Source organism: Nocardia carnea (assembly GCF_029868855.1).
GTDB lineage: Bacteria > Actinomycetota > Actinomycetes > Mycobacteriales > Mycobacteriaceae > Nocardia > Nocardia carnea_A.
On the sequence record NZ_JARWOV010000271.1, the window covers coordinates 1 to 57,671 of the forward strand.

Consider the following 57,671-nt stretch of genomic DNA (forward strand, 5'->3'; position numbering starts at 1 on the left):
CGCCGCGCGCGGGCGCGCCCCCCCCCCCCCCCGCCCCCCCCCCCCCGCCCCCCCCCCCCGGGGGGGGGGCGCGCCCCCCCCCCCCCCCCCCGCCGCGGCCCCCCCCCCCCCCCCCCCCCCCCCACCAGGTGACCGCATTCGTGTTGGAATGGGTCAAGTCCGCGGTGTCGTTCGGGCGGTGGCTACTGCAGCGAAAAGAGCCGAGGTCAGAGCCACAGCCATCACCGCTGCCACAGGCGCCGGGCCGGCGGCACCGAACAGGCCGACAACCGGCGAGGCGACGGCACCGAACAGGAATTGCCCGCCACCGAGTAGGGCGGAGGTCGCGCCCGGGGCGCTGCGTCCACGCTGCTGAGCGATGGTGACCACCGCGGGGAAGAACACACCGAACGCGGCGAGCGATACGAGCAGGCACCCCCATGTCAGCATCATCGGACTCCCGACGGTGACCGATACCGACACCAGCAGCACCGTTCCCGCCAGAGCCGTGCCGGCGCTCGTGCACAGCAGTATCTCCGGTGGCCGGTTCCGGACGAGCCGACCGTAGGCGAGACTGCCGAGCATGTTTCCGACGGCGTTGACCCCGTAGACCAGACTCGCCGCCGCCGGGGTGAGGTGGTAGACCTCCTGGAACACAAAGGTCGTGCCTGCGATATAGGCGAAAACCGCTGCGCCCCCGAATGACAACGCCGACACCGGAGCCAGCACCGCGCGGCGGGTGAGCAGCGCACCGATCGAACGCAGCCCGGCCACAATGCCACCCGGGCGCCGGGCGTGCGATGGGAGCGATTCCGGAATCCAGCGCCACACACCCGCCGCCAGCAGCAGCCCGACAACGGCAAGAACGAGAAACACTCCCCGCCACGGCAGAACCAGCAGCAACGCCCCACCTGCCATCGGCGCCAGTACCGGGGCAGCGGCGGTGATCGCCCCCAGCCGCGAGTACACGCCCGCGATATCGTGATCGTCGAAGATATCGGTGACCACCGCACGGGCGACCACGATCCCGGCCCCGCCGGCCACGCCTTGACCGAACCGCGCCGCATCCAGAACCACCACCGTCGGCGCGAACGCACACATCACCGACAGCGCAGCGAATCCGACCGCCCCCGACAACAGCACCGGACGGCGGCCCCGCACGTCGCTGAGGGGGCCCAGCACCAACTGGCCGACGATCATCCCGGCCAGGAAACCGGTGAGCGATACCTGAGCGCCGGAGGTGTCGGTGCCCAGCGACCGAGCCAACTCCGGTAGTGCAGGCACATACATATCGGTGGCCAACGGCGCGGCACCGCTGAGTCCGGCCAGCACAAGTAGCAACAGGCCCCGGCGCGCCACCCGGCTGCTGTCGGCGGCTCCGGTGATCACAGCGCCGGTGCCGCCCCATCGTCACGCGACCACACCGGTACCTCGCCATCGGTGGCGACCGGCGACTCGGCGACCTTGCGCAGCAGCCCGGCCGCGATCTCGACAACCCCGCGTTCGGCATCGGTGAGCGAGTGCCGCAGCGCGGCCGCCAGCCACACATTGCCGTCACGCACGTGCTCGGTCAGCGCGTCGCGACCGGCTTCGGTGATGACGATGTCCTGCTGTCGGGCATCGGTTTCGCTGCGGGAACGGCTGATTCGCCCGAGTTCGTCCAGCTCGTTCAGTACCCGGGTCAACGACTGAACCTGCAGCCCTTCGATCCCCGCGAGCTTCGACGCCGTGAGCGGACCACTGTGAGCAAGATTCGCCAGTACCGACGCCGCCAACCGAGTCAACGGCCTGCCGGACCCGGGTTGCTCGGCCCGGAGCCGGGAGGACAGACGCGATACCGCCCACCGCACCGATTCCGCCACCAGCAGATCATCCGCGCTGCGTTCGCTCTCATCCGCCATAGTTACCAAGCTATCGCTTAATAAATTAAGCCGTCAACCGTAAATACTCTCCAACTTGATACGCTACAGCTTGAGTTGTTCGAAATTCCGAAGCTTCCCGAATCAAGGCAAACCCTCGCGGGGAGCACCTACCAGATCCGCACCGAAGCCCGGAATCGGCAGGAGCCGTACAGCCACGATGAAGTGCGGTTCGCCCGACAGCGGTGATCGCACCGCCGCGAGCAGTTCTGTCCAGCCTTGCCAGAATTCGAAGAGCCCTCGGCACTAATCCGACGAGTTGGTCACGCTTCCGGTGAGGGGGTCGTCACCCAGGCCCTCAGCGCGGCACCCCGCGAAGAGCCGGCCGCCGAACACGTCCAGTACCTGGGCGGCGATCTCGACGAGCGGTTCGATACCCCCGCATGAGACCGACCGCACCTGGTGCGGGAAAGCGTTCTCGCGTACTGGGTGTCGACGTGTCGGTGGAAGAAGACCAGTGGCCGGTGGAACCGTTTACCGCTTCCTGCGCGACCCGTCGCGCGACCGACGGGCGGCCGATAACGGTTTGGATGGCCGAGGACGGCTGTACGGGCGCAGGTGGGCGGGCCGGCGGGCGTGGAGATCGCTGCGTGCCCCGGGATCAGTCGAGTCGGTCGGCTTTCTTGTGCAGGTAGCGCTGTTCGACTTGGTTGCCGCTCAGTTCGGCAGCTCGGCGGAAGAGTTCGGCGGCTGTGGTGCGGTCGCCGACCTGCTGTAGGAGGTGGGCGCGGACGGCGTGTTCGCGTTGCCGGGTGAGAGGGTTGCGGTCGAGGTGGTGGTGTCGGTTGAGGTCGTCGAGCAGGGCCAGGCCCCGGGCGGGGCCGTGGGCGTGGGCGACGGCCACCACCCGGGCGAGTTGGACGGGCGGTGTGGGAGTGAGGCGTTCGAGCCACAGGTAGAGCACCGCGATCTGGGGCCAATCGGTCCGGCCCGGCTCAGCGGCGGCGTGCACCGCGGCGATCGCGGCTTGAATCTGGTAGGGGCCGGCCGGGCCACGGTTCCAGACAGCATCGATGAGTGCGGTTCCCTCCTCTATCATTTCGCGATTCCACCGTGCGGTGTCCTGCTGGGCGAGTGGGATCAGTTCGCCTGCGTCGGTGCGTGCCGCGCGGCGGGATTCGGTGAGCAGCATCAGTGCGAGCAGGCCGGTGACCTCCGCCTCGCCGGGGACGGTGGCGTGCAGCATTCTGGTCAGCCGGATGGCCTCGCCGGTGAGATCGACGCGGGTGAGGTCGGCTCCGGCGGTGGCCGTGTAGCCCTCGTTGAAGACGAGGTACAGCACCTGCAGGACCGCGGCGATCCGGCTGTCGCGGTCGGTGCCGGTGGGGAGGGTGAAGCGGGCGCCGGCCTTGGCGAGTTGTTGTTTGGCGCGGCTGATCCGGGTACCCATGGTGGCCTCGGTCGTACCGTAGGCGTGGGCGATCTCGGCAGTGGTCAGGCCACCGACCGCGCGCAGCGTCAGCGCTACCTGGGAGGTATGCCCGAGCGCGGGATGGCAGCACAGCAACAGCAGGGTGAGACTGTCGTCGGTTCCATAGGTCTGCGCCGCCCGTGCCGGTTCGGCCATGGCCAGTTCGGCGGTACCGGCGTCCAGCTCCCGGCGCCGGCGGGCCTGATCGGAGCGCAGCAGGTCGACCATTCGCCGGTAGGCGACGCGGATGAGCCAGCTGCGCGGGTTGTCCGGCACGCCTTCGGCCGGCCACATCCGGGCCGCGGCCAGCAGTGCTTCCTGCACGGCATCCTCGGCGATGTCGAAGCGCCCGAAACGACGGACCAGCGCACCGAGGACCTGCGGCGTTTCAGCGCGCAGCAGGTCCTCGATCTCAGGGGTCACGCGGTGAAGTCCGCGCCAATGATCGGGCGGATCTCGATCGGTTCACCGAGCGCTTCGACGATACGTGCGGTGATCTCCACGGCCCGCTCGTGCCCGGCGACGTCGATCACGGCGAAACTGGCCAGGACTTCCTTGAGCTCCGCAAACGGCCCGTCGGTGGCGACCACGCCGTCCGTGGACTTGCGGACGGTGGTACTGACGGCCGGGTGGCCGAGCCCCTCGGTGCTGACCAGCTCGCCGGAAGCGAACAGTTCCTTTTCCAGCTGCTGATAGGTGGCGAACGCTGCCAGGGCCTCCTCCGAAGGGGTGTCGGCGGTCGCGGCATCCCACGCGGCGGCCGGGGTGTAGCCGAGCAGCAGATATTTCACGGTGTCCTCCGATGTGATGGGGTCTTCGTCACGGTAACCGGTGTGCGGGCATATCCCGCTCCAGGCGACGGGGCGCGGGCGGGACAGCGCGGTGAAGGCCACTGCGGCGGCCGATTCCGGCGGCCGGCGGCCGGGGTAGTGGCTGCGAAGGTCATCGGGTTCTCCTTCCTCGGTGACGGGTTGTCGCTGCTACCTCGGAGTCAGTGCACAGATCTCGACAGCCCCTGGAAGTGATTCAGATCACACCCAACTGCTGTCGAAGACCGTGCGGCGGCACCGAGGTAGCAGCAAACAACCCCACACACAGAGGAGTACGACAATGATCGAGACCCAGCAGCAGCCCACCCCCGAACTGAAGGCACTGGACCGCCTGGTCGGCACCTGGAAGGTCAGCGGCGGCGCGGAAGGAACCGTGCGCTACGAATGGATGCCGGGCCGGTTCTTCCTGCTCCAGCACATCGACCTCACCCAGTACGGCGAACCCGTGACCGGTATGGAGGTGATCGGCAATCTGCGCCCGTACGGCGAGCCGACCGGGCCCGATGTGGCCTCGCGGTACTACGACTCGGTCGGCAACACCTTCGACTATGTCTACGAACTGGTCGGTGACACACTCACCATCTGGGCCGGCGCCAAGGACAGCCCCGCCTACTACCGGGGCACCTTCGACGCCGCCGGGACCACCGTCACCGGCGAATGGGTCTACCCCGGCGGGGGCGGGTACGCCTCCACCATGACCCGGATCTGAACCGGCGGCCCGAGTCGATCATCACCCGCCACGGCGCCCGGGCCGTGGCGGGTGGCCGACAGACAGCCACGATTCGGCGTCGGCGAAACCGATTCCGCTCAGGGGCCGGCTCCGGTCGCACCGCGGAAAGCCCGGCGGCTCAACAGTCGGACGATTCGGCGTCACTGCCGCGGCAGCGGGCATCGCCGGCGAGACCGACGGTGGTGAACCGCAGGAACAGTTGCACGAGTGGCCCCATCACCACCGCGATCAGCAGAGTGCCGAATCCGACGGTGCCGCCCAGCAGCCAGCCGGCCGTGAGGACAACCAGTTCGATTCCGGTGCGGACGATCCAGACCGGCCTGGCGAACAGCCGTACCGCACCGGTCATGAGCCCATCGCGCGGCCCGGCACCGAACCTGGCCCCCAGATAGACCGCGTCGAAGCAGGTCAGCATCAGAAGACCGGCCAGGAAGTAGAGCAGCTGCCGCGCCGGCGAATCCGCCTCCGGGAGCGCCAGGGCGCTCAGGTCCGCGCACGTCCCGACGAGCAGTACGTTGAGCACCGTGCCGAGCCCCGGTAGCTCCCGCAGCGGAATCCAGAACAGCAGGACGACCACCGCGATGACATTGGTCGCCCAGCCGAAGGTCAGACCGGACTGCTGAGCCACCCCCTCGGCCAGCACGTTCCAGCTCGACGCGCCCAACGACGATTCGACCAGCAGGGTCAGCGACGTGCCGTAACCGGCCAACCCGAGCAATAGTTGGGCCAGTCTCCGGGGTTTCTTCTCGGCACGCCACTGTTCGACAGCGGTCATCCGCCGCGCCACAGGTCCGGGACCGCGCACTGTACGGCCGGTCGAGATCATCACCCTCCTCGGAATGCTCCGGCGCGACCACGAGGCCGGCAAGCTGTCGATCTGTCCGCGGAGACGATCTTTCGCTCGATCGGGAGAGGGAGTAAGAGCCAGTCACGAGATACCGGCCTGCCCGGCGACGTCCGGCGGTGGCGGCGACCATTCGAACCGATCGACCGGCCGCTACACCTACTTCCGCCCGAGCCCGAGACCATTTAGCGAACGGACCAGGATTGGGCCGCCTCGAGGGTGCATCCCGTACCGGAGTACCGGCTTATCCTGGCGTTATGACGATTTCCGCCGGCGGCGAGGACTGGGTACCGGATTCGTGCACGCTGCCCACGGTGGAGCGGCCGATCCGGATCGCGGAGTTCGACCGGCTCTTCGCCGACTCCGCGTACAGCGCGCGACGACCGGACGCGGCGCGGCTCGAACTCGTGCTCGATCCCGGGGCCGAGCCGGCCGCGCGGGAACTGGCGGCGCGCGAGTCGAGCTGTTGTTCGTTCTTCACTTTCGATTTCGCCACCACCACCGAGGGTTTCGTTATGGGGGTCGAGGTTCCCGGCACGTACGTCGAGGTACTCGACGCGTTCGCCGCGCAGGCAGACACCGCGACAGGCAGCGCCCGGTAACCACGCTGCGTACCGGTGAGCTCGCGGCTGGCTACGGCGAAGCTGCGTACGTGTTGCCGGTGTCGGCGATCGCCGTTTTGAACTGGGGACATTCGACCAAGGGTTCATGGGTGCAGGTCGCCGCGTGGTGCAGACTGTCGCGCATGCGGGTCAGCCGGGAGATGTCGTGGTCGAGTTGGCTCGCACGTCGCGCGAGGTGCGCACGTAATTCGGTGTCGTCCGGCGTCGCGGTCAGGAACCGCTGGATCTGGGCCAGGGTGAAACCTGCTCCACGTGCGCAATCTATGAGCGTCAGCCGATCGAGCACGTCCGGCTCGAACGTGCGGCGCAGCCCGTTGCGACCGGCCGACCGGATGAGGCCACGCCGTTCGTAGAACCGCAGGGCCGACGGTGCCAACCCGGACCGGACGGCCACCTCGGCGATATCGAGTAGTGCCACGCCGGTACTCCTTGACTTGAACCATGCTTCAAGTCGCAGGATAGCGGCATGAGCACAGCGAATACACCCACATCGGGCTTGCATCCTCAGGTGCAGGTATATCTGGAACGGATCTCGCGCGCAGGGTTCGCGGAACTGCACACCTTCACACCCGAGCAGGCGCGCGAGGGTCTGCGCCGCCAGATCCCGTTACTCGGTGAACCGGAACCGGTCGCCGCGATCGAGAATCGGGCGATCTCACTGGCGGGTCACGAGGTTCCGATCCGGATCTATACCCCGGCCGGTGAGGGGCCATTTCCGGTGATGGCGTTCTTCCACGGCGGCGGTTTCGTCGTCGGTGATCTCGACACCCATGACGGCCTGTGCCGCAGCCTCGCCAACGGTGCAGCCGCCGCGGTCGTCTCGGTCGGCTATCCCTTGGCGCCGGAACACAAATTCCCCGCCGCAGTGGACGTGTGCTTCGCGGCTACGCAGTGGGCCGCGGCACACGCCGACAGTTTCGGCGCCGACGGAAACAGGATCGCGGTCGCCGGTGACAGCGCCGGCGGCAATCTCGCCGCGGTCGTTACGCATATGGCCCGCGACCTGGGAGGACCGCCGCTGGCCTTCCAGTTGCTCATCTATCCCGACACGGATTTCCGGCGCAGCAATATCAGCATCCGGGAGTTCGCCGGGAAATACGGGAACATCACGCGTGCGGGCCAGCATTGGTTCATGGACAACTATCTGCGCGGCGAAGCGGAAAAGTTCGATCCACGTGTCTCCCCGCTGCTGGCGACCGACCATTCCGGCTTGCCGCCGGCGCTGATCATCACCGCCGAATACGATGCGCTACGGGACGAGGGCGAAGAGTACGCCGCCGCACTGTCCCGCGCCGGGGTGCCGGCCGAGGTCAGCCGCTACCCGGGAATGATCCACGAGTTCGCGCGCCATCCGTTCGGTGCCACAGCGCGATCCGAAGCCGCCGCCGCATTACGCCGGGCATTCGCCGTGGTTTCCGAAGTTTAGGGATGGGTTGCCGACTCGGGATAACCCGAACCTCTGGCTACCGTTCGAGTGACCGGAGTATCTCCGCTGTGCCACTTGCGGATGTCCGACGGGGTGTCCGCGCGCGGGAGTGATCCTGCCCGGCGTTACCGGCAGCAGTTGGGGTCCAGGACCACGCAGAGCGCGGCCAGTGCGTCGCGGTGGACACGGTGGACGACGTTCATGCCCTGACGTTCGGAGTTCAGGAGTCCCGCTTTGCGCAGCTGGGAAAGGTGGTGGCTGACCGTGGATTCGGACAGGCCGACCGCGTCGGCGAGGTCGCCGCCGTTGCGCCCGTCCTCGGGGCTCGCCAGCAGCAGTGACATCAGCTTCACCCGGACCGGGTCGGCGAGGGCTTTGAGCCGGAGTGCGACGTGCAGGGCGGCTTCGTCGTCGACCGGGCCGGCGGCCACGGGTGGGCAGCACAGGGGTGTGCTCATGTCGATGACGGGCAGCGCTTTGGGCATGAAAACCATCCTACCGATGATGTTGACTTATGTCGAAAAGGTGGCAGACTGGCCGCTGTCAGCAATTCGATATATGTCACACAGGTGGTGGTCATCATGTCACGTGTTCAGCTCGCACTCAACGTCGACAATGTGGAGCAGGCCGTCGAGTTCTACTCGACCCTGTTCGGAGTCCAGCCGGCCAAACGCAAGCCCGGCTATGCGAACTTCGCGGTCGCCGAGCCGCCGCTGAAGCTGGTGCTCATCGAGAACCCGGGCCAGGGCGGCAGTGTGAACCATCTCGGCGTCGAGGTGGAGTCCGCGGAGAAGGTGCACGCCGAGATCGCACGCCTCTCGGAAGCCGGTCTGTTCACCGAGGAGCAGATCGCGACCACGTGTTGCTTCGCCACCCAGGACAAGGTGTGGGTGACCGGCCCGAATCAGGAACGGTGGGAGGTCTACACCGTGCTGGCCGATACCGAGCATTTCGGCACCGAACCCCGGTTCGCCGGGAAAGACGACGGCGAGGCGGTGCAGGCCTGCTGTGGCACCGACGGCCGCGGCGATTCCGCACCCGGGACGGAGGCCGAGTCGACGGTGGCGTGCTGCGCACCGGCCACTGCCCGCTGAGACGCCCGGGCCTCGGCGTGACCGATGTGGAGAACGCGGTAGCGGCAGGCGGGTCGGCCGCGAGCAGGCCCGAGCCCGGCACGCCGGCGGTTACCGCAAACCGGAAGAGTTCGCCGGTCAGCGGGTATTCATGGTGGGGCGGGGAGCTCCGCGCGGCCGCCCCACCACCGTGGCTGGGCACGAACGTGCAGGTCATGGCCCCTACCTCGGCCTGGCCCGGCGGGCGGGTCAGGCATGTGCGGGCAATAGCTCGGCGATGAGCGCTTCGACCCGGGCCCGGATCTCGTCACGGATCGGGCGCACCGCCTCCACACCTTTACCGGCCGGATCCTCCAGGTCCCAGTCGCGGTAACTGACACCGGGGAACACCGGGCAGGTATCACCACAGCCCATGGTGATCACCACATCAGAGGACTGCACCGCATCCGGGGTCAGGATCTTCGGAGCCCGGCCGGTGAGATCGATTCCGACCTCGGCCATCGCCACTACTGCGGCGGGATTCAGGGTGTCGGCGGGAGCGCTGCCGGCGGAGCGAACCTCGATCGCGTCGCCGGCGAGGTGGGCGAGGAATCCGGCGGCCATCTGGGAACGCCCGGCATTGTGGACGCAGACGAACAACACACTCGGCTTATCGGTCACGGCAGGGCCTTTCAGTCGGTGGGGATGTCGAGTTCGGCGAGGTGGTGAACAGGCCGGGCACCACCCGGCGAACTGTTCGGGCACGGATGAGCAGCACCGCCGGGGCCCTGGTCATCGCGATCCCACTTCGGTTACACCCGCCGAGGCGCGGAATCGGTTGCGCAGGGCCAGCGATACATACACCAGGGCGACCAGGACGGGGACCTCGATCAGCGGGCCCACGACCCCGGCGAGGGCTTGCCCGGAGGTGGCGCCGTAGGTGGCGATCGCGACCGCGATGGCGAGTTCGAAGTTGTTGCCCGCCGCGGTGAACGCCAGCGTGGTCGTCCGCTCGTAGCCGAGCCCCATCATCGCGCCGAGCAGGTAGCCCCCACCCCACATGATCGCGAAATACGCCAGCAGCGGGATCGCGATGCGGACCACGTCGAGGGGCTGGGAGGTGATGCGGTCGCCCTGCAGCGCGAACAGCAGCACGATGGTGAACAGCAGACCGTAGAGCGCCCACGGCCCGATTCGCGGAATCAGCGTGGATTCGTACCAGTCGCAGCCCTTCGCACGCTCGCCTGAGCGGCGGGTGAGGTATCCGGCCAGCAGCGGGATGCCGAGGAAGATCAGTACCGATTTCGCGATCTGCCAGGGCGAGGCCTCGATCGTGGTCTGTTCCAGGCCCAGCCATCCGGGCAGTACCGAGAGGTAGAACCAGCCCAGCACGGCGAACATGACGACCTGGAAGATCGAGTTCAACGCCACCAGCACGGCGGCGGCTTCGCGGTCTCCGCAGGCCAGATCGTTCCAGATGATCACCATGGCGATGCAGCGCGCGAGCCCGACGATGATCAGTCCGGTCCGGTACTCCGGAAGATCGGGCAGCAGCAGCCAGGCCAGAGCGAACATCAACGCGGGACCGAGTACCCAGTTCAGCACCAGCGACCCGATCAGGAGGCGGCGGTCGCCGGTGACCGTGTCGAGGCGGTCGTAGCGGACCTTGGCCAGTACCGGGTACATCATGATCAGCAGCCCGATCGCGATCGGCAGCGAGATCCCGTCGATTTCCACCGCCGCCAGCGCATCCCCGAGGCCCGGGATGAGCCGGCCCAGCAGCAGACCGGCGGCCATGGCCACGCCGATCCACACCGGCAGGAACCGGTCCAGCGTCGAGAGCTTGCCCACCACTCCGTGCTCGCCGGCGGTGGTGGTAGCGGTGGCGCTCATGCGGTGACCCCGGCGGCCTCGCCGCTCTCCAGCAGCAACGCGTCCGACACTCGCTGCAACGCCTGCGGGACAACCCGGTAGTACACCCAGGACGCGCGGCGTTCACTGGTCAGCAGCCCTGCTTCGCGCAGCACTTTCAGATGGTGGGAGATGGTCGGCTGGGTGAGATCGATGCCCTCGGACAGATCACACACGCAGGCCTCCATCCCGGACCTGGACGCGATCGAACTCAACAGACGCAGCCGCACCGGATCCGACAGCGCCTTGAACACCGCCGCCAACTCCACCGCGGTCTCCGCCGACAGGGGCTCCCGCACACAGGGGGCAGGGTTGCAGGCCTCGACCGGTATCACCGGCAACTGCGACTTCGACATGAATCGATATTGACAAATATCGATACCGAGGCGCAAACAAACACCCGGTGAACAGCCACCCGCACATCGGCACCGCCGAAGATGCGCCGAAGCCGCGGTCACAGCACCCGTCCGCCCCAGACCGACCCGGCATACTCGGGGTGTGAACAACGAGGGGTACAGCACGGCCGTGGACTGCGCCGTCGAACTGGATGATCCGGTGGGTGAATCGCTGCGGGGACGGCATGCGCATTTGGGCCGGTGGATCGGGCGGGCGGGTGCGTACCTGCCGGAGGTGGCGTCGTTCACCGCAGTGGGCAACGATCCGGATGAGCAGGTATGGGCCGAGGTGGCCCGGCTGGTCGGGCGGGGGGAGGTCGCGGATATTTTCAGTAGCGGGGCGCGGCCGCCTGCCGACTGGGAACCCGTTTTCGCCCTGGACGGCCGGCAGATGATCGGGCCGGCGAGCGCGCCGGAACAACTGCCGAGCCCCGGTACCGATGTAGTGGAGCTGGGCGCGGAGAGTGTGCCCGAGATGCTCGACCTGATCGCGCGGACGCAGCCGGGGCCGTTCCGGCCCCGCACCCACGAACTCGGCACCTATCTGGGTATCCGCGAGCACGGCAGGCTGGTGGCGATGGCGGGCGAACGGCTCCGGCCGCCGGGATGGACCGAGGTCAGCGCTGTCTGCACAGCACCGGAGGCGCGGGGCAGAGGGTATGCGGCCCGTTTGATCGGCGAGCTCGTCGCGCGGATCGTGACGCGGGGGGAACGGCCGTTTCTGCATGTGGTCGAAACCAATGCCGGTGCGATCGCCCTGTACGAGCGGCTCGGTTTCCGCACCCGCACGCAAGTGACCTTCCGGGGGTTCCGCGTACCTTGATGTCGATGACCGACCGGGATGCCTCCTGAACCCGTTATCCTGCTCTCCGGCGTTCCGGCCCCGCCGCACCATGCGGCGCCCTGATCCGAAGGGAGTGGTGGCATGACCGACGAGGCAGCGGCGGCCATTTCGGTGATGGTGGTCGACGATCACCCGATCTGGCGCGAAGGCGTGGCCCGGGACCTCGAGGCGGCCGGGTTCCGGGTGATCGCCACCGCCGAGGACACCGCGACCGCAGTCCGGCGGGCCGCCGCGGCACGACCGCGCGTGGTGCTGATGGATATGCAGCTCCCCGACGGCAACGGCGCCCAGGCGACAGCCGATGTGCTGCGAGTTTCCCCGGACAGCCGGGTGCTGGTGCTCTCGGCGTCCGACGAACGCGACGACGTACTGGACGCGGTGAAAGCGGGGGCCTGCGGGTACCTCGTCAAAAGTGCTTCCGCGGCCGAACTTTTCGCCGCGGTCCACGATACGGCTGCCGGGCAGGCGGTGTTCACCCCCGGGCTGGCCGGTCTGGTGCTGGGCGAATACCGGCGGATGGCCACCGCTCCCAGCGATCCCGGCACCCCCGAGCGGCCCGCGCTGACCGAACGCGAAACCGAGGTGCTGCGCCTGGTCGCCAAAGGGCTGTCGGCCAAGCAGATCGCCAACCGTCTGCACCTGAGCCATCGCACGATCGAGAACCATGTACAGGCGACCCTGCGCAAACTTCAGCTGGCGAACCGGGTGGAGCTCACGCGCTATGTGATCGAACAGGGCCTGGACGATTGATGACCGCCGCTATCCGAAGGCCGGGGACTCACCGACCTGTGCGGGCGGGCGGGCGGCAGTAACGCGACGGTCCGGGTGGCCATCGGCCCAGGCCGCCACGGCGCGATCGGCCGCGCCGTCATGCAGTTCTCCAGTGGTGTTCCCGACAAGGCGGACAGCGGGATCGGGTAGATCCCGAGGCGGTGGCGAGTAGTTCTACTCATCCGCTGGGAACCCGCTCCGCCGACCATCGGAATATGACGATTTCGATCGACCCGGCGCTGGTCGCCCGCCTGTCCGGCGAGTTCGACTCGCTGGCCGGTGAATTCACCGCTCTGGGCGGACAGCTGAACACGCTGGGCCGTGACCTGGCTTCCCTGCATCGGCAGGTGCTGTCGGCGGCGCCGGACCGCGCCGGATCGCCGGGTACCGCGGTTTCCGCGGCGCCACCCGAGCCGGCCGCGAACCCGGGCGGGGGGTCCGGCCCCGAGGCAGCAGTCTCGGGGCCCGCGACGGAGAAGATCACGGCACCACCGGGCGCTGCGCCGGGTGTGGCGCCGGTATCCGGTGTGCGCGTCGGCGGGGTGCACACACCGGAACAGCCGGGCCCGGCCTCTCCCCCGGTGGAGGCCGGGTCCGGCACCCGACCCGGAACGCCGCCGCCCGCGCCCGGAACCACCGCCTCTCCGGGCGGCTGGACGGGCGGAACTTATGCCGCCCCACCCGGTGCCGCGCCGTGGCCCGGCCGCCCCGCCACGACCGCGCGGACGTATCGGGCAGCGATGGCTCAGGTGCCGTCCACGGCGTTCCCGCCGGGCGGTCCCTTCCCACCACGCAACCGTGCTCAAGGCTCCCGTACCCCGGTACCACCGTGGTGGCAGCGGGAGGGCGTCATCAGCCGGCTGCTCGCGGTCGCGGGGGTGGCGGTCACGCTCATCGGCGTCGTCATGCTGCTGGTACTCGCCGCGCAGGCCGGGATCTTCGGGCCGGTTCCGCGGGTGGTCGCCGGCGCGGTCTTCTCCGCCGCGCTGGTGGGCGCCGGAATGCGGGTGTTCCGGCGGCCCGGCGGGCGCGTGGGCGGGATCGCGCTCGCCGCCACGGGTTTCGCGGGGGCCTATCTCGATGTCGTGGCGATGACCACGATCTACGACTGGCTGCATCCGGTACCCGGCTTCGCTGCCGCCCTCGGTATCGCGGCGGCCGGGGTGGGGTTGGCGGTGCAGTGGCGATCGCAACCGCTGGCCGTGCTGGTCGTGACGGGGGCGGCCGGGCTCGCGCCGTTCGTCACGATCGAACTCGCCCTGCTCGCCTTCTTGATCGTGCTGCAAGTGGCCTGTGTCCCGGTGCAGATGCGGTACGACTGGCCGTTCCTCCATCTGGTGCGCACGGTTCCCGCGGTGCTGGCCACCCATCTGACGATCCTCGCGTTCGTGATCGGACAGCCGGACGACCGCCGGGCGCTGGTACTCGTGGCGGCGACGGCGGTAGCCGCGGTCGGTCTGGGCGGCGCGCTCGTCGTGACGCGGCAGCGGCCGGGCGATCTCGTCGCGAGCCTGAGCTGCGCGCTGGCCCTCACCCCGCTGCTTGCCGCGCCCGCCCTGATCGACCGGCCGGCCGCCACCGTCCTGTCCGCGGGTTACGCGGCGGTGCTGCTGGCGGTCGCCGCGACAACGCTGGTCCCGAAACTGCGTGACGCAGCCCGCATCCCGGGCCATACCGCGATCGTGGCGGGCACCGGCGGTTCCTTCGCTCTGCTGGAAGCCGTCTGGGATGTCACCACCGGGTCCACCCTGCCGTTGGGGCTCCTGCTCGTCGCCGCCTGCTATCTGGGCGTCGCGGGCCAGGCCCGGAACCGGGTCACGGCTCTGCTCGGCACCTGCTACGCCGTACTCGGCGGTATCGGCCTGTTCGCCGTCGCCGATCCGGAAACCCTGGCCGCATCTCGCCTGGCAATCGAGGGCCTGAGCACCGCGACCGCGGCGGCCGCGGTCGCGGGGCTGGGCGTCCTCGCGGTGGCATTGTGGACGCTGCGCCGGCTCTTCGGCACGACGACCGACGAAGCGGTGACCACACTGCTGTGGATCGGCGCCAGTGCGGCGGCGCTGTACCTGGTGACCACCGCGACGGTGTCGCTGGGTGCCGCCGCCGGCGCCGCGGACGGATTCGTCGTCGGCCACAGCGTATCCACCATCATCTGGATGACCGGGGCGCTGGCCGCCCTCCTGTACGGCCTGCGCCGGCTGGGCGCCGAGGCGTCGGCCACGGTGAAGGTCGCGCTGGGGTCCGGGCTGCTGGTCACCGCCGCCGCCCTGGCGAAACTGTTCCTGTTCGACCTGGCGACGCTGGACGGACTGATCCGGGTCGCGGCCTTCCTGATGGTCGGAATCCTCTTGCTGGTCGCCGGAACCCGCTATGCCCGGGCGTTCGCCGAAACCGGGTCACGCGAGTCCCGCACCGGGTAGCGAACTCTCGGCCGTCGCCGGCCGGCAACCAGCTGCCGCTGCGCATCTCCCCTCCGGGTGCGCAGCGGCGGCCGTCCGGCGGGCGGGTGACCGCGATCCCGGCCGATCCACCGCATCACGTCGACGGTCGTCGAACAGAGGTCTCGAACCGGCGCCGGGGTCGTCATCCGGCACGATCCCCGGCCCGCGCCGCCGCGACCATCGCGCGGGTCACTGTCTCGAGGTCCACGGTATCGCTGATGAACGGCGGCATGGCGTAGACGAGATCGCGGAACGGCCGGATCCAGGCGCCCGCGCCGACGGCCGCGTCGGTGGCCGCGCGCATATCCACGGGGCGGTCGAGCTGGATCACCCCTATACCGCCCAGCACCCGGACATCGGTCACGCCCGGCAGTTCCCGGGCCGGCGCCAGCCCCGCGCGCAGCCCGTTCTCCAGCCGCGCGACCTCGCCGCGCCAATCACGGGTCAGCAGCAGTTCGATGGAGGCGACCGCGACCGCGCAGGCCAGCGGGTTGCCCATGAACGTCGGCCCGTGCATGAGGCCGCCGTGGGCCGCGCTCACGGTTTCGGCGAGTTCGGTGGTGCACAGTGTCGCGGCGAGCGTCAGGTAGCCACCGGTGAGCGCCTTGCCCACACACATGACATCGGGGGCGACCCCGCCGTGCTCGGCCGCGAACAATGTGCCGGTGCGACCGAATCCGGTGGCGATCTCGTCGAACACCAGCAGCACCCCGTGCTCGTCGCAGAGCCGGCGCAGATCGGCCAGATAGCGCGGGTCGTGCCAGCGCATCCCACCGGCTCCCTGCACTACGGGTTCCACCACGACGGCGGCGAGTTCGGCGGCATTTCCGGCAATGGCCGCTTCGAGTTCGCGCACGTAATCCGGCAGGTATTCCCGCGGCGGCGCGGAGACGAAGATCTGGTCGGCCAGCACATCGGTCCACAGGGCGTGCATGCCGCCGTCGGGGTCGCAGACGCTCATCGGGGTGAAGGTGTCGCCGTGGTAGCCGCCGCGCCAGGTGAGCAGGCGGCGTTTGCCCGGTTTGCCCACCGACCGCCAAAACTGTAGGCACATCTTCACCGCCACCTCGATCGATACCGAGCCGGAGTCGCAGAGGAACACCTTGTCCAGACCGCCCGGAGTGTGCCGCACCAGGAGTTCGCAGAGACGCACCGCGGGTTCGTGGGTGAGCCCGCCGAACATGACATGACTCATCCGCCCCGCCTGCTCCGCCAGTGCCGCGTCGAGGACGGGATGCCGGTAGCCGTGCACCGCCGCCCACCAGGAGCTCATCCCGTCGACGAGTTCCCGGCCATCGGCCAGGGTGAGCCTGGTACCCGAGGCAGCGGCGACGACCAGGGGTTCGGTGGTGGCCGGGAATCCACCGTACGGGTGCCATACGTGGCGGGCGTCCAGCGCCGAGATCCGCGCCGCGGTGAGCGGCGCCGCAGCAACGGTCAACGGTGATCCTCACCTTGAAGGATGCGGCCGCCCCCTGGGCGACCTGAACACCGTTCAAGTTACCAAAGACACTCGGCGGTTCCAGCGGTCCCCCAACGCGACGCGGGCGCATCCGCCGTCCCTACGGCCGCAGCACCGGCGACGCGGTCCGCGGCCACCCTGGTGGCCAACAGCACTTCCCGCCCCGCTCACAGTCCTCATACCGACCGCCCCGACTCGCCGACGCCCTCGCCCGCGCCCTGCGACACGCCGAGAACTTCCACAACTCGGGCGAGCAGGCTCCGCAATTCATCCATACCCGCCTCCCCGACCTCATGTGCGACCCGCTGCTCGATACCGGCGATCCGCTTCCCGGCCAGCACCAGCGCGTCCTGCCCCGCCGGGGTGCACACCACCTGCCGGGCGCGCCGGTCGGCCGGATCCACCTCCCGGCGCACCAGCCCCGTCTGTTCCAGCTGACCGATCAGTTCGCCCATCGACTGCTGCGTCATCCCCGCCGCCTGTGCCAGTTCACCCACCCGCGAACCGGCCGGGTCGAGGTAGCGGAATACCGCGTAGTGCGCCGGGCGCAGTTCGGCGGCCAGCTCGGCACGCAAGCCGGCGTTCAGTTCGTCTTCGACGGCCCTGGCGGCAAGGGTGAGCAGTTTCAACAGAGAAGGACGTCCCGGTGTTGACATATTATGAAGGTTACCTTTCTAATTGGGGTATGACATCCCGGGCCCTCTCCTTCCGCAACGGCCATCGCGTCACACTGGTCGACCAGGGCGCCGACGACCGCGGCCCGTATCTGCGCCTGCGGCACGACCTTCCCGAACCCGGCCGCCAGGCCGGACCCCACTGGCATCCGGTACTCACCGAGGAGTGGACGGTGCGCCGGGGCACCGTGCGATTCCGGATCGACGGCCACGAAATCCTCGCGCAACCCGGCGATACCGTCGTCGCACCGGCACGCGCGGTGCACGAATTCCACAACGAGGCCCGCGATACCGTGCTCGATCACGAGATCCGGCCACCACTGCGGCATTGGCAGATGTTCACCCTGTGGAGCGCTCTGGACGAGGCCGGTGCCACCACCGGTTCCGGCGTCCCTCGCAATCCCTTGGCGCTCGCCCTGCTCTGGGAACTACAGGACGGCTACCTGGCCGGTATACCCTCCTGGCTGCAACGGGCCACCTTCGGAAGCCTCGCCGCAATCGCCCGGCGAACCGGTTACGCGCGGCGCCTCGGGATATCACCCGAACCGAACTGATCGTTTGACCAACGACCCCTGGCGGGACTTCGCCGCAATCGCGCTAGGGTCTTGACCATGCACGCGTCCGACCCGCTGCCCGAGGGTGCGGCACCACCACCGAGAGCGCCGGATATCTCCCGGCCACGGGGCCACGTCTACCATCCGCGGTGACCCACTCCCCCGCCGATGACCGCGCAGCCACATCTGTCCGCCGTGCCACCCCAGGACCCGACCGAGAACCGTATGCCCGCAGACCCGCCGCGTTTTCGCCCCGATCCGCGACTGACTCCGGTCCGCAGCACCTACCGGCTACAGCTGCGACCGGACGGCCTCACCTTCGCACAGGCCGTGGCGATCGCAGAGTATCTCCAGCAGCTCGGGGTTTCCCATATCTACCTGTCCCCGGTGATGACCGCCGCGCGCGGTTCCACGCACGGCTACGACGTCACCGACCCCACTGCCGTCTCCCCCGCGCTCGGCGGCCCGGTGGGCCTGAAGGCGCTGGCCGACGAGGCCCGTAACCGCGGTATGGGATTGATCATGGACCTGGTCCCCAACCATGTGGGAGTCGCGGATCCGCAGCAGAACCCGTGGTGGTGGCATGTGCTGCAGTACGGCCGCAAATCGCAGTTCGCCCCCTTCTTCGATATCGACTGGAGTCCGGGCAACGGTGTCGGCGGGCGGCTGGCGCTACCGGTGCTGCGCAGCGAGAACGATCCGGCCGCGCTGACCGTCGACCGGTCCGGGCCCGAACCGCTGCTGGCGCTCTACGATCTGCGTTTCCCGATCGCCCCCGGCACCGACGGCGACAATGCGCTGCGGATCCACGACAAACAGCACTATCGGCTGGTGAGCCGGAAATCCGGTATCTGCGGCTACCGCCGTTACCTGTCGATCGACGGGCTGGCGGCGCTGCGCCAGGAGGATCCGCACGTTTTCGAGGCCACCCACCGCGAACTGGCGGCCTGGTGTGAACACGACCTCATCGACGGTGTGCGGGTGGACCACCCCGACGGGCTGGCCGACCCGACGGAATACCTGCAGCGCCTGCGCCGGCTGATCGGCCCGAACCGGTTGCTGCTGGTGGAGAAGACCCTCGCCAACCGCGAACCCCTCGACGCCACCCTCCCGATCGACGGCACCACCGGTTACGACACCCTCGCCGATTTCGGCGGTGTCCTGCTCGAACCCGCCGGCGAACCGATCCTCACCGAACTGTCCCGGCACATCACCGGGCACGGCAGCGACCGCGTGTGGGTGGGCGAGAAAGAACACCGAATCAAACGCGCGGTGGCGGAGAGTATTCTGCTGCCGGAGATCCGCCGGCTGGTCGCCGCGATCAAACAGGACGCGGGCGCCGAGGATTTCGACACCATGGCGCTCACCAACGCCACCATCGAAGTGCTGTCGTTCCTGCCGGTGGCCCGGGCCGACTACACACCGCTCGCGGGCATGATCAGCGCGGTGCTGGCCGAGGTGGAGAAACGCAATGCCGAACTGCGGGTGCCGCTGTCGGTGCTGGTGACGGCATTGACCCGGGGTGGGGCAGCGTGGAGCCGGTTCCATCAGGTGAGTACGGCGATCGGCGCGAAGGCCGTGGAGGACATTCTGTTCTACCGCGCGGTGCGACTGGTCTCGTTACAGGAACTCGGTGGTAATCCGGCGCGTTTCGGTCGCACCGTCAACGAATTCCATCTCGCCAACGCGTCGCGGGCGCTGCGCTGGCCCGCCTCGATGACCACCCTGTCCACCCACGACACCAAACGCGGCGAGGATGTGCGGGCGCGGATCGGCATCCTGTCCCAGGTCCCGCGGATGTGGGCGCGGGCGGTGACGCTGTGGTTGGAGAAACTGCCGCCCCCCGACGGCGCGACCGCACTGTTCCTGCTGCAGAACATGTTCGGGATGTGGCCCGCCGACGGCCGGCCGGCGTCCTCGGTCCCCGGGCTGCGCGAGCGCGTGCACCGCTTCGCCGAGAAGGCGATGCGCGAATCCGGGCTGCACACCGCCTGGGAGGAACCCGACCTGGAGTTCGAGAACTCGGTGCACGCCTGGCTGGACCAGGTGATCGACGGGCCGGTGGGGCGTCAGCTCACCGATCTCGCACACGACCTCGCACCGCACGCCTGGTCGGATTCGCTGGCCCAGAAACTGCTGCAGCTGTGTGCCCCGGGAATCCCGGATATCTACCAGGGCTGCGAGATCTGGGAGGACTCCCTGGTAGATCCGGACAACCGCCGCCCGGTGGACTTCGGAGCCCGGATCGCGATGCTGCACACCCTCACCACCACCCCCGCCCTGGATATCACGGGTGCCGCGAAGATGTGGGTGGTGGCGTACGCGCTGTGGCTGCGCCGGGAGCGGCCCGAATGTTTCGTCGGCGGCAGCTATACACCCGTGTTCGGGCACGGCGAGCACGCCGACAAACTGGTCGCCTATGCCCGCGGTCGGGTCGGTGCCGATCCGGAAATCCTCGTGGCGGTGACCCGGCACAGTGTCGCGATCGGCGAGACCGGCTGGGGCGATACCTATATCGAGCTGCCGTCCGGTTCCTGGACCGACCGGCTCACCGGGCACACCTTCCAGAACCGCGCCCGGACCGAGAAGTTGTTCGCCCGGCTACCGGTCGCGCTCCTGGTCCGCTGAACGCTCGGCGGCCTGTCAGGATTCGGTGATCCGCGGGAACGGCCGTTGCGCCTCCAGCAGGAAAGCCAGTTCGAGCAGGGTCCGTTCGTCGCCGTAGGCACCGCTGAGCATCACCCCGATCGGCAACCCCGCGTCGGTGAGCCCGGCCGGGACCGCGATCGACGGCGACCCGGTGACATTGCTGATCGGCGTATAGCCCACGAAATTCGTTACCCGGTCGAGCAATTCGTCGAACGGCACGCCCGGGCGGAGGTATCCGAGTTCGGGTGTGGTGTGGGTGAGCACCGGCGACAGGATCACGTCGTAGCGGGTGAGGACTTCGTCGTAGTCGGCGCGGGCCTTGTTCAGCCGGTACAGCGAGCCCGGGGCGGCCAGGAGTTGCCGGCGGAAGGAGGCGGCGAGCCCCTTCGTGAAGGCGTCCAGTCGGGCGGCGTCGAAGCTGCGGCCGTGGCTGAATTTGCCGGTCACTCCCGACATCTGCGCCAGGAAACCCCAGTAGCGCAGGAAATCGTCCACCAGGCTCGGCGCGACCGGAGAGGCCATCGGCTCGATGGAATGCCCCGCCGCTTCGAGGATCTCCGCGGTACTGCGGACGGCCGCCGCGGTCGCGGCATCGGGTTCGCGGCCGTTGCAGGCGGTGGTGAGCAACCCGATCCGCAACCCGCGCGCCGACGGACCCTCCACGGTCCCGATGGGCGGGAGTTTCGGATTGCGCCAGTATTTTTCGGCAGCGGCATGATAGGCGGCCTGATCGCGCACCGACCGCGTGAGAACACCTTCGGAGACCAATTTGATCGGCAACTGCCGGGCCTGCGCATTGTCCAGATGCCGGAACCGGCTGGGCTTCAGCGACACCAGACCGGCGCAGGCCGCCGGGATCCGCAGTGACCCGCCACCGTCGTTACCGTGCGCGACCGGCACCACACCCGCCGCGACCATCGCCGCCGAACCACCCGACGACCCGCCGACCGTGTAGCCGGTATCCCACGGGTTGCGGGTCGGGTCACTGCTCTCGAACTCGGTGGTGGAGGTGAAACCGAACTCCGGCATGGTTGTTTTGCCGAGAACCGTGATGCCGGTACTGAGCAACTGGGCGGTGAAACGGTCGTCCTTACCCGCCGGATGCGGGGTGATGGCGGCACTACCGTGGCAGCTGGGCAGCCCCGCCACATCGGCGTTGTCCTTCACGAACGCCGGGACGCCGTACCAGATACCGGTATCGTCCGCCGCGTGCCGCGGGCTCGAGCAGCGATGCGCGATGGCGTTCAGCCGTGGATTCACCGCTTCCGCGCGCGTCAGCGCCGCCGCCGCGAGTTCGTCGGGACGCACTGCTCCGGAGCCGGCCAGCTCCGCCAGCGCCACCGCATCGTGGTCGGCCAGCACGTCGTCGGTGAAGGCATGTACTCGATCGCTCATATCTCGGCTCGCGTGTACCTCGTGGCCGGTGGCGGACCGACCGGACCAAGTTGGACATGGGTTCAGTTCGGCTCAGCGTAGTACTTGGAAGACCATCGCGGAGCCGGAGCGACACACAGAACCCGCCAGGAGGCGAACGCACGGGAGTTACCGCGCCGTACGCCACCACCCCAGCACCCACAGCACCGCACCGACGGCGGCACCGAGCAGCACACCCGCCTGTAGCGAACCGAGGACGAGCGCCGCAACCAGGAGAGACAGCAGACCGGCCCCCAGCGCCTCCAGCTTGTACACCGGCCAGCGCGTCCCCGCGATATCGACCTCCGCCCCGGCGCGAACCGGAGCGCGGGTACCCAGAGTCTGCGATGCGGTCATGCAATAAGGCTACCCGTGCGGCCCATGTTCGGTCCATCGAACTTTTGTTTTTCCGCACACATATCCCACGGCGCGACCGCCGCCACCCGGCCGGGAACAATCGCCGGAACCCGCGACGTTTCCCGTGGTATGCCATTGACCGGAGAGTACGCACCGTCCACGTCCGATTGGGCCCGTGAGCAGGCCGAGAAGATCGAGAACTCGGGGGGCACCGAGGGCACCACGATGAACGGTATGCCCGTCGTGGTGCTGACCACCGTCGGCAACAAGACCGGCAAGCTTCGTAAGACCGCCCTCATGCGGGTCGAGCACGAGGGTGAATACGCCGTCGTCGCCTCGCTGGGGGGCGCGCCGAAGCATCCCGTCTGGTACCACAACATCGTCGCCGAACCGCATGTGGAACTGCAGGACGGAACGGTGACCAAGGACTACACCGCTCGCGAGGTGTTCGGCGAGGAGAAGGCGGTCTGGTGGGAGCGTGCCGTCGCCGCGTATCCGCCCTATGCCGATTACCAGACCAAAACCGAACGGCAGATCCCGGTCTTCGTGCTGACACCACGCTGAACCCGCGGCTCCGGCCGCCCCCGAGAATGAACGAAACCCCAGTACAGGCCACCCGCCGCGGTTCCCGGCAGCGGCGGGTGGCACCATGGGGCGGGTGTCCGATGTGCTGACCCATCTGCCCGAAGCCCGTCCCGCGCTCACCGCGGACGAGATCGATGCTGCGGCCAAGCGTATCGCCGACATTATCGAGCCGACTCCGCTGCAGCTCTGCCCACGGTTGTCCCAGCTCACGGGCGCGCAGGTGTATCTGAAGCGCGAGGATCTGACCGTCGTGCGGTCCTACAAGCTCCGCGGCGCCTACAACCTGGTCGTGCAGCTCAGCGAACCCGAACGGGCGGCCGGTGTGGTCACCGCCAGTGCCGGCAATCATGCCCAGGGTGTGGCCTTCGCCTGCCAGGCCATGGGAATCAAAGGGCGGATCTACGTGCCCACCACCACTCCCAAGCAGAAGCGCGACCGGATCCGGGTACACGGCGGCGAGTTCGTAGAACTCATCGCGGTCGGGGAAACCTTCGACGCCGCCGCCGCGGCCGCCGCCGCCGATGTCCGGCGCAGTGGCGCCACCATGGTGCCCCCGTTCGACGACACGCGCACCGCGGCGGGTCAGGGCACCATCGCCGCGGAGATCCTGAACCAGCTCGAAACGCCCCCCGATCTGGTGATCGTCCCCGTGGGCGGCGGTGGCTGCCTCGCCGGAGTCGGCACCTACCTGCGGGAACGTTCGCCGCAGACCGGCATCCTCGGGGTCGAACCGGCCGGGGCCGCGTCCATGACCGCGGCCTTGATCGCGGGAACGCCGGTCACCCTGCCCGAGGTCGACCCGTTCGTCGACGGTGCCGCGGTACGCCGGATCGGCAAGGTGCCCTTCGATGCGGTGTCGGAGTTCGGCGGCCGGGTGGTCTCACACGCGTCGCTGCCCTTGCTCACCGGCACCGAATATCCGCCCGGCGCGGGGTCGTTCGGCCTGCTGCGGGTCGACGAGGGCGCCATCTGCACGGCCATGCTGGACCTCTACCAGAACGAGGGGATCATCGCCGAACCGGCAGGTGCCCTCGCGGTGGCCGCACTGCTCGAGGCCGCCCCGGAACCCGGCTCGACGGTGGTCTGCCTGGTCTCCGGCGGCAACAACGATGTCTCCCGCTACGGCGAGGTGATCGAGCGGTCGCTGGTGCACCAGGGCCTCAAGCACTACTTCCTGGTGGATTTCCCGCAGGAACCCGGTGCGCTGCGCCGCTTCCTCGACGAGGTACTCGGTCCCGACGACGACATCACGCTGTTCGAGTACGTCAAGCGCAACAACCGCGAGACCGGTGCGGCGCTGGTCGGCGTGGAACTCGGCGAACGCGGCGGCCTGCAACCGCTGATGGACCGGATCGCCCGCTCACCGATCCAGTGCGAACGGCTGGAACCGGGCTCACCGGCCTACCGCTACCTGACCTGACGGGATCCGCGGCCGCTGCCCCCGCCCACGGGTCAGGCGGCAGCTTCTCGGGGTGCGCGGCGCGCGATCCGGCGGGCCGACCGGGCACCGCCGACCACCAGCGGCAGCAGCCAGGCGAAGGCCGGCTGATCCACGGCCAGCATGTCCAGCGACAGCCGGTTGTGCGTGAAGCCTACCGAGAGCCCGCTGTCCGGATCGGCCCAGCCGAACGAGCCGCCGAGTCCGATATGACCGAAGCCGCGCGGCGCGCCGAGGGTCGGCATCGCGTGGTAGCCCAGATGCCACAGCGGCCCCATGTAGAGGAACAATCCCGTGTCCGGGCGGTATCGTTCGATCCGGCGAATCGCCTGCATGGTGGCGCCGGACAGGTACCGCTGCCCGCCTGCCATACCGTCACAGGCCAGCGGCTCGTACATGGCGGCCAGCCCGTTGGCGGTGCACACCCCGTTGGCGGCGGGCATCTCGCTGTCCAGCACCGGCGGGTTCGGACCGGCGAGAATGGCTTCCGCACCCGGGATGAACAGCGACCGGCTGCTCACGCCGAGCACACCGGGAATGCTCTGCAGCAGGCCGACCAGGCGCGAGCCGTGCGGAGTACCGGCGAAGGCGAAGCCGGTACCGAAACTTTCCGCGGCCATGGTCACCGATCCCGCGGGCGGGCGGCCCAGATGGATACCTTCGATTCCCAGCGGCTGCGCGACCTCCTGCTGGAACAGCTGTTTCATGCTCGACCCGGTCACCGCCCGCGCCAGGCCCGCAAGCAGCCAGCCGTAGGTCATCGCGTGGTAGGCGGGCACACCGAGCAGCCGGTCGGGAGTGGCGGCGGCCAGCCGTTGCGCCATGAGCTCGTGATCGAGCAGTTCGGAACCGTGCGCCGCCAGCGTGCCCACCCCGGACAGCCCCGCCGAATGGGTGAGTACCTGCCGGACGGTGATGCAATCCTTCTTGTTGCAGCCGAACTCCGGCCAGTACTCGGCGACAGGGGCGTCGTAGTCGATCAGCCCGCGGTCGGCGAGCCGGTGTACGACGGTCGAGGCGATCGCCTTGGTGGCCGAGAAGACCATGGCGCCCGTATCGCGGGTCCACGGCCGCCCCGGCGCGGACTCCCCCGTCCAGATATCCAGAATCGGCTCTCCGTGCCGATAGACCGCCAGCGCCGCACCGACACCCTTCCGGCCACCGTAGACCCGGGTGAAGGCGGACGTCAGCCGCCGAAATCCTGCTCCGGCGGTGCCGGAATAAGCGACGCTGCTCATCCTTACACAGTAAGGTCATTCGGCACGTTTCGGCAACGCCGTCCGGGACGGTATACGCCGCAGCGACCCAACGCACCGATCCGCGCCGGATCCGGTGAGCTCACACGCCGAGGGCTCGGCCCGATGCTCGAACGCGATTGTCCGGGACAGTCAGGACCGGAGAGTGGGCAATCGGCCGAGATAATTCCCGGGCGAGGATACGAAATCGTCACCGCCGGGACGCGAAACGATTCCGGAAAATTGCCTCTGCGAAATATCGAAGACACTCGATAAACATTCGACACGGCAAAATTCTCGAAACGAATATTTGCGTGGATATAGTGGGCCGCATGACCTCCTTGGAACCGCCGATCGTGCGGGACCAGGTGCGCGACGATGCGCTCCCGGTCGCCGACGCGACCCTCTACGCCGGCTGGTTTTCCTGCCTGGCCGACCCCACCCGGGTCCGGTTGTTGCACCAGGTCGCCACAAGCCCCGCCGGAATCCATATCGGCGAAATCGCCGAGGCACTCGGAATCGGTCAGCCGACGGTCTCCCACCATGTCCGCAAACTCACCGACGCCGGATTCGTCACGGTACACAAAGAAGGCACCGCCACACTCGTCACAGTCAACCCGGACCGCTGCACGGAACTCCCCCATACCGCGGACGCGGTGATGGGCATTCTGACCCCGCAGCCGCTGTGTCCCGAGGATCCGCCCCCGGATGTGGCCGTGCGCGCGATGAGCGACGACGACTGGCCCGCGGTCCGGGCCATCTACGCCCGCCGCGGCGCCACCTATCCCGCGGTCTTCGCCGCCGAAGCACCCGAGCGGGAGGACTTGGACCGGCAGTGGCTGCCCGGCCATCGCTGGATCGCCGAAACCGGCGGCCGGATCGCCGGCTGGGCCGCACTCACCCCGGTCTCCGGGCACGATTTCTACCGCGATATCGCCGATAGTTGTGTCATGGTCGCCGATGATCTGGAGGGCCGGGGTATCGGTACCGCGCTGCTGCGCCGGCAGGTGATGGCCGCCGAGGAGGCCGGGCTGCGCACTCTGCAGACCACCCTGTACCCCGAAGACCGGACCGGTATCTCGGTGCACCACGCGGCCGGATTCCGCACGGTCGGTATCCGGGAGCGGATCGGCCGGTTCGAAGGGCGCTGGCGCGATGCGGTGCTGCTCGAACGCCGCAGCCCGCTCAACTGAGCCCGGCCCGGCGCTGATCAAGGTCCGGTGCGGACCGGCCGCAGGATCACTTTCAACCACATGGTCGACAGACCACACAGCACGCACAGCACCGCCACCGCCGCGGTGAGCCAGTCGAGGAACCACAACCCGCCGAGACCGTGTTCACCCAGGACGGCGAGTGGATGGACACCGGCCGTGAGCATGGCGAGGGTGCCGAGCAACGAAACCAGGGAGGTCGGCACCCAACGCAGCCGGCGGAACGGCCGCACCACCTCGTCCGGCGCCCGGCCGGAGAAGACCTGTTCCACCCGCGACCAGGCCACACAGTTCGGTATCAGCACGGCCAGATCGATCAGCAGGGCCGCCAGCGCGATCCCGAGCGATGCGCGCGGAACAGCAGTCACCGGCCACGGCACGGGCAGCACGCCACTCACCAGCCCACAGACGGCGAGCACCGCCCCCAGGGCCGCGATACCCGACCACACCACCGACCATTTCCACCGCGACGCTGCCAGAGCGGCGGTATCGGCGCGCTCGTCCGGCGTGCACGCCTCATACCACCCCGGCGCACCGGCCGAAATCCTCATACAACTGCCCCGTACCGAATCGATCCTGGAACAACGGTGCCGCTTACGGCTCGGTACCCGGCCTCCGCCTGCCCGCCAACCCTAACGGCCGGATCGACCTCCCGGCACCTCCGCGCACCCGAAGCGGCGGCGCGGGCGAGTTCCCGGCACGATGCCGCGCGCGGGTCGAAGTACAGTCTCATGCTGTACTGGGCCCAGTGCGGACGCCCGGAGTCCGCGGCGATTCCCGTTGTACGGCGAAACCGAGGTGCGCGGCCGTACCGAAGTCTGCGCGTCGGCGGATGCCTCGACCCGGGCTACCACCGTGGCAGTTCACGGTATCGGCTCGACGGGCCCCCGGCGGGACCGTGGGCAGTTCCGCCGGCCGGCCGCTATTCGACTCGTATCGAGCCGAATTCGCCGCCCGCGACCGGAAACGCCTAATCATCCCGGCCATGGACAGGGAGACTCAGCCGCGGGTACACGACCAGGGGTGTCCGCTCCCGGATGGACCGGGGTTTAGGGTTGTCGATCATGGCCAGACTGTCCCGTGCGCTGCTCGCGGCGCTGTTGCTCGCCGTCGCGCTGCTCGCGACGGCATGCGATAGCGGCGACGGTGGGCAAACCGCCGCCCGTGATCTCTGCGCTCCGCCCGGCCCCGAGGCGGCGTCGGCGGCCCCGGAGAAACTGAGCGCGCCCGGGGGCGGATCGGAGGATCGGTTCACCACACCGTCCACCGTCCCTGTCGAATCGGTGGATATCGCCCGGCTGGGGTTGATCGAGCCCGGCGTGCTGAGCGTGGGCACGCTGTCGGACGCGCCGCCGAGTATCTGCGTGAACTCGGCCGGTTCGTTCACCGGTTTCGACAACGAACTGCTGCGGGCGGTGGCGGCGGAACTCGGGCTGCAGGTGAAATTCTCCGGGACCGAGTTCGCCGGTCTGCTGGCCCAGGTCGCCGGGAAACGTTTCGATGTCGGCTCGTCCAACATCACCACCACCGACGCCCGGCGTCAGCAGGTCGGTTTCACCAACGGCTACGATTTCGGCTACTTCTCTCTGGTGGTGAAGGACGGGAGCCCGGTCCGCGGGTTCGACGACCTGGGTCCGGGATCGCGGGTCGCGGTCGTGCAGGGCACCGTTCAGGATGAATACGTCGTCAACGAACTGGGCTTGGACCCGGTCAAGTTCCCCGACTACAACACTGCCTACGCGAATGTGAAAACCGGCCAGGTGGACGCCTGGGTCGCACCGTCCGCGCAGGCCGACGGCGCGATCGCACCGGGCGATGCCACTTCGGTGGTGGAGAACTCGTTCAGCCTGGACAATTTCGCGGCCTGGGCGGTCGCGAAGAACAACCAGCCGCTGATCGACGCGCTCAACGCGGGCCTGGACGCGGTGATCGCCGACGGTACCTACGCCCGCCTCTACAGCGACTGGGTACCCCGGGAACTACCGCCCGGCTGGAAACCCGGGTCCAAAGCCGCGCCCGCTCCGGAACTCCCGGATTTCGCTGCGCTGGCCGCCGAACGCGGACCACAGGAGCACACCGAACAGGCGCCGAAATCGGCGCTGGAACAGTTGCGCGATACCTTCTTCGACTGGTCGCTGTACAAGCAGGCGTTCCCGGAGCTGTTCAAGACCGGGCTGCCCAACACCCTGATCCTCGCCGTGGTCTCGGGGATACTGGGCACCGTTGTCGGCATGCTGCTGGCCGTCGCGGGAATTTCGCGCACCCGCTGGCTGCGCTGGCCGGCCCGGGTGTACACCGATATCTTCCGCGGGCTGCCCGCGGTGGTGATCATCTTGATCATCGGCCTCGGCATCGGACCGGTGGCCAGTGGACTCACCGGCAACAACCCCTACTGGCTGGGTGCGGTGGCGCTGGCGCTGCTCGCCTCCGCCTATATCGGTGAGATCTTCCGATCCGGTATCCAATCGGTGGAACCCGGCCAGTTGGAGGCCGCGCGCGCGATCGGCTTCGGTTACCGGCAGGCGATGACGCTGGTGGTGATCCCCCAGGGGGTCCGCCGGGTGCTACCCGCCCTGATGAACCAGTTCATCGCCCTGATCAAGGATTCGTCGCTGATCTACTTCCTGGGCCTGCTGGCGACCCAGCGCGAACTCTTCGCGGTGGGCCGCGATCTGAACGCACAGACCGGGAACCTGTCCCCGCTGGTCGCGGCCGGGCTCGTCTACCTGCTGCTGACCATCCCGCTGACACATCTGGTGAACTACATCGACCACCGGATGCGCACCGGGCGCCCCGACCAGCCGATCGACCCTGTCGAACAGCAGACCATCACGGAAGGGCGGGGATAACCGATGAGTTCCTCACTGACCGGTACCGGACTGCATCTGCGGCTGGGTAACAATCAGATCCTGCGCGGCGTGGACATCCAGGTGGAGGCGGGCCGGACGACCACCGTGATCGGGCCGTCCGGGTCGGGTAAATCCACGCTGCTGCGGGTCCTCAACCGGCTCTACGAACCGGATTCCGGCGATATCCTGCTCGACGGCGAATCGGTTCTCGCCGAACATCCCGACCGGCTGCGCCAGCGCATCGGGATGGTGTTCCAGCAGTTCAACCTGTTCCCGCATCGGACCGTCGCCGACAATATCGCGCTGGGGCCGCGCAAACTGCGTGGGCTGAGCAAAGAAGAGTCGCGCGCACTGGCCCTGGAACAGCTCGAGGTGGTGGGTTTGGCCGGCAAGGCCGATTCCCGGCCCGGCAACCTCTCCGGCGGCCAGCAGCAGCGCGTGGCGATCGCGCGGGCGCTGGCCATGAAACCCGACATCATGTTCTTCGACGAGGCCACCTCGGCACTGGACCCGGAACTGGTCAAAGGCATCCTGGCGGTGATGTCGGATCTGGCCGCGGGCGGTATGTCGATGATCGTGGTGACCCACGAAATGGGTTTCGCCCGCAGCGTTTCCGACCATGTCGTGTTCATGGACGCCGGCCAGGTCGTGGAGTCCGGACGGCCCGAAGCCCTGTTCGACAACGCCCGAACACCCCGGCTGCGCCGCTTCCTCGATCAGGTGCTCTGAGGCACGTCAGCGTTGCCGCCAGCTCAGCGGACCCGGTAGGTCGACACTGTTCTTCTTCGTCCGGGAGTTCCACGACCACGGGCCGATCTTTATCCCCCACGAGGACATACCCGACTGGGTGAAATTGAACTTCAGCGGTCCGAAGGATGTGCGTTTGCGGAACCTGATGGGCATGACCGACCTCCCTGACTCGGCCCCAGGATAGCGGTTCCGGGTATTCCCCCATGGCTTTCGATCACCCCGGGTGCCAGAGTGGAGGACGTGGGAATCTACCGCGATCGTTTCGTACCCCGCCTGGTGAACGTGGCCTGCGGGATGAAGGCGAACGAGCCGTTGCGCGAGCGGGTGTGCTCGGGGTTGTCGGGCCGGGTGATCGAGCTGGGCTTCGGCTCCGGCCTGAACGTGCCGTTCTATCCGGCGACCATCACCTCGGTGAGCGCCGTGGAACCGGCCGACCTGGGGTGGAAACTCGCGGCGGGGCGACTGGCCGCGGCCCGGGTACCGGTCGAGCGGGCCGGTCTGGACGGTCAGCGGCTGCCCTTCCCGGAGAACAGCTTCGATACCGCTTTGTCGACGTGGACCATGTGCACCATTCCCGATATCGATGCCGCGCTGGCCGAATTGCGCCGCGTCCTGGTACCCGGCGGCACGCTGCATTTCGTCGAACACGGCCTGGCCCCGGACCCGAAGGTCCAACGCTGGCAGCATCGGCTCGACCCACTCCAGCAGCGGATCGCCGGCGGCTGCCATCTGAACCGCGATATCGCCGCCATCATCGGGTCCGCTGGGTTCCGGATCCGCGATCTGGAGGTCTTCAAGGGGCAGGGGCCCGCGTTCATCGACTCCCAATCGCTCGGAGTCGCCGCGGCTCCGTGAACCCGGCGGGAACCATTGGGTGGCCTGGCGCGTCGAAGGTAGAAAGAACCCGACGCGGACAACGAGGAAAGGCGACCCGATGGGTAACGAGGATCGCGCGGCCACCCAGGCAGCCAGCGAGATCCTGCGGGAGAGCGTGGACGAGCTCATGGCCACGTTCGAACGGCAGCGCGCGGAAATGGCGGAGGTCCAGCAGCGGCTGGCGGCGACCACGGTGACGGCCTGGTCGGCGGACAATCTGGTCCGTGTCGACGCCAATACCGCCGGTGTCCCCGTGGATGTGCAGTTGACTCCCGAGGCATTCAAACGGTCCACCCCCGACAAACTCGGACGTTCGATCCTGGAGGCCGTGCAGAGCGCGGCGCGGCAGGCCACCGAGGTCTCCCAGCAGGCGTGGGCGCCGCTCACGGCGCTGGCCGACGACGTCCCGGACCTGCCCGATATCGCGCCGGGGATGCCCAGTATCAAATCCGTGGTCGACACGCTCTTCCCCGACCCCGTCACCGATCCGGTCCCGGCCGAGCCGACGAACGACGAGGACGAGGACTTCCGTAACCGCGGCTACCTGGACGGCGGGAAATGAGCGAGATAAAGGTCGATGAAGAAGCCCTGCAGGCGGCCCGGCCCGCCATCGCCCGGGTAGCCGATCAGGTGGCCGACGCGGTGAACGCGGCACTCGACGTGATCAACGGCGAGGACGAATGCTGGGGCGGCGACGAAATCGGCCAGAAGTTCGCGGAGACGTACACACCCGGAGCCGAGGAAGGCCTCACCGGACTGAACCTGCTGAATCAGGCGGTGAACGGTGTCGGCGACGGTGTCGGGGCCGTGGCGACGAATTTCGGCAACCAGGACGAAACCAACGCCGGCGCGCTCGACGCGGTCGCGCCGCAGTAACCACACTCGCGGAATCGCGTCCGCGCCACCGGTCGGCGGCGGCGCCCGCACCGGACGACCTTACATGCGCAAGCGTGTTGCCCCGGGGAAACCTCGAGACATGCGCACCGGCTCGAGTGCTCGGTCGCATACCGCTGGACCCGTGGCGGTGCGCCCTGCTACACGAGCACGTCACGACCCAGCGGACCGGCCGGCACCACGACTCCCGGTGCGGATCGCGGGCGATCAGGTCAGGCAGCCGGGGCCCAGCAGAGCTTTCAGATCACCCATGAGGGCCGACGACGGTTCCACCCGGAAACTGTCGTCGAGTTTGAGCAACGTGGTCTTTTCCCGGGCACCGACATGTCGCAGGTGCACATCCGAGGTGCCCGGGTGCCGGGAGAGCACCCGCTTCAACTCACTGATCTTGTCGCGGGTGCACATCCGGGTGGAGATCGTCACCGACAGCGGTTTCGCCACCCCGATCGCGGACAGGTCCGGGACAGCGAGATCGTTGGCGATGAGCGAGATCCGGTCGTCGCGCATGGAGACCCGGGCCTTCACCAGCACCACCGCGTCCTCCACCACGTCCATTCCGTAGACGGAGTAGGCCTGCGGGAAGAACAGCACCTCGATACCACCGGTGAGATCCTCGAGCTGTGCCGAGGCCCAGGCCAGGCCGTTCTTGTTGATCCGGCGGTTCACCGAGGCCAGGATGCCACCGACGGTCACCTGGGTACCGTCCTTGATATCGCCCTGGAGAATCGCCGGGATCTGGGTATCGGCCGCGGCGGCGAGCACATGGTCGATTCCGTTGAGTGGATGACCGGAAACGTAGAGACCGAGCATCTCCCGTTCCAGCGCGAGGCGATGTTTGGAATCCCATTCCTCGTCGGGCACCTTCACATCGAAAACCGAGGACATGGATTCCTCGCCCTCTTCACCCATACCACCGAAAAGGTCGAACTGGCCGATGGCCTCGGCCTTCTTGGTGGACATCACCGCGTCGATGGCATCGGAATGCACGAGCATGAGCCCCTTGCGGGGGTGGCCGAGTGAATCGAAGGCGCCGGCCTTGATCAGCGATTCGGTGACCTTCTTGGTGCAGGCCACGGCGTCGATCTTGTTCAGGTAGTCGGAGAAATCGGTGAATTTCGATTTCTCCTTCCGGGCATTGATGATCGAGGTGACGACATTCGTGCCGACATTGCGGACGGCGCCCAGCCCGAACCGGATATCGGCGCCGACGGAGGCGAAGTTGGTCTCCGATTCGTTCACATCCGGCGGCAACACGGTGATACCGAGTTTGCGGCAATCGGAGAGGTAGACGGCAGCCTTGTCCTTGTCGTCGCCGACACTGGTGAGCAGCCCGGCCATGTATTCGGCCGGATAGTTCGCCTTCAGGTAGGCGGTCCAGAAGGAGACCAGGCCGTAGCCGGCGGCATGCGATTTGTTGAACGCGTAACCGGCGAACGGGAGAATGGTGTCCCACAGTGCCTTGATCGCGGGTTTGGAGAAACCGTTGGCCTGCATACCGGCCTCGAAACCCTCGAATTCGGCCTCGAGGACCTCCGCCTTCTTCTTACCCATGGCGCGGCGCAGAATATCGGCTCGGCCGAGCGAATAGCCGGCCACCTTCTGCGCGATCTGCATGATCTGTTCCTGATAGACGATCAGGCCGAACGTATCGGCCAGAATCTCCTTCAGGGGTTCCTCGAGTTCGGGATGGATCGGTTTGACCTCTTGCCGGCCGTTCTTACGGTCGGCGTAGTCGTTGTGCGCGTTCATCCCCATCGGGCCGGGCCGGTACAGGGCCAGCACCGCGACGATATCCTCGAAACCGGTGGGCTGCATCCGGCGCAGCAGATCCCGCATGGCTCCACCGTCGAGCTGGAAAACGCCGAGAGTATCCCCGCGCGACAGCAATTCGTAGGTCGGCGGATCGTCCAGCGGCAGGTTGTCCATATCGAGGTCGATACCGCGATTGGATTTGATGTTGTCCAGCGCGTCACCGATGACAGTGAGGTTGCGCAGGCCCAGGAAGTCCATTTTCAGCAGGCCGATGGCCTCACACGACGGGTAATCCCAGCCGGTGATGATGGCGCCGTCCTGGGCCCGCTTCCACAGCGGGATCGCCTCCATCAGCGGTTCCGAGGACATGATCACCGCGCAGGCGTGCACGCCCGCATTGCGGATCAGGCCCTCGAGACCGCGGGCGGTTTCGTAGATCTTGGCGACATCGGGGTTGCTGCCGATGAGTTCGCGGACCTCCGCGGCCTCCTTGTACCGCTCGTGCTCGGGGTCCATGATCCCGGACAGCGGAATATCCTTCGCCATGATCGGCGGCGGCAGCGCCTTGGAGATCTGGTCGGCGATGGCGAAACCGGGCTGCCCGAACTGGACTCGCGCCGAATCCTTGATGGCCGCCTTGGTTTTAATGGTGCCGAAGGTGATCACCTGGGCTACGCGGTCGCTACCCCAGCGCTCGGTCGCGTAGCGGACCATCTCGCCGCGGCGGCGATCGTCGAAGTCGATATCGATATCGGGCATCGATACGCGTTCGGGGTTGAGGAACCGCTCGAACAGCAGACCGTGCGGAATCGGGTCGATATTGGTGATTCCCATGGCGTAGGCGACCAGCGATCCGGCCGCCGAACCACGGCCCGGACCGACCCGGATCCCGACCTCACGAGCATGATTGATCAGGTCACCGACCACCAGGAAGTAGGCCGGGAAGCCCATTTCGATGATGACGTTCAACTCGAACTCGGCGCGTTCGACGTACTCGCGCGGCACCCCGTCCGGGAAACGCCGTTCCAGCCCGCGGTGCACTTCCTTGCGCAACCAGCCCGCCTGGTCCTCGCCCTCGGGAACCGGGAAGACGGGCATCCGGTCGCGGTGTTGCCACACCTCGTCATAGGACTGCACCCGCTCGCCGATCCACAGCGTGTTGTCGCAGGCGCCCGGGACCTGACTGTCCCACAGTGCCCGCATCTCCTCGGCGGATTTCAGGTAGTAGCCGTCGCCGCCGAATTTGAACCGGGTGGGATCGGACAGGGTTTTACCGGTCTGCACACACAGCAGCGCCTCGTGGCTGGTCGACTGGTCCTTGGTGACGTAATGGCAATCGTTGGTGGCCAGCGGCGGGATATCGAGGGTTCGGCTGATCTCGAGCAGGCCCTCCCGGACGCGCGTCTCGATGGACAGGCCGTGGTCCATCACCTCGAGGAAGAAATTGTCCCGGCCGAAGATCTCCTGCCATTTGGCGGCCGCCTCGAGCGCTTCGCGTTCGTGCCCGAGCCGCAGCCGGGTCTGCACCTCGCCGGACGGGCAGCCGGTGGTGGCGATGATGCCCTCGGCGTGCGCGGCGATGAGCTCCTCGTCCATCCGCGCCCATTTACCGAGCTGGCCCTCGATACTGGCCAGCGACGACAGCTTGAACAGATTGCGCAGGCCGGTCGCGTTCTCGGCGACCATGGTCATATGGGTGTAGGCACCCGAACCCGAGACGTCGTCGCTCTTCTGGCTGGGATCGCCCCACTGGATACGTTTGGTGTCGAACCGGGAGCCGGGCGCGATATAGGCCTCGATCCCGATGATCGGTTTGATCCCGGCCTTCTTCGCCGAGTTGTAGAACTCCGCGGCGCCGTACATGTTGCCGTGGTCGGTCATCCCGACCGCGGACATCCCGAGACGTTCGGCCTCGGCGAACAGCGGTGAGATCTTGGCGGCACCGTCGAGCATCGAGTACTCGGTGTGGTTGTGCAGATGAACGAATCCGGACGAGGCCAAGATCTGTCCTTCCTCCCAGTGGCTCGGCGGGGGTTGGTGTAGCGAGTTTATGCGTACGCACCGACAGCTTCGCCGCCGGATCGGCGTGCCCGGCCGGGCCGGGCGTGTCGGGCTTCGGTGACCTTGCGGCACCGCCGAATCGGCCACCGGCCGGGCCGCACGCTGGTAGGGTCGGGCCGCGTCACGATCGGATCGACCGGAGGTTCGGAGGTTCGCCTGCACCACAACAGCCCGGACCACCGAGGATCGACCCCGCACAGCCCACGAACGACCCAGCGAGGTGAACGATGACAGCACGTACTACGGCGTTCGCCCTCCCGGCGGCTGCGACGGCGCTGACGGTGGGGGCGCTCACGGCCACCGCCGCACCCGCGGCAGCGGACGGGGGCTCGTTCCAACCCGTCTATTCACTCGCCCAGGGCGCCTGCGTCGCGCAGCTCGACGCATCCGTCACCGGCGACGCCTATCCCGAGCACGCGGCTTTCACCGTCTCGACCATCATGTTCGGCGTCGGCCCCTGCACCCTGCCGGTCACCCTGAACTGGCGCAATCTCGATACGGGTGCCACCGGATCGGTCACCCGCACGGCGAACGGGCCCGGGCACTGGATGAACGACGGGCGCTCCGCGCTGTTCCACCCCGGCGTGGGCCGGTTCACCGCGACCATCACGGTCGGCGCCGCGCATGTACCCGAACCCGGTTCGGTGGACTTCACCGTCACCGAGTACCGGGGGTGAGCGGCGACACCCGATAGTGCGGCGGACCGCGCTGGTCGCAACCGGCCGGTACATCCGGCGGCGTCTCCCGGCCGACCCGCCCCGCTGCCCGCCGATCCCTCGTAAGCCGACTCGCCGGCCCGGGCCGGTTATCGCCTCCGGAGAAGGTTTCCCGCAGCAATGGCGGTTGCTGCGGGAAGCGTGAGACGATGACCGGCCCCGGCCGGCGAGCCGGCGGGCGGTCTACGAGAGAAGGGTGGCCGAATGGCCGCGACCGTCGTGGCGATCTGCACTTCCGCGGCACTGCTGGCGGCGGCGCTGCTGATCTGGGCCCGGCCGCGACGGATGGTCACCACACCGGCCGAACGCGCAGTGCACGCGGCACTGCATACCGCTTCGCTCGCGGCCCGGTCCCTGCGCCGCGGCCTCACTGCCACCTCGGCGCTCGACGCGGCGCCGCATCTGCGGGCGCTGGTGGGAGCCGAGGGTCTGGGCGTGGCCGATCCCGACGGTGAACTCCTGGCGTGGGACGGCGCGCATCGTGTATCGGCCGGTGAATTCACCGCTGCCGTCCGGGAAGCCATAGCGGGGCGGCGACCCGTACTCGTGCATCTCCCCGATACCGAGCATCCGGGCCGCACCCTGGTGGCCCAGCCGCTGCTCACCGATAGCGACGCGGTGGCGGGGGCACTGGGTATGGTGACCTCGGCCCGGCCGGGTCCCGGTACGCTCGGCGCGCTGGCCGAGGTGGCCCGATACGCGTGCGGTCAGCTGGAATTGGCCGAACTCGATGCCTCCCGTGCCCGGCTGGATCGGGCCGAGGTGCGGGCGCTGCGGGCGCAGATCAGCCCGCATTTCATCTACAACGCCCTCAACACCATCGCCTCGTTCGTCCGCACCGATCCCGGGCGGGCCCGCGAGCTCATTCTGGATTTCGCCGATTTCACCCGCTATTCGTTCCGGGTGGCCGGGGAATACACCGTGCTGGCCGATGAACTCAGCAATATCGAGCGATATCTGGAGCTGGAACGCGCCCGGTTCGGGCCGGCGCTGCAGGTCCGGTTGCGGATAGCACCGGAGGTGCTCGGGGTGACGCTGCCGTTCCTCGCGTTGCAGCCGCTGGTGGAGAACGCGGTGCGGCACGGGCTGGCCGGCCGGCCCGGGGGCGGCACAGTCACCATCGAAGCGCTCGACGCCGGTACCGACTGCCTGATCAGCGTGGAGGACGACGGCGCCGGGATGGACCCGGAAGTGTTGCGCTCGGGCACGCTGGACGCCGCCGCGGACGTGGGCGAGGCACCGCATATCGGGCTGGCCAACGTGGACGACCGGTTACGCGCCGCCTTCGGCAACGATTACGGGCTCGTGGTGGATACGGCGCCGGGCGCGGGCACGAAGGTGAGTATGCGGGTGCCGAAATTCCGCGCCGGGATCCGACCCTGAGTCACCGGAAAAGGCCGGGCCCCGTTCACCCTCACAGAACGGGGACCGGCCTCCTGCACCGGGATCAACCGCCCGGATGCCGCCGGCACGGCATCCGGGCCCCGGTTTCAGTGCGCGACGGCCTTCTCCGCGCCGACGCCGGTAAGTGCCCTGACCTCCATTTCCGCCGCCTTGGCCGGATCCTCGCCGTTACCGCCCAGATAGGTGCCGACCACGCCGAGCAGGAAGGCCAGCGGGATGGAGACGATGCCCGGATTCGACAGCGGGAACCAGTCGAAATCCATACTCGGCAGCATGGCGCTCGCCGATCCGGAAACTGCCGGGGAGAACACGATGAGCACAATCGTGGAGATCAACCCGCCGTACATGCTGAACAGGGCGCCCCGGGTATTGAAGCGCCGCCAGAACAGCGAGTACAGGATGGTCGGCAGATTGGCCGAGGCGGCAACCGCGAAGGCCAGCGCCACCAGGAACGCGATGTTCTGCCCGTTGGCCAGGATGCCCAGCCCGATGGCCAGCACACCGATCACCACGGCGGTGATCCGGGAGACCCGCACCTGCGCATTGTCGTCCACCTTTCCGCGGCGGATCACATTGGCGTAGATATCGTGCGCGAACGACGCCGAGGCGGTGATGGTGAGCCCGGCGACCACCGCGAGGATGGTCGCGAAGGCCACCGCGGAGATGACCCCGAGCAGAATCACCCCGCCCAGTTCGAAGGCCAGCAGTGGGGCCGCCGCGTTCTGTCCACCGGCCGCGGACAGGATACGGTCGGGTCCGACGAGGGCGGCCGCGCCGTAACCGAGGACGAGGGTGAACAGGTAGAAGGCACCGATCAGGCCGATCGCCCAGACCACCGAGCGGCGTGCCTCTTTGGCGGTCGGCACCGTGTAGAAGCGCATCAGCACATGCGGCAGGCCCGCGGTACCGAGCACCAGGGCGAGACCCAGCGACAGGAAGTTCAGCTTCGACATCTCGCTGCCGCCGTATTGGGCGCCGGGCGCCAGTACGTCGCGTGCGGCGACCTTGGAGTCGGTGGATCCGGCGATGGCGCTCTGGGCGCCGCCCAGGATGTCGGACGGGTTGAAACCGAATTTCGCCAATACCATCACGGTCATCACGGCCGCGCCGGCGATCAGCAGGACTGCCTTGATGATCTGCACCCAGGTGGTGCCCTTCATCCCGCCGACCAGCACGTAGACGATCATCAGCACGCCGACCACGGCGATCACCACGGCCTGCCCGGCCTCACTCGATACGTCCAGCAGCAGCGCCACCAGACCGCCCGCGCCGGCCATCTGGGCGAGCAGATAGAACAGCGATACCGCCAGCGTCGTGATCGCGGCCGCGGTACGTACCGGGCGTTGCTGCAACCGGAAGCTCAGCACATCGGCCATCGTGAATTTGCCGGTGTTGCGCAGCATTTCGGCTACCAGCAGCAGGGCCACCAGCCAGGCCACCAGGAAGCCGATCGAGTACAGGAAGCCGTCGTAGCCGTAGACCGCGATGGCGCCGGCGATACCCAGGAAGCTCGCGGCGGACAGATAATCGCCGGCGATGGCGATCCCGTTCTGCGGGCCGGTGAATCCACGACCACCGGTGAAATAGTCGGTGGCGCCGGAGGTGTTGCGACCGGCCCAGAACACCACGATCATCGTGACAACGACGAACAGGGCGAAGATCCCGATATTGGCCGCGGGATTGCCGACCGTGCCTTCGGCGGCATACAGCGTGGTCACGACCCGCTTCCTTCCAGTTCGGCGCGCAGCGCGGCGGCGCGCGGATCCAGTTCCCGATTGGCGAACCGGACGTAGAGACCGGTGATGAGGAAGGTCGAGACGAACTGTCCCAGGCCGAGCAGCAGCCCGATATTGACCTCACCGAATACCTTGGTGCCCATGAAATCGTGTGCGTAGGCCCCGAGCAGCACATAGCCGAGGTACCACAGCAGGAACAGAGCTGTCATGGGGAAAATGAAGCGGCGCAGCCGATTACGGAGTTCGGCAAACTCCGGGCTGGCTTGTACTGCGACGAAATCGGGGGGCGCCGTGGGCTGCCCGCCGCTCTCGTCGAGATCCGTATCGGTCATGCTGCAACTCTCTCTGCCTGCCCGAGGGGCCCTACGTGGTTACGCAGGCTGCCGCCTCCGGGCCCTGACTCGGTCATGCCGTGTCCTCGCAATGTGATGTGTGTTACCCGAACTGAAGCTAGCGAGCCCGGCACCGCAGCAACAGATGTGATGGCGGTCACTCGGTGAAGGTATGCGACTGTGCGGTGAATGGTCACTGCGACGCGATGAGCGGTCGGGCCCCGAACCGGAAAAGGCGCGGGGCGGGCGAGGTCAGCGATCCACGCGCGTTCCCGGCTCTCGGTCGGCGCCCATCCCGAGACGTTCCGGCGCGTGCATCCGGACGAAAACCCGGCCCAGCTCCGGTGGTTTCGCGGTGAACCGGCTGACCAGCACCATCGTCCCGAACGACAGCGGTACCGCGACCGCCGCGGGATACCCTAGTATTGCCGACGGCCATCCGCCGGCCAGTTCCGCGGAGACACCGCCGAATACCGAGACCACGGTCGCGCCGCCCGCCACGACCCCGCCGGTCACCAATCCCGCCACCGCGCCCGTCGCGGTGAGCCCGCGCCACCAGATCCCCAGTACCAGCAGCGGGCACAGCGTGGAAGCCGCGAGCGAGAACGCCAGCCCCACGGTACGGGACAGGTCGAGGGAAACCACGAACAACGACAACGCCAGCGGAACCGCGCCCGCGGCCAGCGCCGCCAGCCGGAAATCCCGGATCCGCCCGCGCAGCACATCGGTGCTCAGCACCCCGGCGATACTCACCACCAGACCCGAGGAGGTGGACAGGAACGCGGCCATCGCCCCCGCCGCGACCAGCGCGGCCAGCAACTGCCCGGGCAATCCGGCCAGCGCCGAGGACGGCAGCAGCAGCACCGCGGCGTCGGAGGTCCCGGTGATCAGCAGCTGCGGAACGTAGAGGCGCGCGAAAACCCCGAGCAGGACCGGGAACAGGTAGAACACCCCGACCATCGCGATCACCGTCAGCGCGGTGGTGCGCGCGGCCCGTCCGTCCCGGTTGGTGTAGAAGCGGACCAGGACGTGCGGGAGGCCCATGGTACCCAGGAAGGTCGCGATCATCAGCGAGTACACCTGGTACTGCGGATGGGGCCCGGCGAAACCACCCCCGGGCCGCAACCAGTGCGCCCCGTCGGCCGGCGCACCTGCCACCACCGGCACCGCCGATCCCGGTTCGAGGACGAGCCGGGTATCGCGCGCCAGCTCGTGGGTGCCCGGGGTGAGCAGCACCGGCCCGTCCACCGGGCGGTCGTCGAGTTCCCCGTGCACCGAAACCCATTGCGGCGCCGGTAGCTGCACCAGCACCGGGGTTGTCACCTCCACGGTGGTGCGTTCGCCGACGGTCGGCGGGGCCGCCGCGCCGATCTCCCGTTCCTCCGCACCGCTACCGAAGAAATGCACCAGCAGGACGAGAGCGGGTAACGCCACCGCGGTCAGCTTCAGCCAGTACTGGAAGGCCTGGACGAGGGTGATCGAACGCATCCCCCCGCCGACCACATTCGCCACCACGATCGCGGCGACCGCCACCGCCCCGACCCACCCCGGCACCCCGAGCAGAATGCGCAGGGTCAGCCCGGCGCCCTGGAACTGTGGGATCACGTATACCGCGCACACCAGTACCACCACGAGGGCGGCGAACCGGCGCGCCCGCGGCGAACCCAGCCGGAACTCGGCGAAATCGGGCACGGTATAGGCGCCCGAGCGCCGCAGCGGCGCCGCCACGAACAGCAGCAACGCCAGGTATCCCGCCGTGAATCCCACCGGATACCACAGGGCATCGGCGCCGTATTTGGCGATCAGCCCCGCCACACCCAGAAACGACGCGGCCGAGAGGTACTCACCCGATACCGCGGCGGCATTCCACCGGGGACCGACACTGCGCGAGGCCACCAGGAAATCGGAGGTGGTGCGCGCCCAGCGAACCCCGTACACGCCGAGGGTCACCGTCGCGACGGCCGCCGCCAGCAACGCGGCCACGGTGAGACCGGACGAATTCACCGCGCCTCCCCCACGCTCCGGGCGCCGTGCCATACGGTGCACGCCGGGTATCGCCGGATGTCCCCGAACGAGCCACGCGACACCCCGGTCCAGGAGCAGATACCGGGTACTCCCGGCGAACCGGACGGCCGGTACCGGTATCGGCGGCACCCGCGGAGTCCACGCGACCGGCGGCACTCCCTCAATGCCCACGCGACACACTCGCCGGGACAGAATTCCCGCAGCGAATCCGGTCGCGATCCACGGACTCCACGCGACCGGCGGCGTCCGCACGATGCCCTTGCGGTACAGGTCCAGCTGTCCACGGCAACCCACGACTCGCCGTCGGGACCCAGCCCGTCGGCTGCGTCGCCACCGGTCACGCACCTCGCGCCGGCCTGGACGAAGCGGTCGCTCGGCCAGGCCGGCTCGGGTTGCCGACCGCGCCGATGGTCGTTCCCGGACTGCCGCAACATGCCGGACCACCGGGTCCCCTCGTCCCCTGGCCGGAGTCCGCGCATCGGACACGGACGTGGTCCACGGACCTGTACGTCCAGGGCGACGGCGGCTGTCGTGGATCCGGACACCTGAGTCAATCCCCGGTGAGTTCGAGGAAATCGTGCTCGTTGCGTTCGGCGAGCCGCACATAGACCCGGCCGGTCAGCCACAGCAGCGGATACGCCACTCCGCCCAGCACCAGCCACGGCAACCGGATGCCGAGTACCACCGTCTCCGCCACCGCGGTGACCCGGAACAGCAGCGGCAGCGCCGCCAGCAGCAATGCCATCACCAGCGCACAGCTCAATGCCAGCCCGAGCTGCGCGCGGATCAGACCACCGATCAGCGCCGCCCCGATCTCGGTCTGTTCGGCGACCTCGACCCGCGTACGCACCCGCCGTGCACCGCGGCGTTCGGCGAGTACCACGCGCTCGCGCGGGCCTCTCGGGGGCGGGCCGATCATCGCCGGTCCGAGTGCGGGCCCTGCACCAGCCGCTGTTTGAGTTCACGTACCTGCCGCCGGCTCACCGGAAGCTCCACCTGCCCGGCGCCGCGCAGGCAGACCCGGGTCGCGGCGCCCACCGTGCGCAAACCGGTCACCCGGTCCAGCGCCACCAGGTACGACCGGTGCACCCGCAGGAAGCCGTCCCGCCAGCGGTCCTGCAATGCCGACAGCGGTATCCGCACCAGGTGCGAACCGGTATCGGTATGCAGTCGCGCGTAATCGCCTTCGGCCTCCACCCAGCTCACCTGTGACCGGTGCACCAGCGTGGTCACCCCGCCGAGTTCCACCGGGATCACCTCGTTGTTCCCGGTCGGCGCCGGATCCGGTCCGGAGCGGGCGCGCCGGTCCGCGACCCGCCGCAGGGCCGCGCCGAGCCGTTCCTGCCGTACCGGTTTCAGCAGGTAGTCCACCGCGCCGAGGTCGAACGCCGCCACCGCGTGATCTTCGTGGGCGGTGACGAAGACGATCGCCGGCGGATCGGCGAATTCGGCGAGCACTCCCGCCAGTTCCATACCGTCCAGGCCGGGCATATTGATATCGAGGAACACCACATCGGCGCCGTGCGCGCGCAGTATCCGCAGCGCACCGGTCGCGTCGGCGGCGCCGTGCAGTTCGGTCACCGCGGGTTCGGCGCGCAGGAGATACAGCAGCTCGTCCAGCGCCGGCGGCTCGTCGTCCACCGCCAGCACCCGCATCCGCCCGACCTTTCCTGCTACATCGACCCGATCATGGTAGACATCGGCGCCGGGCGGCGGGGACGGGTCCGGTTTTCCGGCCGGGAACGGATATCGTCGAGGTCAGGATCCGAGCTGGTCCATGCGCCGCTGCATCTCCTCCGGCTCGATATCTTCCACATGGGTGGCGACCGTCCACTGATGCCCCCACGGGTCGACGAACGAACCGGTGCGGTCGCCGTAGAACTGTGTTTCCGGGGCGCTGATCTCGGTGGCCCCGCCCGCCAGCGCGACGGCGTAGGCGGCATCCATATCCGCTACGTATACGTACAGGTTGACCGGCGTACCGCCGATCGAATGCGGATCACGGAAGGCCATATCGGGCGCCGGATCGCCGAGCATCAGCACGGAGTTGCCGATGAGCAGCTCGCAGTGCATCACCGTGCCGTCCGGCCCGGGGATGCGCATCCGCTCGGTGGCGCCGAAGACACGTTTGTAGAACTCGACCGCGTCGGCGGCGCCGGCAATCGCCAGACCCGGCGAAATGGTGGGATAACCTTCGGGAATCGGGGAGACATCAGACATCACAAGACCTCCGGTCTCGGATCGAATGGTCGGATACTGCGAGCTTAGGCCCCCACCTCGCCGATCGCCGGAGACCGACACAACCGGCCGGGATCAGCCGCCCCAGCTCACGTTCGTCTCGATGACCTGCCGCAACTCGGTCGCGTTCCGCGGGTTCCGGTAGAACTGGTGCCCGCCGATACTGATCGACCCGGCCACGGGGAGCGGCAGGCCCAGATCGACGGTGATATCACCGCTGCCCTGCATCGTGTAATCCTCGATATCGAGGGTGCCGGCCGCGTTCGGCAGATCCCAGGTACTCGATTTCGGCGTCTGCGCGACGTCGAGCCGGATGGACAACCGGCCCCCGTCCCGGGCCACGAGCGTGGCGGTGGTGACCTGGTCCAGATCCACCCCGCCGCCGACCGTCTGCCGGACCTGCCATACCGCGCCCACCCCGACCGGTTCGTCGGGGAACGTGATGGATCGGTACACCGCCTGGTAGAAGGCCTGTTCCAGCGCGACCCGCGCCGAATTCGAGGTCTCCGGCGAGGGGGCCAGCCGCAGCGCGGTGATACCGCCGAGTTCGCTCATCTCCAGCCCGGCATGCGAACCGTCGGCCGCGGTGAGCGCCTCCGACAGCGCCGGATCGGGGGTGGTGACCTCGCCGAGCGTGAGTTCCACCCCGTCGGCGCCCGCGGTGGCGGTCATCGGGATGGTGAGGGCAGGACTCGAGAAGTCGCGGACCTGCTGGGCATCGATCTGCTGCTGGATATGGTGATCGGTGCGCAGGGTGACCGCCTGGATCGTGCCCTCGTAATAGGAGGGGCGCAGCAGCGAACGGGGTTCGCTACCCGGATCCACCACGCTCACCTGCGCCGCGGCGATCGGCACGGTGACCTCGTTACCGATACCAAGGGGCTCGGTACCGTCCGCCTCGGCCGCCGACTCCCCCGTGTCGCTGCAACCGGCCCCGAAGGTGGTCAGTCCCAGCGCGAGAACCAGCATCAGCACTCTGGACCGCGCCTGGCGGGCCGAAGGAAGCGAACACAACACCGTCACGCCCGACAGCCTACGAGCCCTTCCTGAGGAAGGGCTGGGACATTCGGGACAACCATTCCGGGAAACACCGAGGGGCACCGCGTGCACACGTGCGGGTGCCCACGTACCGGGCCTGGCTGCCTCGAGAGATGATGGTCGGCGTGAACAAGGACCGTACGCGTGAGCAGGACCCCGACCGCCCGAGTGGGGACGGACCACAGCCCCGCCAGCGGCTGCCGCTCCTGCTGACGATCGCGGTAACCCTGTTCACACTGGATCTCGTCTCGAAGGTCGTGGTCGTACAGCAGATCCAGCCCGGTGAACGGATCTCGCTGATCGGGGATTTCGTCACGCTCGTCCTGGTGCGTAATCCGGGGGCCGCGTTCTCCATGGCCACCGGGATGACCTGGCTGCTCACCCTCATCGCGGCGGCGGTCGTGATCGGGGTACTGCGCATCGGCCGCACCCTGCGTTCGCCGCTGTGGGCGATCGGCCTGGGCGGAGTACTCGGCGGCGCGTTCGGCAACCTGATGGACCGGTTGTTCCGCGCGCCGGGCCCGATGCAGGGGCATGTGGTCGATTTCTTCTCGGTCGGCTCCTTCCCGGTGTTCAATGTGGCCGATTCCTCGATCGTCTGCGGCGCCATCCTGCTGGTGGTGCTGACAGTCTTCGGATTCGAACCCGACGGCACCCGCTACAACCGCAACGCCCCCGCCGACGACGCCACCGCGTCCGAACCGGCACCGCCCGCCACCACCCGGCCCGACCCGGCCGGTGATTCCGGCCGCGCGAGCGGCGGCGAATCTCCCGCACCCGAGCGCGGCGAGCCCACCCGCGATCCGGAACCCGAGGCCTCTGCCGCCGGTACCCCGCCCGCCCGCACCGGCGAGGACACCGCCGCATGAGGGAGACGAGGACCATGCCCGTCCCCGACGGGCTCGACGGTATGCGGGTGGACGCCGGACTGGCGCGGCTGCTCGGCCTCTCCCGGACTGCGGTGGCCGCACTCGCCGAGGAAGGGTCGGTACAGCTCGACGGTGTCGCCGCCGGGAAATCCGATCGGCTCACCGCGGGTGCGTGGCTCGAAGTGGTGTTCCCCGAACCCCGGCGCGAGCTGACCATCGAGGCCGAGCCCGTGGAAGGCATGAAGATCCTCTACGCCGACGACGATATCGTCGCCGTCGACAAACCGGTCGGCGTGGCCGCGCACGCCGGCGTCGGCTGGAGCGGGCCCACCGTGGTGGGTGGCCTGGCCGCGGCCGGGTACCGCATCTCCACCTCCGGCGCCCACGAACGGCAGGGCATCGTGCACCGGCTCGATGTCGGCACCTCCGGGGTCATGGTGGTCGCGCAGTCCGAACACGCCTATACCGTGCTGAAACGCGCCTTCAAACAACGCACGGTGGACAAGCGCTATCACGCACTGGTGCAGGGCCATCCCGATCCCAGCAGCGGCACCATCGACGCTCCCATCGGCCGCGCGCGCGGCGGCGAGTGGAAATTCGCGGTGACGTCCGACGGCCGCCCGAGTGTCACCCACTACGACACGGTGGAGGCGTTCCAAGCCGCCAGTCTGCTCGACATCCACTTGGAAACCGGCCGCACCCACCAGATCAGAGTGCATTTCTCGGCGATCCGGCACCCCTGCTGCGGGGATCTCACCTATGGTGCGGACCCGCGGCTCGCCGAACGGCTCGGGCTGCAACGCCAATGGCTGCACGCTCGCTCGCTGGGCTTCCAGCATCCGGCCGACGGCCGCTACCTGGAGATCACCAGCGATTACCCGGACGACCTCGCCGGGGCATTACGGATCCTGCGCGAGGCCTGACCCGGGGTGTCCGCAGACCAGGATCCCGGGGCACCGCCGCCCGTACGCGAGCCCGTCCGGCTGCGGGCACTGGGTTTCGGCGTTGCGGCCGTGGTAGGCGTGGCGGTCGTCGTGGCGCTCGGTATCGCGACTCCGCCCGCCCCGGATGGGGTCTCCACCGATCGGCTCGGCCCCGAAACCGGGGAACCGATCGCCGAATACCTCGACCGGGCACGGGATTCGCTGACCGGCACCGACGACGGTGACCGCTGGGCGCTGGTGTCGTTCGCCGACTACAGTGCCGCCACCGCTCTCCCTGACCTGTCGGGCGGTGTGCGGGTGAGCCAGGCGCTGTATCAGGTGCCACTGCCCCGGGTAGCCACCCCGCTCGTAGCGGTCCAGGTTCCCGGCAGTACGGCCGCGTCGACGCGGTCCGGTACGGACGCGGCCTGGCAACTGGCCGACCGCCGCCGCTATACCGCCGACGGCACCCGCGGTGCCCGCGTCCTGGATGTTTCCATCGCCCGGCTGGGCGCCGGCTGCGCCTGCTCGCCCGGGCTGGTCGTCCGTGCGCCGCTGCCCCGGCTACGTGAACTGGCGAGCCGGCCCGGTATCCGCGCGGTCGAGGCCCTCCCGGCCGATGCCGTCGCCGAACGGTTCGCGGTGGCACCCCTGTTACCCGATACCGCAGATCCGGTCGCGCCTCGTCCCGACGACGGCCCCGTCCCGGCGGGCTGATTCAGAATTCCAGGTTCACCACACCGTCGAGGTACCGGCGGCACCGGCCGCTCAACAGCACCCGGTCACCGGCCAATTCGACACCCAGCGTGCCGCCGCGCCGGGACAGCTGCCGCGCGACCAACCGCTGCCGCCCGAGTTCGGCGCTCCACAGGGGCGCGAGCTGCGCATGCGCCGAACCGGTCACCGGGTCTTCCGGTACGCCGACACCGGGTGCGAAGAACCGCGATACGAAGTCCACCTCGTCCCCCGGCGCGGTCACGATCACCCCGCGCGGAAGCGGCGGGAACGCGCTCAGTGCCGGCGCCAGGTCCCGGACCTGCCGCTCGGAATCCAGCACGAGCACCACGTCGGTTCCCGCGAAGGCCCGCACCGGCTCCACGCCGAGCGCGGCCACCAGCGCCGGATCGGGGTCGGCCGGCGATGAGGCGACGGCCGGCAGATCCAGGATGTAGACATCGTCGTCGGTACGGTCCACCCGCAACCAGCCGCTCCGGGTGAAGAACCCGACACGGTCCACGCCGGGCGCGACATCGGTGAGGATCTGCGAAGCGCTGGCCAGTGTCGCGTGGCCGCACATCGCGACCTCGGTCACCGGGGTGAACCAGCGCAGGTGATAGGCGGGCCCGTCCACGGGGGGCGCGCCGGCCTCCGGAGGCAGCCGGGAGGTGTAGAACGCGGTCTCCGCGAGGTTGTTCTCCTCGGCCAGCTGTTGCAGCACGCTGTCGGGTAACCAATCCGGTAACGGCATGACCGCGGCCGGATTCCCGGAGAACGGTGCGTCGGCGAACGCGTCGATCTGGTGCAGCAGAACCTCCATGCCATGAAGGTACTCCAGCTGTGAATAATCGCCCTGCACAAGCCATCTGGTTCATTATGGACACCGATCACGCCCCGCTCAGGCGACGGATCGCCGGTCAGGACGGGGTGTCGCGAGCACCCCCCGCATCGGCGCCACGAGTTCGGCGGGACGGCCCTCGGCCGCAGGAGGCCGCGCGGACCATTTCCCGGCCGGAAACCGTCGGACCCGCGGCCCGAACCGCACACCGACGAACTCGGGGGATATTCGGCGTAGGGCCGAAAAACCGAAGCCCCCGGTGGTCAGGCGCCGGTTCGCGGCGTGCGCCACATCGGCCACAGATCCGGCCCGTCCGGGACGGTGATCGTGCCGGTCACCTCGAATCCGAACCGTTCGTAGTAGCCGATATTCGCCTGCTTACTCGATTCCAGGTAGGCCGGTATGCCCTCGCGGTCGCATTGCTCGAGCCGCCTGTCGATCAGGGCCCGCCCGTATCCGCCGCCGCGTTGTGCGGGGTCGGTGCCGATGGTCGCGAGATACCAGTGCGGTTCCGCCGGGTGGGCGGCGGTCATGAGGTCGACCAGTTGTTTGCCGGCCCGCATCCGGCTGCCGAGCGCCCGCATCATCTGCGGGAGCATCCGTAACTCGGTCCGCGGCGGTGTTTTCCACCCGCCGGGTGGATCCCACAGTGCGGCACCGGCGATCTGTCCCGCCGGGTCCACGGCGATATCCACACCGCCGGAAGGGAAATGCTGATGCCGGGTCTGGGCGTCGAACAATCGCACCAGGCCTTTCGCGCGCCGCCGCGGGTCGGGCAGCATCCACTCCATCACCGGGTCGTCCTGGAAGGCGGCGGCCAGTGTGCGCGCCAACGCAACGATTTCGTCGCGGCGGGCCGGACGGATATCCAACTCGGTCGGCATCTGCAGTGTCCTATCTCTTGTCGAGGAGTTGCCTGCCCCGCGCCGGCCGAACACTTCCGGCCCCGCCCGGAGCCGAGACCGGGCGCCGGCGCTCGGAGATGCTGTGACAGTAACCCGGTGCAGGGACAAGCTGCGGTCCGCAGCGCACGAAGCCGGCGCCGACTCAGGATTCGCCCGGCGCCGCGGGAACCAGTTTGTGCGATTCACCGCGGAGCGTCGCGCTCACCCACCAGGCCACTTCCACCAGGACGATGCCGACGGCGCCGCAGATGAGGGCGGCGGTGGTGAGGCCGATGTTCGACGGATCGAGTGCGAAGAACTCCCGGGTGAACGGCACCGTGAACAGCACCAGGTACGCGACCACCGAGACGACCAGCAGCACGATCTTCCACCAGGTGTACGGCCGGGCGACGATCGCCAGGACCCAGACCGCGATCATGATCAGCGTGATCAGTGCGGTGGTACCCGCCTGCATCTTCTGTTCTTCGCTGGCCTCGGGTCCGGCGTAGGCGATGAGATAGGCGATAAAGGTTGCCGTGCCGATCACCACACCCGACGGGATCGCCAGCCGCATCACCCGGCCGACGAAACCGGACCGGGCGCGTTCGTTGTTCGGCGCCAGCGACAGGATGAATGCGGGGATACCGATGGTGAACCAGGCCGCGATCGTCACATGCCGGGGCAGGAACGGGTAGCCGATCGGCTCGTAACCGAAGATCTGCGAGCCCACCCCCGCCGCGCCCACCAGGAAGGCCAGCAGGACCGAGTACACGGTTTTGGTGAGGAACAGATTCGAGACCCGTTCGATATTGCCGATCACCCGCCGGCCTTCCCCCACCACGTACGGGAGGGTGGCGAATTTGTTGTCCAGCAACACGATCTGGGCGACGGCCCGGGTCGCCGGACTCCCCGCGCCCATGGCGACACCGATATCGGCATCCTTCAGCGCCAGCACATCGTTCACCCCGTCGCCGGTCATCGCCACGGTGTGCCCGCGGGACTGCAAGGCGCCCACCATGGCCCGCTTCTGGTCGGGTCGCACGCGGCCGAAGGTGGTCTTTTCCTCCAACACCCCGGCCAGTTCGTCCCGGTCCTCGGGCAGGGTGCGCGCGTCGACGGCGTGGTCGCCGCCGGGCAGGTCGAGCGAGGCGGCGACGGCGCCGACGGAGACGGCGTTGTCGCCGGAGATGACCTTGATGGAAACGTCCTGGCTCGCGAAATAGTCCAGGGTGTCGCGGGCATCGGGCCGGACCTTCTGCTCCAGCACCACCAGTGCGACGGGAGTGATCGTGCCGGGCGCACCGGAGGCGTCCACGGCCCGGTCTCCGCGGGCGAGCAGCAGCACGCGCAGGCCGGTGGCACCCAGTTCCTCGGCGGCGCGGGCATCGGCCGAACCCGCGTCCAGCAGCACATCGGGCGCTCCGAGCAACCAGTCCCCGTGCTCACCGTAGGAGAAACCGCTCCATTTCTTCGCCGACGAGAACGGCGCCACCGCGGTGTATTTCCAGCCGGGAGCATCCGGCAGCGCCTCCGCGATCGCCTGCACGCTGGCATTCGGCCGCGGATCGTCGGCCGCCATCGCCGCCAGCGCCTGCCGTGCGGCGGCTTCCGCGCCCGCGCTGTCGTCGAGCATGCGGAGTTCGGCCAGTCGCATACCGTTCTCGGTCAATGTGCCGGTCTTGTCCGCGCACACCACATCCACTCGCGCCAGGCCCTCGATCGCGGGCAACTCCTGCACCAGGCATTTACGCTGCCCCAGCCGCACCACTCCGACGGCGAACGCGATCGAGGTCATCAGCACCAAGCCCTCCGGCACCATCGGCACCAGCGCCGCCACCATCCCGGTGACCGCGGGCCGCCAGGATTCCCCGCTGGACACCAGCTGGTTGTAGATGCTCAGCGCGCCGGCCGGGATGAGCAGGTAGGTGATGACCTTGAGGATCGTGTCGATCCCGTTGCGCAGCTCCGAATTCACCAGGGTGAACTTGCTGGCCTCCTCCGCCAGCTTCGCCGCGTAGGCGTCCTTACCGACCTTGGTGGCGCGGTAGGCGCCCGAACCGGACACCACGTAGCTGCCCGAGAGCACCTGTGCGCCCACCTCTTTGGACACATCGTCGGATTCACCGGTGAGCAGTGATTCGTCGACCTCGAGCAGTTCGGCCTCGGCGACCATACCGTCGACCACGATCTGGTCACCCGGACCGAGTTCGATGAGATCGTCGAGCACCACATCCTTGGGCGCGATCTGTTCGGCGCGGCCGTCGCGACGCACGGTAGGCCGGGCCTGGCCCACGATCGCCAGCCGGTCCAGTGTCCGTTTGGCCCGGATCTCCTGGATGATGCCGACCGCGCTGTTGGCCACGATCAGCAGCCCGAACATGCCGTCGATCACCGAACCGGTGGCCATGACCAGGACGAACAGCACGCCCAGAATCGCGTTGATCCGGGTGAACACATTCGCCCGGACGATATCGCGGACCGAACGGCTGGCCCGGTCCGGTACATCGTTGGTGAGCCCGTCCCGGCGCCGCCGGTCCACCTCCGCGGCGGTGAGCCCGGGCGACCCGACAGCCTCCACAGTTGTCGACATGACGGTCAGCGTAACCAGCGCGGCGGCCGGCGGCTCACCAGGCGACGTTGATCGGGCCGGGTGTCCAGGTGCCCGGGTGATCCTCCTGGGTGACCCGCGGACGCGCGGGTACCGCATCCGGATCCCGCGGCAGGAACTGCTGCAGCTGGCCCCAATCGCGGTCCCAGTCGTGGTTCAGGTAGGTCGGCAGGGTGCGGGCGTGCAGCAGCAGTTCGGTCCAGCCGAGCGGGCCGCCACCGTCGTGGTTCTGCCACAGGTTGGTGTCGTGGGCGCCGACCCGGTCCGGCAGGATGCGGTACTTCGGCACCTCGGCGATACCGATGCGGTGGTCGAACGGCCGCTGGCACGGGAACTGCAGCCCGACAGCCCAGTCGAGCAGCACCGGATCGGTCGACCCGACCACGGTGTTCAGGTCCTGGGTCTGCGGTATCCGGGGCGGGGTGAAGGCGAGCCACTGGCGCGGATCGCGGTCCCGGTCGTGGGCGACGATGCGCACGGTGTCGGCGTCGGTGTACGACTCCAGCGGCACCCGCAGGTTACGCCAGGACGGCGCGGGACCGATATCGATCGGATTCACCCGCCGCAGTGCGACCGGTTCGGTGGCCGAGGCGCCGGGGGCGGTGGTCGACCCGAATTCGAGTTCGAACGACTGTCCGTGCGTGACGACCCCGTCGGCGTCGCGCGACCAGATCCGCCCGGCGGCACTCACCGCGAGGATATCGGCACGTTCGGCGACGGGTGGCAGCCGGAACCAGCCGCTGGTCAGTTCCGCCGGACCGTCGGCCTGGAAACTGCCCAGCACGGGCGTCCGGGGGTCGAGTCCGAACGGCAGGGCGGGACCGGCGGTTTCGGTGGCGACTCCGGTGCCACCGCCCGCATCCCCCATCGAATCGGCGATGGCGGCATCGGCGCCCTGTTCGGCGTCGGCACTCAGATCCGCCGCCACACCGGTCGGTGTGAATCCGGTGCCGTCACCGGCCAGGGTGGCGGCCGGGTCACCGGTCAGCGGGGCGAGCATGCCGCGGTTCGGATCGGTTTCCACCAGGACGTGCGGGGCCAGCCCGCACGCGTTCCCGGCGAGCGCTCCGAAGTTCGAACTCGCCAATGAGAACGCCGGATACTGGCTGACCGCGCCCTTGGCGAACGAGGCGACCTCGAAGAGCACGATGAACGCCGCCGCCACCGTGAGCGGCGGAATCTTCGCGAAGCGCCAGCCCCAGCGGGAGATCCGGTGATGTCCGGTATCGGGTGCCCGCACATGCCACCACGCGGCCAGTGCCAGCAGCAGTATCGCGCCCAGCAGGAAGACTTTGTTGAGGGCGATACCGGCGATCGAGGGCTGTTTGTCCCACCACGGAATGCTGAAGGAGGAGACGTACCACCAGCCGTTGGGCCCGGAGAACACCAGCGCCATCAGGAATGCCACCCCGGCCGCGAACAAGGCCCGGTTACGCGGCCCGCGCATGACCCGCGGCCCGACCGCCACCGCGGTGAGCACCGCGACCGCACCCGCCAGCCCGGCGAAAACCCCGAGATGGTGGGTCCATTTGGTCGGCGTCGTCATCATGAGCACCATGGCGCCGATGGTGACTCCGAGGATCCGGCGCGAGGGCCCCACCGCGGCGGTCGGGATCCGGCCGCCCTTGTGCAGCAGGGTCAGCAGGCAGACCACCAGACCGGCGACCATCACGAAGATCCCGAACCGGCGGGCCAGCGAACCGTCCACCGTGCCCATGAACAGGTACTGATAACGGAGGTATTCGTCGAACCACAGCACATTCGGCCCGGCCAGTTCGTGCACCCGGCGCATTTCCTCCATGGCGCTGAAGGTCTGGTCGGCGAAGGCGACGACCAGCACCAGCACACCCGCGGCAGCGAGCGGGAGCAGCTGCGCGAGCCAACCGACCCGCGGGGCACGCGCCGAAACGATCTTGAACAGCGGGCGTAGCCCCGCGAGCAGCGCGGCGAGACAGATGAGCCCGTGCGGACCCGCCGTACAGCTGAACGCCGCGATCAGAACGGCGACCGCGAACGGCAGCAGCCGGCGGGTCGCGATCCCGCGCTCCACCGAACACCAGGTCAGCAGCACCCCGAGCGCGACCAGCGGCTCCGGCCGCAGACCGTTGTTGTACGGCAACCAGACCGCGAGGAAGACCAGCGCACCGGTCCACGGCACAAACCGGTTGCGGTGCAGGGCGGCCCCGAACCGGGGCACCACCTCCCGGCTGATCACCAACCAGGCCACGACCCCGGCCAGCAAGGTCGGCAGCCGCACCCACGGACTGGCGGTACTCACGTCCGCCATCAGCCCGATGAGGTCGTAGTACGGGGTGCCGATCGGATTCTCCGGAACGCCGAAGTACCGGAAATAGTTCGCCATGTACCCCGCGGCCTGCGAGGCGCGGCCCATCCCGAACTGGTAACCGTCGTCGGATGTGGTGGCACCGATGAAATGCCAGAGCACCAGCGTGCCGAGCACCACGAAATCCACCGGCCGGAAGGTCCACCAGCGGGCGGGCAGGAAGCGGCGGGCGCGGCGGCCGTCGAGATCGTCCAGCCGATGCAGTGCCACCAGCGAGATCACGGTCGCCAGTACGGCCGCCCAGATCGCGATCCGTTTCACCAGGGTCGGGGTGGAGCTGTACCGGCTGTCCACCTCTGCGGTGACGGTGGCACCGGCCGGGTCGGCGAGATCGCTGAACACGCCCACCATCTGCGGCCGGTAATCGCCACCCAGCACCACGGGTTCGTGGCCGGTGAGAGTGGCCACGGATTCGGTCATCCCCGCGCCCACGGTGAGCTCACACCCGGGCGCCAGTTCGGCCACCGGCACGCTGAACAGCGACTGGTTGCGCAGCACCACGTCGAGGACGGCCCCGGATTCGGGTGTGGGCGGGCGAACCCGGGCCAGGAACCCGTACCGCTCGAGATCGGGGGCGCCGTCCGGCGCGGTGGCGGTGAGCACACCGCCGGCGGGCAACTGCTGGATCGCCGCACAGGGCACGGTCGCCTCGAAGCTCAACGGCGCATAAGCGACCAGCGGCGCTTCGATCGATGCGGCGGAATCGGCCTGCGGCCAGGACAGTGTCGCGGCGTCCACCCGTACCGGCAGGAACGGGACCGCTACCGCGAGCAGCGCCCCGATCAGTGCCGACACCAGGGCCACCGGCCGTGCCCAGCCGCCCCTCATTCGGGGTCGCGGACTATCGGAGATCTCTGCCGGCTCGGGCGCCGCCACCACCATCGTGTCAGCCACGGAGCGCCATCCTAACGGTCTCGTTCACGGCAGGCTCATCCACAGATGCCCGCGATACGCGCACCGGCGGCGGTGTACACCGGCGCACGGCCGGGACCAGCGAGTCCGCTGCCGGTCGGCCGCCGCGAGGGTCTGCGCAGCACTCTCCCCGGTCGAACGTGCGGTACCGGGAACGGTCCACCGGAAAACAGAATCGGCCGGTCCGCACAGCACGAACCGGCCGATTGTGGTGCCGCTGTCTCAGGCCACGCAGGCAGGCGACTGGATCTGCGCGTTGGCGAGCATGGTGCAGGTCCACTGCTGCTGGACCTTCCACACCCCGTCCTCGGCCACGAACGGGACATCCGCCACACTGGTCTGGCCGTTCAGGGTGAGATTGGCCTTGGCCTGGATCTCGGTACCGAAATCCTGTACCTCGGTGACCTCGATGGTCGCACCCGACTGGGAGTAGAACTGGCTCAGCTTCGACGGCAGCTCCGGATCCGCTTCGGCGCCCTGCACCATCTGCAGCTTTTCCTCGTTCGGAACGTTCGGGTCGAGCGCGCGCTGGAGCTGGGTGTTCAGATCGGCCGGGGTCGGGACGGGCGGCGTATCGGACTCCGCCTCCGTGGTCTCGGCCGCGGCCGTGGTGCTCGTCGCCGCTGCCGTGTCCGAGTCGGAATCATCGCTACCACACGCCGTCAGGGTCAGCGCGGCCACGGCGGCCAGGCCGGCGATCGCGATACGTCCGGTTTTGCGAAGCTTCAACTGCTCGTCCTTTGCGTTCGGGGGTTCGGTGTCGTGCGCTGCGGCAGCCCCACCGGACCGGCGACGCTGCCCGGCACCAACCTACCCGGCGGGGTTCAGGACAGGCTGCCGAGCGGGTCCGCAGGGCGCAACTCGGTGTTGTCGGCAGCGAAAGTACGCGCGATCCCGGGCCCTGTCGAGCGGGACTCGAACCGCACGGTGACCCGCCCGTGGCCCGATCCCTGAACCCATCCGAACCCGAACTCTGGATGCACGACGTCCGATCCGGCTCGCCAGTCCACGACCCCACCAGCGGTTACGCCCGAATCCGCCGCCGCGCCGACGGTTTCGGTGGCACCGGCGCGCGCCGCGCCGACCGGCCCGGCCGAGGCACCGGAAGACGGCTTGCCCACGGTAGATCTCACCGAATCCACAGAGCTCTCTTGCTCTGGTGCCACAAACTCGGGCGCGGCCACCTGCTGCTCTTCACCGACCGCCGGGCGTACAACCGATGGCACCGCGGTGAAACCCCGCCCAACCGGTCCACTCGTATCCCCGTCCGGTGACCCGCTCGCGAGATCGCGCGGCGGCGCGGCCGTGTCGCCGTGGCCGTCGCCATCCGCACCGGAGCCCGTGGGATCCGGTCCCAACCGGTCCAATTCGGGAAACAGGGATTCCTGCCGGATCATCGACAAACCCGCGTACCCGACCCCCACCAGCCGCACGGGCCCCAGTTCTTGCGGGTCCACCGCCGCCCGCTGGGCCGCGGCGGTGAGCGTGGCCAGATCCTCGGTCGCGTAGGGCAGGGTGGTGGACCGCGTGGTGATGCTCATATCGGCGCGTTTGAGTTTCAGCACCACGGTGCGCGCGGCCCGCCCGTCGCGCACCAGCCGCCGGTATGCGGCCGCGGCCATCTCGGTGATCGCCGGCCGCAGCCGTTCCAGCGTGACGATATCTGTCTCGTAAGTGGTTTCGGCACTGATCTGTTTCGCCTCTGCGCGCTCGGCGACCGGCCGATCATCGATACCGCGGGCCAGCCGGTGCAGCGCGGCGCCGATACTTCCGCCCAGGATCGATACGGCCTCCACCTCGGGCAGGGCCGCGAACGCCCCGACCGTTTCGATCCCCAGGGACCGCAACCGGCTCTCCGCCACCGGCCCGATCCCCCAGAGTTTGCGCACCGGCAACCCGGCCAGCAGCTCCTGCTGCTCCCCGGGCGCGATCACCCTTATCCCATCCGGTTTGGCCATCCCGGAAGCAATCTTGGCGAGCTGTTTGCCCGTACCCGCACCCACCGAAGCCACCAGCCCGGTACTTTCCCGTACCGCCGCCCGTAGCTCCGCGCAGAAATCCACCACCGCGGACACACTCGCACCCGCCAGTTCCGCGGGTTCACCGAACGCCTCGTCGAACGACAGCGTTTCCAGCACCGGAATCCGCGCC

Annotated in this window: 53 protein-coding genes and 1 pseudogene (1 of these 54 running past the window's edge); 23 read left to right on the top strand and 31 right to left on the bottom strand. The window is 68.5% G+C overall.

What is annotated here, in order from left to right; all coding sequences use genetic code 11:
* Nucleotides 1-153: 153 nt before the first annotated feature.
* Complete coding sequence (locus QH195_RS27985) at nt 154-1,368, bottom strand: Bcr/CflA family efflux MFS transporter (RefSeq protein ID WP_280437594.1); 1,215 nt, start codon at nt 1,366-1,368, stop codon at nt 154-156.
* Nucleotides 1,365-1,880 (bottom strand): MarR family winged helix-turn-helix transcriptional regulator, encoded by a 516-nt coding sequence (locus QH195_RS27990; protein ID WP_280425550.1) that lies wholly within the window; start codon nt 1,878-1,880, stop codon nt 1,365-1,367. Before QH195_RS27990 ends, QH195_RS27985 begins: the two co-directional genes overlap by 4 nt.
* A 237-nt stretch (nt 1,881-2,117) precedes the next feature.
* On the opposite strand from QH195_RS27990, the gene QH195_RS27995 reads away from it, so the two are divergent.
* Nucleotides 2,118-2,285: a hypothetical protein gene (locus tag QH195_RS27995; protein WP_280437595.1), complete on the top strand. Its 168-nt coding sequence runs from the start codon at nt 2,118-2,120 to the stop codon at nt 2,283-2,285.
* Between the two features lie 214 nt (nt 2,286-2,499).
* Here the strand turns inward: QH195_RS27995 and QH195_RS28000 are convergent, their stop codons facing one another.
* Together QH195_RS28000 and QH195_RS28005 are read right to left on the bottom strand one after the other, a co-directional pair.
* Nucleotides 2,500-3,732: an RNA polymerase sigma factor gene (locus QH195_RS28000; protein WP_280437596.1), complete on the bottom strand. Its 1,233-nt coding sequence runs from the start codon at nt 3,730-3,732 to the stop codon at nt 2,500-2,502.
* On the bottom strand, nt 3,729-4,100 hold the full coding sequence (locus QH195_RS28005) for a YciI family protein (protein WP_280437597.1): 372 nt from the start codon (nt 4,098-4,100) through the stop codon (nt 3,729-3,731). Before QH195_RS28005 ends, QH195_RS28000 begins: the two co-directional genes overlap by 4 nt.
* 319 nt (nt 4,101-4,419) lie before the next feature.
* Between QH195_RS28005 and QH195_RS28010 the strand changes: the two genes are divergently transcribed.
* Nucleotides 4,420-4,848, top strand: coding sequence for a hypothetical protein (locus tag QH195_RS28010; RefSeq protein ID WP_280425546.1), 429 nt, complete (start codon nt 4,420-4,422; stop codon nt 4,846-4,848).
* Nucleotides 4,849-4,987: 139 nt separating this feature from the next.
* On the opposite strand, the gene QH195_RS28015 is transcribed toward QH195_RS28010, so the two are convergent.
* On the bottom strand, nt 4,988-5,644 hold the full coding sequence (locus QH195_RS28015) for a YczE/YyaS/YitT family protein (RefSeq protein WP_280425545.1): 657 nt from the start codon (nt 5,642-5,644) through the stop codon (nt 4,988-4,990).
* 326 nt (nt 5,645-5,970) lie between these two features.
* Between QH195_RS28015 and QH195_RS28020 the strand changes: the two genes are divergently transcribed.
* Nucleotides 5,971-6,315, top strand: a complete 345-nt coding sequence (locus tag QH195_RS28020) for a hypothetical protein (protein ID WP_280425544.1) — start codon at nt 5,971-5,973, stop codon at nt 6,313-6,315.
* Between the two features lie 31 nt (nt 6,316-6,346).
* On the opposite strand, the gene QH195_RS28025 is transcribed toward QH195_RS28020, so the two are convergent.
* A complete protein-coding gene (locus tag QH195_RS28025; RefSeq protein ID WP_280437598.1) occupies nt 6,347-6,754 on the bottom strand; it encodes a MerR family transcriptional regulator in 408 nt (135 codons plus the stop codon).
* Between the two features lie 48 nt (nt 6,755-6,802).
* On the opposite strand from QH195_RS28025, the gene QH195_RS28030 reads away from it, so the two are divergent.
* Entirely contained in the window at nt 6,803-7,762 is a 960-nt protein-coding gene (locus QH195_RS28030) for an alpha/beta hydrolase (protein ID WP_280437599.1), read from the top strand.
* 125 nt (nt 7,763-7,887) lie between these two features.
* Here QH195_RS28030 and QH195_RS28035 read toward each other — a convergent pair whose 3' ends face one another.
* Nucleotides 7,888-8,247 (bottom strand): Rv2640c family ArsR-like transcriptional regulator, encoded by a 360-nt coding sequence (locus tag QH195_RS28035; protein ID WP_280437600.1) that lies wholly within the window; start codon nt 8,245-8,247, stop codon nt 7,888-7,890.
* Between the two features lie 96 nt (nt 8,248-8,343).
* Here QH195_RS28035 and QH195_RS28040 point away from each other — a divergent pair, with 96 nt between their 5' ends.
* Nucleotides 8,344-8,856: an ArsI/CadI family heavy metal resistance metalloenzyme gene (locus QH195_RS28040; RefSeq protein WP_280425540.1), complete on the top strand. Its 513-nt coding sequence runs from the start codon at nt 8,344-8,346 to the stop codon at nt 8,854-8,856.
* Between the two features lie 228 nt (nt 8,857-9,084).
* On the opposite strand, the gene QH195_RS28045 is transcribed toward QH195_RS28040, so the two are convergent.
* From QH195_RS28045 to QH195_RS28055, 3 genes are all read right to left on the bottom strand, one after another.
* Nucleotides 9,085-9,495 carry an arsenate reductase ArsC gene (locus tag QH195_RS28045; RefSeq protein WP_280437601.1) on the bottom strand — a complete coding sequence of 137 codons (411 nt, stop codon included), beginning with the start codon at nt 9,493-9,495 and terminating at the stop codon, nt 9,085-9,087.
* 111 nt (nt 9,496-9,606) lie between these two features.
* Complete coding sequence (arsB, locus tag QH195_RS28050) at nt 9,607-10,707, bottom strand: ACR3 family arsenite efflux transporter (protein ID WP_280437602.1); 1,101 nt, start codon at nt 10,705-10,707, stop codon at nt 9,607-9,609.
* Entirely contained in the window at nt 10,704-11,081 is a 378-nt protein-coding gene (locus QH195_RS28055) for an ArsR/SmtB family transcription factor (RefSeq protein ID WP_280437603.1), read from the bottom strand. Before QH195_RS28055 ends, arsB begins: the two co-directional genes overlap by 4 nt.
* A 142-nt stretch (nt 11,082-11,223) precedes the next feature.
* On the opposite strand from QH195_RS28055, the gene QH195_RS28060 reads away from it, so the two are divergent.
* The 3 genes from QH195_RS28060 to QH195_RS28070 all read left to right on the top strand — a co-directional run bounded on the left by QH195_RS28060 (nt 11,224) and on the right by QH195_RS28070 (nt 15,155).
* Entirely contained in the window at nt 11,224-11,943 is a 720-nt protein-coding gene (locus QH195_RS28060; RefSeq protein WP_280425536.1) for a GNAT family N-acetyltransferase, read from the top strand.
* Between the two features lie 102 nt (nt 11,944-12,045).
* Nucleotides 12,046-12,714 (top strand): response regulator transcription factor, encoded by a 669-nt coding sequence (locus QH195_RS28065; protein WP_280437604.1) that lies wholly within the window; start codon nt 12,046-12,048, stop codon nt 12,712-12,714.
* 236 nt (nt 12,715-12,950) lie between these two features.
* Nucleotides 12,951-15,155 carry a DUF2339 domain-containing protein gene (locus tag QH195_RS28070; RefSeq protein ID WP_280437605.1) on the top strand — a complete coding sequence of 735 codons (2,205 nt, stop codon included), beginning with the start codon at nt 12,951-12,953 and terminating at the stop codon, nt 15,153-15,155.
* Nucleotides 15,156-15,318: 163 nt separating this feature from the next.
* Here the strand turns inward: QH195_RS28070 and QH195_RS28075 are convergent, their stop codons facing one another.
* Nucleotides 15,319-16,617 (bottom strand): adenosylmethionine--8-amino-7-oxononanoate transaminase, encoded by a 1,299-nt coding sequence (locus QH195_RS28075; RefSeq protein ID WP_280437606.1) that lies wholly within the window; start codon nt 16,615-16,617, stop codon nt 15,319-15,321.
* A 197-nt stretch (nt 16,618-16,814) separates the two neighbouring features.
* The gene (locus QH195_RS28080; RefSeq protein ID WP_280437607.1) at nt 16,815-17,294 is read right to left on the bottom strand and encodes a MarR family winged helix-turn-helix transcriptional regulator; all 480 of its coding nucleotides are present in this window, start codon (nt 17,292-17,294) and stop codon (nt 16,815-16,817) included.
* Nucleotides 17,295-17,323: 29 nt separating this feature from the next.
* Here QH195_RS28080 and QH195_RS28085 point away from each other — a divergent pair, with 29 nt between their 5' ends.
* Nucleotides 17,324-17,866, top strand: a complete 543-nt coding sequence (locus QH195_RS28085) for a cupin domain-containing protein (RefSeq protein ID WP_280425531.1) — start codon at nt 17,324-17,326, stop codon at nt 17,864-17,866.
* 225 nt (nt 17,867-18,091) lie between these two features.
* A complete protein-coding gene (gene treY, locus QH195_RS28090) occupies nt 18,092-20,494 on the top strand; it encodes a malto-oligosyltrehalose synthase (RefSeq protein ID WP_280425530.1) in 2,403 nt (800 codons plus the stop codon).
* Between the two features lie 15 nt (nt 20,495-20,509).
* Here the strand turns inward: treY and QH195_RS28095 are convergent, their stop codons facing one another.
* Complete coding sequence (locus QH195_RS28095; RefSeq protein WP_280437608.1) at nt 20,510-21,910, bottom strand: amidase; 1,401 nt, start codon at nt 21,908-21,910, stop codon at nt 20,510-20,512.
* Between the two features lie 147 nt (nt 21,911-22,057).
* Nucleotides 22,058-22,285 carry a hypothetical protein gene (locus QH195_RS28100; RefSeq protein ID WP_280425528.1) on the bottom strand — a complete coding sequence of 76 codons (228 nt, stop codon included), beginning with the start codon at nt 22,283-22,285 and terminating at the stop codon, nt 22,058-22,060.
* 129 nt (nt 22,286-22,414) lie between these two features.
* Between QH195_RS28100 and QH195_RS28105 the strand changes: the two genes are divergently transcribed.
* Both QH195_RS28105 and ilvA read left to right on the top strand, forming a co-directional pair.
* On the top strand, nt 22,415-22,849 hold the full coding sequence (locus QH195_RS28105; protein WP_280425527.1) for a nitroreductase family deazaflavin-dependent oxidoreductase: 435 nt from the start codon (nt 22,415-22,417) through the stop codon (nt 22,847-22,849).
* An 85-nt stretch (nt 22,850-22,934) separates the two neighbouring features.
* Complete coding sequence (gene ilvA, locus QH195_RS28110) at nt 22,935-24,290, top strand: threonine ammonia-lyase IlvA (RefSeq protein ID WP_432278364.1); 1,356 nt, start codon at nt 22,935-22,937, stop codon at nt 24,288-24,290.
* A 32-nt stretch (nt 24,291-24,322) separates the two neighbouring features.
* Here ilvA and QH195_RS28115 read toward each other — a convergent pair whose 3' ends face one another.
* The gene (locus tag QH195_RS28115; RefSeq protein ID WP_280437610.1) at nt 24,323-25,546 is read right to left on the bottom strand and encodes a serine hydrolase domain-containing protein; all 1,224 of its coding nucleotides are present in this window, start codon (nt 25,544-25,546) and stop codon (nt 24,323-24,325) included.
* Between the two features lie 329 nt (nt 25,547-25,875).
* Here QH195_RS28115 and QH195_RS28120 point away from each other — a divergent pair, with 329 nt between their 5' ends.
* Nucleotides 25,876-26,736, top strand: coding sequence for a helix-turn-helix domain-containing GNAT family N-acetyltransferase (locus tag QH195_RS28120; RefSeq protein WP_280437611.1), 861 nt, complete (start codon nt 25,876-25,878; stop codon nt 26,734-26,736).
* 17 nt (nt 26,737-26,753) lie between these two features.
* Here the strand turns inward: QH195_RS28120 and QH195_RS28125 are convergent, their stop codons facing one another.
* Nucleotides 26,754-27,305 (bottom strand): hypothetical protein, encoded by a 552-nt coding sequence (locus QH195_RS28125; protein ID WP_280437612.1) that lies wholly within the window; start codon nt 27,303-27,305, stop codon nt 26,754-26,756.
* Between the two features lie 513 nt (nt 27,306-27,818).
* On the opposite strand from QH195_RS28125, the gene QH195_RS28130 reads away from it, so the two are divergent.
* Nucleotides 27,819-29,603, top strand: a complete 1,785-nt coding sequence (locus tag QH195_RS28130; RefSeq protein WP_280437613.1) for an ABC transporter substrate-binding protein/permease — start codon at nt 27,819-27,821, stop codon at nt 29,601-29,603.
* A 3-nt stretch (nt 29,604-29,606) separates the two neighbouring features.
* Nucleotides 29,607-30,332 carry an amino acid ABC transporter ATP-binding protein gene (locus QH195_RS28135; protein ID WP_280425521.1) on the top strand — a complete coding sequence of 242 codons (726 nt, stop codon included), beginning with the start codon at nt 29,607-29,609 and terminating at the stop codon, nt 30,330-30,332.
* A 6-nt stretch (nt 30,333-30,338) separates the two neighbouring features.
* Here the strand turns inward: QH195_RS28135 and QH195_RS28140 are convergent, their stop codons facing one another.
* Nucleotides 30,339-30,506 carry a DUF4236 domain-containing protein gene (locus QH195_RS28140; RefSeq protein ID WP_081595447.1) on the bottom strand — a complete coding sequence of 56 codons (168 nt, stop codon included), beginning with the start codon at nt 30,504-30,506 and terminating at the stop codon, nt 30,339-30,341.
* Nucleotides 30,507-30,593: 87 nt separating this feature from the next.
* Here QH195_RS28140 and QH195_RS28145 point away from each other — a divergent pair, with 87 nt between their 5' ends.
* The 3 genes from QH195_RS28145 to QH195_RS28155 all read left to right on the top strand — a co-directional run bounded on the left by QH195_RS28145 (nt 30,594) and on the right by QH195_RS28155 (nt 32,105).
* Nucleotides 30,594-31,208 (top strand): class I SAM-dependent methyltransferase, encoded by a 615-nt coding sequence (locus QH195_RS28145; protein ID WP_280425520.1) that lies wholly within the window; start codon nt 30,594-30,596, stop codon nt 31,206-31,208.
* A gap of 79 nt (nt 31,209-31,287) precedes the next feature.
* A complete protein-coding gene (locus QH195_RS28150) occupies nt 31,288-31,791 on the top strand; it encodes a YbaB/EbfC family nucleoid-associated protein (RefSeq protein ID WP_280437614.1) in 504 nt (167 codons plus the stop codon).
* Nucleotides 31,788-32,105 (top strand): WXG100 family type VII secretion target, encoded by a 318-nt coding sequence (locus QH195_RS28155; RefSeq protein ID WP_280437615.1) that lies wholly within the window; start codon nt 31,788-31,790, stop codon nt 32,103-32,105. The genes QH195_RS28150 and QH195_RS28155 overlap by 4 nt, the downstream gene beginning before the upstream one ends.
* Nucleotides 32,106-32,330: 225 nt before the next feature.
* On the opposite strand, the gene dnaE is transcribed toward QH195_RS28155, so the two are convergent.
* Nucleotides 32,331-35,876: a DNA polymerase III subunit alpha gene (dnaE, locus tag QH195_RS28160; RefSeq protein ID WP_432278363.1), complete on the bottom strand. Its 3,546-nt coding sequence runs from the start codon at nt 35,874-35,876 to the stop codon at nt 32,331-32,333.
* A gap of 287 nt (nt 35,877-36,163) precedes the next feature.
* Here dnaE and QH195_RS28165 point away from each other — a divergent pair, with 287 nt between their 5' ends.
* A complete protein-coding gene (locus QH195_RS28165) occupies nt 36,164-36,613 on the top strand; it encodes a hypothetical protein (RefSeq protein WP_280437616.1) in 450 nt (149 codons plus the stop codon).
* 243 nt (nt 36,614-36,856) lie between these two features.
* Nucleotides 36,857-38,035: a sensor histidine kinase gene (locus QH195_RS28170; protein ID WP_280437617.1), complete on the top strand. Its 1,179-nt coding sequence runs from the start codon at nt 36,857-36,859 to the stop codon at nt 38,033-38,035.
* A 107-nt stretch (nt 38,036-38,142) separates the two neighbouring features.
* Here the strand turns inward: QH195_RS28170 and QH195_RS28175 are convergent, their stop codons facing one another.
* From QH195_RS28175 to QH195_RS28205, 7 genes are all read right to left on the bottom strand, one after another.
* On the bottom strand, nt 38,143-39,774 hold the full coding sequence (locus tag QH195_RS28175; protein WP_280425515.1) for a solute symporter family protein: 1,632 nt from the start codon (nt 39,772-39,774) through the stop codon (nt 38,143-38,145).
* Nucleotides 39,771-40,124: a DUF485 domain-containing protein gene (locus QH195_RS28180; RefSeq protein WP_280437618.1), complete on the bottom strand. Its 354-nt coding sequence runs from the start codon at nt 40,122-40,124 to the stop codon at nt 39,771-39,773. Before QH195_RS28180 ends, QH195_RS28175 begins: the two co-directional genes overlap by 4 nt.
* Nucleotides 40,125-40,376: 252 nt before the next feature.
* Nucleotides 40,377-42,128: a cation acetate symporter gene (locus QH195_RS28185; protein ID WP_280437619.1), complete on the bottom strand. Its 1,752-nt coding sequence runs from the start codon at nt 42,126-42,128 to the stop codon at nt 40,377-40,379.
* A gap of 571 nt (nt 42,129-42,699) precedes the next feature.
* On the bottom strand, nt 42,700-43,068 hold the full coding sequence (locus QH195_RS28190) for a hypothetical protein (protein WP_280425512.1): 369 nt from the start codon (nt 43,066-43,068) through the stop codon (nt 42,700-42,702).
* A complete protein-coding gene (locus QH195_RS28195) occupies nt 43,065-43,805 on the bottom strand; it encodes a LytR/AlgR family response regulator transcription factor (RefSeq protein ID WP_280437620.1) in 741 nt (246 codons plus the stop codon). Before QH195_RS28195 ends, QH195_RS28190 begins: the two co-directional genes overlap by 4 nt.
* A gap of 102 nt (nt 43,806-43,907) precedes the next feature.
* On the bottom strand, nt 43,908-44,369 hold the full coding sequence (locus tag QH195_RS28200) for a VOC family protein (protein ID WP_033245118.1): 462 nt from the start codon (nt 44,367-44,369) through the stop codon (nt 43,908-43,910).
* Between the two features lie 93 nt (nt 44,370-44,462).
* The gene (locus QH195_RS28205) at nt 44,463-45,404 is read right to left on the bottom strand and encodes a hypothetical protein (protein WP_432278859.1); all 942 of its coding nucleotides are present in this window, start codon (nt 45,402-45,404) and stop codon (nt 44,463-44,465) included.
* A 134-nt stretch (nt 45,405-45,538) separates the two neighbouring features.
* Here QH195_RS28205 and lspA point away from each other — a divergent pair.
* The 3 genes and pseudogenes from lspA to QH195_RS28220 all read left to right on the top strand — a co-directional run.
* A pseudogene (lspA, locus tag QH195_RS28210) lies at nt 45,539-46,084 on the top strand (signal peptidase II); the annotation flags it as partial.
* 206 nt (nt 46,085-46,290) lie between these two features.
* Complete coding sequence (locus QH195_RS28215; protein ID WP_280425510.1) at nt 46,291-47,217, top strand: RluA family pseudouridine synthase; 927 nt, start codon at nt 46,291-46,293, stop codon at nt 47,215-47,217.
* Between the two features lie 6 nt (nt 47,218-47,223).
* Nucleotides 47,224-47,934 carry a hypothetical protein gene (locus QH195_RS28220; RefSeq protein ID WP_280437621.1) on the top strand — a complete coding sequence of 237 codons (711 nt, stop codon included), beginning with the start codon at nt 47,224-47,226 and terminating at the stop codon, nt 47,932-47,934.
* A 1-nt stretch (nt 47,935) separates the two neighbouring features.
* On the opposite strand, the gene QH195_RS28225 is transcribed toward QH195_RS28220, so the two are convergent.
* From QH195_RS28225 to QH195_RS28250, 6 genes are all read right to left on the bottom strand, one after another.
* Complete coding sequence (locus QH195_RS28225) at nt 47,936-48,754, bottom strand: PhzF family phenazine biosynthesis protein (RefSeq protein WP_280437622.1); 819 nt, start codon at nt 48,752-48,754, stop codon at nt 47,936-47,938.
* A gap of 281 nt (nt 48,755-49,035) precedes the next feature.
* Nucleotides 49,036-49,656 carry a GNAT family N-acetyltransferase gene (locus tag QH195_RS28230; protein ID WP_280425507.1) on the bottom strand — a complete coding sequence of 207 codons (621 nt, stop codon included), beginning with the start codon at nt 49,654-49,656 and terminating at the stop codon, nt 49,036-49,038.
* Nucleotides 49,657-49,819: 163 nt separating this feature from the next.
* Entirely contained in the window at nt 49,820-52,246 is a 2,427-nt protein-coding gene (locus QH195_RS28235; RefSeq protein ID WP_280437623.1) for an HAD-IC family P-type ATPase, read from the bottom strand.
* Between the two features lie 34 nt (nt 52,247-52,280).
* Nucleotides 52,281-55,502 (bottom strand): arabinosyltransferase domain-containing protein, encoded by a 3,222-nt coding sequence (locus QH195_RS28240; protein WP_432278362.1) that lies wholly within the window; start codon nt 55,500-55,502, stop codon nt 52,281-52,283.
* Between the two features lie 240 nt (nt 55,503-55,742).
* Complete coding sequence (locus QH195_RS28245) at nt 55,743-56,249, bottom strand: hypothetical protein (RefSeq protein WP_280421944.1); 507 nt, start codon at nt 56,247-56,249, stop codon at nt 55,743-55,745.
* 95 nt (nt 56,250-56,344) lie between these two features.
* On the bottom strand, nt 56,345-57,671 hold the 3' portion of the coding sequence (locus tag QH195_RS28250) for a DNA polymerase IV (protein WP_280437630.1). The gene runs 278 nt beyond the window's last position; only the last 1,327 of its 1,605 coding nucleotides appear in the window; the start codon falls outside the window, past its right edge — the gene reads right to left on this strand; the stop codon is at nt 56,345-56,347.

Bases quoted from the DNA above. Each gene is read 5' to 3' on its own strand.
- QH195_RS27990 (WP_280425550.1), bottom strand. From the start codon at position 1,880: ATGGCGGATGAGAGCGAACGCAGCGCGGATGATCTGCTGGTGGCGGAA.
- QH195_RS28010 (WP_280425546.1), top strand. From the start codon at position 4,420: ATGATCGAGACCCAGCAGCAGCCCACCCCCGAACTGAAGGCACTGGAC.
- QH195_RS28015 (WP_280425545.1), bottom strand. From the start codon at position 5,644: ATGACCGCTGTCGAACAGTGGCGTGCCGAGAAGAAACCCCGGAGACTG.
- QH195_RS28020 (WP_280425544.1), top strand. From the start codon at position 5,971: ATGACGATTTCCGCCGGCGGCGAGGACTGGGTACCGGATTCGTGCACG.
- QH195_RS28030 (WP_280437599.1), top strand. From the start codon at position 6,803: ATGAGCACAGCGAATACACCCACATCGGGCTTGCATCCTCAGGTGCAG.
- QH195_RS28035 (WP_280437600.1), bottom strand. From the start codon at position 8,247: ATGCCCAAAGCGCTGCCCGTCATCGACATGAGCACACCCCTGTGCTGC.
- QH195_RS28040 (WP_280425540.1), top strand. From the start codon at position 8,344: ATGTCACGTGTTCAGCTCGCACTCAACGTCGACAATGTGGAGCAGGCC.
- arsB (WP_280437602.1), bottom strand. From the start codon at position 10,707: ATGAGCGCCACCGCTACCACCACCGCCGGCGAGCACGGAGTGGTGGGC.
- QH195_RS28055 (WP_280437603.1), bottom strand. From the start codon at position 11,081: ATGTCGAAGTCGCAGTTGCCGGTGATACCGGTCGAGGCCTGCAACCCT.
- QH195_RS28065 (WP_280437604.1), top strand. From the start codon at position 12,046: ATGACCGACGAGGCAGCGGCGGCCATTTCGGTGATGGTGGTCGACGAT.
- QH195_RS28070 (WP_280437605.1), top strand. From the start codon at position 12,951: ATGACGATTTCGATCGACCCGGCGCTGGTCGCCCGCCTGTCCGGCGAG.
- QH195_RS28080 (WP_280437607.1), bottom strand. From the start codon at position 17,294: ATGTCAACACCGGGACGTCCTTCTCTGTTGAAACTGCTCACCCTTGCC.
- QH195_RS28085 (WP_280425531.1), top strand. From the start codon at position 17,324: ATGACATCCCGGGCCCTCTCCTTCCGCAACGGCCATCGCGTCACACTG.
- treY (WP_280425530.1), top strand. From the start codon at position 18,092: ATGCCCGCAGACCCGCCGCGTTTTCGCCCCGATCCGCGACTGACTCCG.
- QH195_RS28095 (WP_280437608.1), bottom strand. From the start codon at position 21,910: ATGAGCGATCGAGTACATGCCTTCACCGACGACGTGCTGGCCGACCAC.
- QH195_RS28100 (WP_280425528.1), bottom strand. From the start codon at position 22,285: ATGACCGCATCGCAGACTCTGGGTACCCGCGCTCCGGTTCGCGCCGGG.
- QH195_RS28105 (WP_280425527.1), top strand. From the start codon at position 22,415: ATGCCATTGACCGGAGAGTACGCACCGTCCACGTCCGATTGGGCCCGT.
- ilvA (WP_432278364.1), top strand. From the start codon at position 22,935: ATGGGGCGGGTGTCCGATGTGCTGACCCATCTGCCCGAAGCCCGTCCC.
- QH195_RS28115 (WP_280437610.1), bottom strand. From the start codon at position 25,546: ATGAGCAGCGTCGCTTATTCCGGCACCGCCGGAGCAGGATTTCGGCGG.
- QH195_RS28120 (WP_280437611.1), top strand. From the start codon at position 25,876: ATGACCTCCTTGGAACCGCCGATCGTGCGGGACCAGGTGCGCGACGAT.
- QH195_RS28125 (WP_280437612.1), bottom strand. From the start codon at position 27,305: ATGAGGATTTCGGCCGGTGCGCCGGGGTGGTATGAGGCGTGCACGCCG.
- QH195_RS28130 (WP_280437613.1), top strand. From the start codon at position 27,819: ATGGCCAGACTGTCCCGTGCGCTGCTCGCGGCGCTGTTGCTCGCCGTC.
- QH195_RS28135 (WP_280425521.1), top strand. From the start codon at position 29,607: ATGAGTTCCTCACTGACCGGTACCGGACTGCATCTGCGGCTGGGTAAC.
- QH195_RS28140 (WP_081595447.1), bottom strand. From the start codon at position 30,506: ATGCCCATCAGGTTCCGCAAACGCACATCCTTCGGACCGCTGAAGTTC.
- QH195_RS28150 (WP_280437614.1), top strand. From the start codon at position 31,288: ATGGGTAACGAGGATCGCGCGGCCACCCAGGCAGCCAGCGAGATCCTG.
- QH195_RS28155 (WP_280437615.1), top strand. From the start codon at position 31,788: ATGAGCGAGATAAAGGTCGATGAAGAAGCCCTGCAGGCGGCCCGGCCC.
- QH195_RS28165 (WP_280437616.1), top strand. From the start codon at position 36,164: ATGACAGCACGTACTACGGCGTTCGCCCTCCCGGCGGCTGCGACGGCG.
- QH195_RS28170 (WP_280437617.1), top strand. From the start codon at position 36,857: ATGGCCGCGACCGTCGTGGCGATCTGCACTTCCGCGGCACTGCTGGCG.
- QH195_RS28180 (WP_280437618.1), bottom strand. From the start codon at position 40,124: ATGACCGATACGGATCTCGACGAGAGCGGCGGGCAGCCCACGGCGCCC.
- QH195_RS28190 (WP_280425512.1), bottom strand. From the start codon at position 43,068: ATGATCGGCCCGCCCCCGAGAGGCCCGCGCGAGCGCGTGGTACTCGCC.
- QH195_RS28195 (WP_280437620.1), bottom strand. From the start codon at position 43,805: ATGCGGGTGCTGGCGGTGGACGACGAGCCGCCGGCGCTGGACGAGCTG.
- QH195_RS28200 (WP_033245118.1), bottom strand. From the start codon at position 44,369: ATGTCTGATGTCTCCCCGATTCCCGAAGGTTATCCCACCATTTCGCCG.
- QH195_RS28215 (WP_280425510.1), top strand. From the start codon at position 46,291: ATGAGGGAGACGAGGACCATGCCCGTCCCCGACGGGCTCGACGGTATG.
- QH195_RS28225 (WP_280437622.1), bottom strand. From the start codon at position 48,754: ATGGAGGTTCTGCTGCACCAGATCGACGCGTTCGCCGACGCACCGTTC.
- QH195_RS28230 (WP_280425507.1), bottom strand. From the start codon at position 49,656: ATGCCGACCGAGTTGGATATCCGTCCGGCCCGCCGCGACGAAATCGTT.
- QH195_RS28235 (WP_280437623.1), bottom strand. From the start codon at position 52,246: ATGTCGACAACTGTGGAGGCTGTCGGGTCGCCCGGGCTCACCGCCGCG.